Here is a 57553-nt window from a genome sequence, read left to right as displayed (position 1 = left end):
TGGGTGTGACCGGCGGCGGGACAGCGGCGGGCGGCGGGGTTTCCGGCCCGCGCATTATCGCAACGCCACCTGCCCCGAGGGCAATCAGCGCGGCTGCCGCCAACGCAACCTTGCCATAACGCGAGCCTGTTTGCGCTTCGTCACGCTTGTCCGCTGGTGAAGGGAGCGGAGGCTGGGGCTCGGTCATGGGATACTCCTGTCGGGCGCTTCGGGCAGCACCGTCTGTGTTCTTGCGCATATCTTGCCAGACGGGTGCGTTGCAAGCAGTTGAACGGCCAGCGGCATCATCTGTCAGTCTACACGCAATTTGCGACTGGCAATGCCCGGCGCTTCGGCTAATGTCAGCAACATAAGGGGTCGCTACTCAGAAATTGGATAAAGACAGGCGTGGGGACACGCGCCATCTTTTCGCGCAACGCGGGGGGCGCATGCCGGTGGGCGAAGTTTTCAAAGTTGCGATTATCGGTTCGGGGCCTGCTGGGATGAGCGCGGCTGGCCGTGCAGCACAGCTTGGTCTGGCTCATGTCCTGCTGGAAAAGACCGATCACCTTTCGGACACGATCTTCAAGTATCAAAAGGGCAAGCACGTGATGGCCACGCCATCGCAGCTGATCTTGCGCTCCGATCAGGAATTTGATGCGGGCAAAAAAGAGGACATCCTCGACAAATGGAACCGGCGCACTGCCGAACTTGGCGTGAATGTGAAATTCAATGCCGATGTGAAATCGATCAAAGGCACCGGCCCTGCGATTGAAGGGTCTGTCCAGAAGATCGTCACCCGCGCGCGCGATGGATCAACCACCACGACAGAATTGCAACGCTATGCTCCGCCTTATGCCATCCAGTTGACCAGTGGCGAAACGGTGATGGCCGAGACTGTCGTTCTGGCCATCGGCACACAGGGCAACCCTAACCTGATGCGCTGCCCCGGCGGCGATTTGCCGCACGTGACCTATCAGCTTGATGATCCTTATGCCGTGCTGGACCAGCATATCATCGTGGTAGGCACAGGCGATGCCGGGATCGAGAATGCACGCGGGCTGGTTGAGGATCCTGCGCAGGGCAACACCGTCACCGTGCTGAACCGCAGCCAGAAATCCACCAACGTGCGTGAAAGTTTCGCCACGGCTAAGGAACCCAACGCCAAGGCGCTGGTCGAAGATGACGCGGCGGGCAAGCTGATGATCCGTTACGAGACTGAGACCAAAGCGGTTGAACCTGGCTGGATCACGCTTTCCACGCGCGATGGCGAAGAGCGTATCCGTTGTGACCGGATCATCGCGCGAATCGGCTCTGCGCCGCCGCGCGCCTTTGTCGAGGGCTGCGGCATCGAATTTGCCAGCGCTGACCGCCTCGCCTTCCCGACGCTGTCACCGCAGTTTGAATCGACCGCGCCCGGCATTTTCGTGATTGGCGCGCTGGCAGGCTATCCGCTGATCAAGCACTGCATGAATCAGGGCCACGATGTGGTCGAATTCATCAACGGCAACACCAGTCTGAAACCGGCTGACGAACCCTTGCTCGAAGCCAAGTTCGCCGATCTTCCGGGTAAGCGTTCAGTCAATGAGTGGCTCGAATTTCTGCAAAAGAACGTCGGCATCCTGCAAGGCATGACGACCTTGCAGTTGCGCGAATTCATGCTCGATTCCGAAGCGCGCGGCTATGCGGCGGGCGATGTGGTGTTTGAACGCAACGATCCGGGATCATCGCTGTTCGCGATTGCTTCGGGATCGGTCCACGTCCGCATCGATCCGAATGATCCGACAAAGGTCATCCCGATCCCTTCGGGCACGATCTTTGGCGAAGTGGGCCTGATTTCCGGGCGGCGGCGCGGGGCGACGATTGTGGCCGCAGAGGACACAGTCTGCGTTGAAATCAGCCGCAATGCCGCGCTGAAACTGCAAAGCCAGGTGCCCACGGCAAAGCGCGCGATCGAACGCATCTCGACCGAGCGCCAAATCCTGCAAATGTTTGGATCGGGGCTGACCAGCGCCGATGTGGCCGAAGTGGTGGAAACCGCCAAGATCATGTCTGTCCGCGCGGGCGATGCGGTGATCAAGGAGGGCGACGAGGACAAGGATGTCTATGTGATCCGCGTCGGATCGATGATCGTCGAAAAGGAGGTCGGCGGAAAGCCGGTGTTCCTGTCCTACCTTCCCGCCGGTTCCTATGTTGGTGAAATGGCGCTGATCGATGGCGGCCGCCGCACCGCCACGGTGCGCGCCGCGATCAAAAGCGAAGTGATCAAGATCGATGGTGAGGCCTTCGGTCGGGTATTGGCGGCAAAGCCTGCGCTGCTCGAACGTGCGCGCAAGGACATGGAAGTGCGCCGCGCGACGAATGCCTTTATCGAATCGAAGAAGGACAGCTTCTCCGGCATCGTCGATCTCTATTCCGAACAGGCCAAGTTCCTTGTCAGCCAAGGACTTGGCGAGGCGACCGACGTTTTGCTGATTGATGAACGGCTCTGCGTGGGTTGCGACAATTGCGAAAAGGCCTGCGCCGATAGCCACGATGGCCTGTCGCGGCTGGACCGTGAGGCCGGCAAGAGCTTTGCGCATCTGCATGTGCCCACATCGTGCCGCCACTGCGAACATCCGCACTGCATGGCCGATTGTCCGCCCAATGCGATCAAGCGCGGGCCGGACGGCGAAGTGTTCATCAACGATACCTGCATCGGCTGCGGCAATTGCCAGCGCAATTGCCCTTACGGCGTGATCCGCATGGACAAAGTGCCGCCCAAAAAGCCGTCACTGCTGAACTGGCTGTTCTTCGGATCAGGGCCGGGACCGGGTGAGCCGCCCTACAAGTGGTCAAAAAAGAACACCAAATACACCGGCGATCCGGCGGTGGACGAGCTGCTTGACCGCAAGAAAGCGATCAAGTGCGACATGTGTGCCGGGATCGAAGGCGGCCCCAGTTGCGTGCGCGCTTGCCCGACGGGAGCTGCCATCCGCGTATCGCCGGACGAGTTCCTGACCGTTTCGCGCCTCGAAAACGAAGGGGCCTGAGGCCGTGGCCAGCATCGCACCCAAAAAGCGCACCGGGGCCAGCCGCGCGCGCACCAGCACGCACGAAGGTTTCCTGCGCCACAACAACGGGTTCTGGGGCAAACTTTCCGCCGCCATCGCGCTAGGCCTGATGGCGCTCTATATCTTCGTACCGCTCCCGGGCCAACACTTCGGATCAAGCTGGCTGGGCTATACTTTGGGTACGATCGGCGCGCTGCTGATCTTGTGGCTGACCATGCTGGGCATGCGCAAACGCGCGATCACACCCGGACGGTGGAGCCTTAAGGCGTGGACCAGCGCGCATGTTTACCTCGGCCTGTGCCTCACCGTGATCGGCACGCTGCATTCTGGCTTTCACTTTGGCTGGAACGTGCACACACTGGCATGGGCGCTGATGCTGTTGGTGATTGCCACGGGCATTTTCGGCATCTGGATCTATGCCACCGCACCGCGCGCGCTATCGGCCAACCGCTATGACGATGAAGGCGCGATTACCGAAAAGCAGATGATCGAAGCGATCCGGTCATTGGACCGGCAGATTCACGACGCCGCCCAAACGCTTGATCCGCAAAGCGCGGCTCTGGTCAATCTCAGCCTCGAAGAGGACGCGTTCACCGGCTCGTTCTGGAACCGCGTGACCGGCAATTATCCCAAATGCGCCACGCGCCATGCCGCTGCCGAATTGCGCCTCATCCGCACCTATCAGCCGCGTGTGGGCGATGATCCGGCAGACAAGGTCGATGCATTGCTCACCCGCAAAGAGGCCATGCTCGGGCGGATGCGACGACATTTGAAACTGAAATCATGGTTGCAGGCATGGCTCTATATCCACGTGCCCGTCACCTTCGCGCTGATTGCGGCGCTCTCCGCCCATATCGTCAGCGTCTTCTTCTACTGGTGAGCGATCAATGAGCTTTCTTGTCCGCCAGATCGCGCTCAAATCCAGTGGTGAGGAGATCGTGCGTCCCTCGACCATCGAGGGTGCCGAACTGATCATTGGCCGCGATGCGGCATCAGCCATTCACCTGCCCGACCTTGCGGTTGATCCGCGCCACGCCCGGGTAAAACAAGCCGCCGATGGCAGCCTGACCATCACCTCGGTTGGCGAACTGGCGTTCGACGTGAACGGCAGGTCAAACACGCAAGCTACGCTTGATCCGGTTGTCGGCGCCGAATTGGGCTTTGGCGGCCACCGCATTACCCTGTCGCGCGATAGTGAAACGGGCTTGCCCACGTTCACCGTGCGGCGGGTGGAAGCCGTTTCGGATTCCGCCGAAGACAAGGACGTCACCACTGCCTACACGCTCAAAGGCCTGCTGCCGGGCAAGCGGATATCGGCGTGGAGCTTTGCGATCCTGGTCCTGATCGCGTTTCTGGCCTTCCCGATCTACAGCTACGTCACGTATAAACCCTTGGCGATGCAAGAAAAGGCGCGCCGCCCCGATAGCTTTCATGCAGACCAGACGTGGTCCTCCGGCCCCTTGAGCGCGGCCCATAAAAACCTCGGCGGTGATTGCCAAGCGTGCCACACCGAGGCCTTCGTTGCCGTGACCGATAACGCCTGCCTGACATGCCACACCAAGGACGCGCACGATCACATCGCCGACAAATCGCGCCTGTTGAAAGCGCGCGGTGACCCCACCGGCATGGCCGCGCTGCAACGTGTTGTAGCGACAGCTTTTAACCGTCCGGCAGGCAGATGTGTCGATTGTCACACAGAACATGAGGGTGAGGGCGCTATGCCTGCCACCCAGGAGAAATTCTGCGCCGATTGCCACAACGGGATGAAAGGTCGCTTGCCCGATACGAAGATCGCCGATGCCGCCGATTTCGGGACGGCCCATCCCCAGTTCAAGCCGATGATCATCAGCGGCATGAACGGGGCCAAACCTGTGTTCACGCGCGCCGATTGGTCGCCTTCCTTGCAGGAAAACAACGGGTTGAAGTTCACCCACGGCCAGCATCTGTCAAAGACCAACGGCATTGCCCAGATGGTCCGCCGCATGCCCGGCCAATTCACGGGCAGCGAAGCGCTCGATTGCAAGGATTGCCACCAGTCCGATTCCACCGGAACGCGGTTCGAGCCTGTCGAGATGGAAGATTCTTGCCAGTCCTGCCACTCCCTCAGCTTCGACCAGATCGGCGGCACCTTCCGCACGCTGCGCCATGGGGAACCTGAGCAGGTGGTTGCAGAATTGCGCTCGTTCTATCGTGGCGGCGCGCCTGCGCGCCCGGCCACCCTGTCCGGTCTTGCCCGCCGCGTGCCCGGCGATGCTGCGGCGCGCTCAACCGCTGCCGATTATGCGCGCGCCGTGCGGTTCTATCCGACACGTGCCGAACAGGCCGTGGCGCAAGTCTTCTCAAACGGCGGGATGTGCTATGATTGCCATACGGTAACGCGTGGCGGCACTGCGGCCAGCGGCGGCTTTGCGGTGCAACAGGTGGCGCAGAACGCGCGCTATTACCAAAAGGGCTGGTTTGATCATAAGCCGCACAACAAAAGCGATTGCGCCGATTGCCACACGCAAGCGACCACATCGAACAAGGCCAGTGATCTGCTCGTGCCCGGGATTGACGGTAAAGGCGGCTGCCGCACCTGCCATGTCGGCGGAGATGGAGCGAAGCTTACGACGGCTTCAGTAAAGGACCCTGTCGATTCTTCCTGCGCGATGTGTCATTCCTATCACATGGATACAGACGCGCCGTGGGCGCCAAAGAAAGACCGGAAGAAAGATGTCGCGCAGACTGTGGCCGTGGCGGATCGCCCGCGGTTCCCGGTCAAACTGCACTAAAGCTTTGGCGGGGAACCATGCTGATTGCACAGGTTACGGATATACATCTGGGGTTCGAACCTGATTCCCCGGGTGAATTCAACCGGCAGCGGCTTGACCGCGTGCTGGACCACCTGGCGACGATGGAGCCCCGCCCTGATTTGCTGCTGGCCACAGGCGATTTGATCGACCGGGGGGACCGCCCCAGTTATGAACGCCTGCGCGAGGCGTTTTCGGTGATCCCCTTCCCCGTCTATTACGCAATGGGCAATCACGACGAACGCGGCACTTTTGCCGATGTCTTTCCCGAAGCCACGTTTGACGGCGGCTTCCTGCAATATGTCATCGAAGGTGGACCGCTACGGATCATCGTGATCGATACGCTCGAAGAAGGCCGCCATGGCGGTGCCTTTTGCGAAGCGCGCGCTAACTGGCTGAACGCGCGGCTGGATGAAGCGGTTGATGCGCCCACCCTGCTCGTGCAGCACCACCCGCCGGTCGAGGTCGGCATACCGTGGATGAACACCGACCCGGCTGAACCTTGGGTCGAACGGCTTGGCCAATGCTTGCGCAACCGCAGCAATGTGGTGGGCGTCGTCTGCGGCCACATCCACCGCGCCATTACAACGGCGTGGGAAGGCACAGTCGTCGCCACATGTCCGTCAACCGCGCCACAAGTTGCGCTCGATCTGCGCGCAATTGACCCTGATGTGCCCGATCATCGCCACCTGATCGTTGCCGATGCGCCGGGATTTGCGCTGCATTGGTTCAACGGGCGCGAACTGATCACGCATTGGGACACGGCAGAAGATCATCAGGTCCTCGCCCGCTATGACGCCAATCTGCAAGGCATGATCCAGCACATGCTGGCAGAGCGGCCCCAAACTCAAGCTTAACGCACTGATTCTCAGCGCACTCCGGCCAGCGTCTTCTGGCGGCGGCGCTGCACCGAACTGCCAAGGCCGATAGCTTCTCGATATTTGGCCACCGTGCGGCGGGCCAGATCGAATCCTTTGGCTTTCAACAGATCAACCAGCGCATCGTCCGATAGCACCGCCTTGGGATCTTCTGCATCGATCAACTGGCGGATAGAGGCCTTCACTGCCTCAGCCGAAGCGCCTTCGCCATCGGAAGAGCCCACGCCCGAGGTGAAGAAGTATTTGAGTTCAAACGTCCCGCGATCACAGTGCAGGTACTTGTTCGAGGTGACGCGGCTGACGGTGGATTCGTGCATCGCGATCTCATCGGCCACGGTTTTGAGCGTCAGCGGGCGAAGATGGGCCACGCCATGCCGGAAGAAGCCGTCCTGCTGTTTGACGATTTCAGCCGCCACTTTCAGGATGGTTTTCTGCCGCTGATCCAATGCTTTAAGCAGCCAGTTGGCATCGGCCAGCTTCTCACCCAGCCACGCCTTGGCATCCTTGGACACGCAGGCTCCGCGCATTTCAACATAATAGCTGCGGTTGACGATCAGACGCGGCAGGGTTGCCTGATTAATCGATATGTCCCAGCCGCCATCCTTACCCGCGCGTATGAGTAGATCGGGCACCACCGCCTCGCCCATGCCACCGCCAAAGCGCAGGCCGGGGCGCGGATCATAGCTGCGCAATTCGGCCAGCATATCGGCAAAGTCTTCGTCATCGACATGGCAAAGCCGCTTGAGCCGAGCGATTTCGCCGCGCGCCAACAGTTCCAGATTATCGATCAACCGCGCCATGCAGGGGTCGTAACGGTCGGCTTCTTTGGCCTGAAGTGCGATGCATTCGGCCAGATTGCGCGCGCCAACACCGGTGGGATCGAGCGACTGCACCAGCCTCAAGGCGCGTTCGACCACCGCCATGGCAAGGCCAAGCGCGGTACAGGCCTCGCTAAGCGGGATCGTCAGATAGCCTGCCTCGTCGATCTGGTCGATCAGCCAGCGTGCGATGAACAGGATCTGGGTATCGGATGTGGTTGCGCCGATTTGCGCGTGGAGATGTTCTGCGAGCGTTCGCTCAAGCCCGCCACGCTCGTCAATATCGGGGCCTTCGCCGCCGCTGCTGGTAAACTCGCGGGCCGAGGAAAGATCGCTCAACCCTCCATCGCCTGTGTCCCGGTCACGGTCGAGCGCGCTGACATCGATATCGAGCGGGCGGTCTTCTGCTACGCGCCCTTCGGCGACGAGTTGATCGACAGGCGAGGTTTCAAGGTGGGTGCGGCGCAGATCTTCGGGCATGGCCTCCACCGCTTCGGGTGGGGCAGTTTCACCGATTTCGAGCAAGGGGTTGGCGTCCATCGCTTCGCCGATGAACGTCTCGACCTCTAGGTTCGACAGCGCCAGCAGCTTGATCGCCTGCTGCAATTGCGGCGTCATCACCAGTGACTGCGATTGCCGAAGATCCAGTCTTGGGCCGAGCGCCATGATCTAAATCCCCCCCGGGCGCAGCATCAGAGCGTAAAGCCCTCGCCAAGATAGAGGCGGCGCACATTGGCATCGGCCACCAGCGCTTCGGGGCTGCCCGCAAACAGTACCTGCCCTCCATAGATGATGCAGGCGCGGTCCACGATGTCGAGCGTTTCACGCACGTTGTGATCGGTGATCAAAACGCCAATCCCGCGGCCCGACAGATCTTTCACCAAATGGCGAATGTCGCTGATGGAAAGCGGATCGATCCCGGCAAACGGTTCATCGAGCAGGATGATCGAAGGCCGCGCTGCCAGCGCGCGGGCAATTTCGCAACGGCGGCGTTCCCCGCCCGATAATGCCATCGCCGCGCTGGAACGCAGCCGCGTCAGGCCGAATTCATCGAGCAGACGCTCAAGCTCCGCCGCCCGCGTCGCCTTGTCCGGTTCAATCAGCTCGAGCACGGTGGCGATATTCTGCTCAACCGTCATACCCCGGAAAATCGAGGTTTCCTGGGGCAAATAGCCAAGGCCCAGCACCGACCGGCGGTACATCGGCAGCTTGGTGATATCGACGCCATCCAGCAGGATACGGCCCGAATCGGGGCGGACCAGCCCCATGATCGAATAGAAGCACGTGGTCTTGCCCGCGCCATTGGGGCCAAGCAGGCCCAGCACTTCACCCTTGCCGACCGACAGCGAGATATCGCTCAGGACTGCGCGTTTGTCATAGGACTTGGCGATCGAGACGACCTCAAGCCCGCCCTGCGGGATGGGCGGCGCGGCGTTTGCAGCACTTGGGACAGCAACTGGGGCGTCTTGGGTCAAGGTCATCGGTTCAGTCTTTTCGCAAGATACAGGCTATTCTACGGGCTCAGACCACACTCATTAGCGCTTCGTTTTCATGCCGCAAACCCGCCAAAAGCAAACTGGCAGGATTTATGCATGGGGCACCCTATGTCCTAAGCCGGGAAGGTTAGCGCAGAATTAACCTTGCAGTGAATTGTGACGCATGATTTACTGTTGTGGGATAAGGATCAAACACAAGGAAGCGCCATGGATAAGGCCCTCCAATCAGAACAACCAACGGCCCAGCCAACGGCCGGGGCGCACAAGCTCGATTGGCGCAAGAAGATGAGCGACAATGTCGCTTATGGTCTGCTGGTCTATACCGGCCTTCAAATCTTTGTGACGATGCACGAAATCCAGGGCACAAGCGCATCAATCTTGCCGCTTTTCGTGCTAGTCGTGCTGGTGGCTGCGATCATTCCGCTGTTCCGCAATTTTGAACGCCGCTGGGAACACCTGACTGACGAACAAGCCCATAATCCAGGGTTCAAGGCTGCTTTCCGCCGCGATCAAGTGCGCGTTTGGCTGCTCGCCGCAGTTCTTCCTTTTGTGATTACCGGTCTGTTCAGGCTGCTCAGCGTCCTGTTCTGATCCAATGATTGCCCCCGCCCCAAGCGGGCGCTAGACCGCGCAGCCTAAACGCTTGCGAAAGGTCTGTTCATGCTGTCACCCGCCGAAGCTCAGGAGCGCTGCGAAGCCCTGATCGAGCGTGCGCGCCGCGCCGGGGCCGATGCAGGCGACGCCATCTATGTCGCCAGTGCTTCCGAATCGGTACAAGTGCGCCTTGGCGCGCTGGAAGATGTCGAGCGGTCTGAATCCGAACACATTGGCCTGCGCGTCTTTGCAGGTGGTGCCTCTGCCTCTATCGGATCGACCGATCTTGGCGATGCAGCGCTGGATGAACTGGCCAGCCGCGCGGTGGCGATGGCCCGTTTGGCGCCCGCAGATAAATTTGCAGGACTTGCGCCCGAAGATATGCTGCTGCGCGATGCCGCGCCCGAACTTGATCTTGATGATCTGACCGAGCGCAGCCCGGCAGAGCTGCGCCGTCTTGCCGAAGAAGCCGAAGATGCCGCGCGCAGCATCGCGGGCGTCACCAACAGCGAGGGCGCAGGTGCAAGCGCGGGGCGCGGGTTGTTTGCGCTGGCCACCAGCCACGGCTTTTCCGGAGGCTATGCCGCATCCAGCCATAGCATCTCGGCCAGCGTGGTTGCGGGCGAAGGCAGCACGATGCAGCGCGATTATTCTTGGCGCAGCACCCGCCATGTGGCCGATCTGAAAGGCCCTGCCGACATCGGGCGCGAGGCGGGGGAGCGCGCGGTATCGCGGCTGAACCCCGGACGCGTGAAGAGCGGGCAAGTGCCGGTGGTGTTCGATCCGCGCGTGGGCAATTCGCTGATTGGCCATCTGATCGGCGCGATGTCGGGCGCATCAATCGCGCGGCGCGCCAGTTTCCTGCTAGATCGCGATGAACAGCAATTGTTCGATAGCAGCATTACCATCACAGATAATCCCCACGTGCGGCGCGGCATGCGTTCGCGCCCGTTCGATGGCGAGGGCCTGCCAACGGGCCAGCGCAATTTGGTGGAAGGCGGACGGATCACCGGCTGGCTTATGGATTCTGCCGTCGCGCGCCAGCTTGGCAACCATCCGACCGGCCACGCATCGCGCGGATCATCCGGCCCGCCCCACGTCACGGCCAGCAATGTCGTGCTTTGTGCAGGCACGCTGGCCCCGGCAGAACTGATGGCCGATATTGCCGACGGCGTTTATGTGACCGAGCTGATCGGCCACGGCGTCAATGGTGTGACCGGTGATTACAGCCGGGGTGCTTCCGGATTCCGTATCGTCAATGGCGAACTGGCCGGAGCGATTGCGGAATTCACCGTTGCGGGCAACCTGATCGATATGTTCGCCGCGCTGACCGCTGCCAACGATCTGGAAATCTTTCGCGGGATTGATGTGCCGACACTGCGCGTGGACGGCATGAGCATCGCAGGCGATTGATAGAAAAACAAAAAGGCCGCCAAGTCCTGTGAACTTGGCGGCCTTTTGTGCAAATCCGAAGCGGATCAGGCGGGCTTTTCAGCCTTGGCGCGTTCAATCGCTTCGATGGTGATGCGACGGGCGTCATCTGCGCCACCCCAAGTGCCAACGCGAACCCACTTATCCTTTTCCAGGTCCTTGTAGTGGGTGAAGAAGTGTTCGATCTGCTGCATGACGATTTCAGGCAGATCTTCACGTTCCTTCACGTCCGAATAATACGGGAAGGTTGAATCGACCGGTACGCAGACCAGCTTTTCATCGCCGCCATGTTCGTCTTCAAGGTTCAGCACGGCAATCGGACGGGCGCGGACGACCGAGCCTGCCAGAAACGGCGAGCGGGCAATCACCAGCGCATCAAGCGGATCGCCATCGGGCGAAAGCGTGTGCGGCACGAAACCGTAGTTTGCAGGATAGCGCATCGGGGTGTGCAGGATACGGTCAACGAATAGCGCGCCCGAAGCCTTGTCGAATTCATACTTCACCGGCTCACCGCCGATGGGAACTTCGATGACTACGTTGAGGCTTTCCGGCGGATTGTCACCGGTAGGGATCATGTCGATACGCATGTGTTCGGCCTGTATGATTATGGGACGGGATAACTTCGCCACTAGCGAAGGCACTGCCATACAGCAACACAACTTATGGTATGGTTAATGTTTACCAAATGCGTTGAATAACACGGCAATTGGCCCGAACGCATTACATGGTCGTAGCGTGGCGGGGCTGACTGGTCACCGCAGTCCACCCCGCCTTGATGTGTGACGTTTACTTCTTCTTCGCCGCTATTGCCGCACCGGGGCGCTTGGGTGTTAGCAGCAAGTCCAGCCCGGTTGGTGCCTTGCCGGGGGCCACGCGCTCAAGCCAAGGATAGCGCAGGCCATCCTTATAATCGATCTTCACCGTTTCAAACCGGCTACCGCGCTTGGTCAGCAGTTCGATGGGCTTGCCCGAATCGCCCTTGGCCGCCGTGACGGCTTTTTTCATGTCATCCGCGCTATAGGCCGCACCGTTCACCGCCACGATTTGTGTGCCGGTGACGATTCCAACGTTGAACGCGGGGCTATCCCAGCGGGTGCTGGTGACTTTGCCATCCTTATCAAGCGCCATGCCGACAGAGTTGGCAAGGCTGAGGCCTTTGCCAAAGTCCATCGCGGCCTTCATGTAAGGATTGGGCTCTTCCTTCCAGACCAGCTTATAGCCGCCCTTGTCGATACCGTTCAGCGGCGCGGGCTGGCCCGGCTGGTTGATGCGGGTGTCGATCAACTTGGCCCAATCATAAGGGTAAAGCGCGTTGAGCTTGGTCACAATCTCGTCCACCTCGAACGGGATCTGGCCCCAATCGCCCGGACGCATGCCAAAGAACGACTGCGCGAAATCATCGATCGATTTCTTGCCGCCGGTGCCTTCGCGCAAGATCTGGTCGATCTCCAACCACACCAGCGCGCCTTCAGTGTAATAATCTTCATTGCGGGCAAGCGACGAAAAAGGCTTGGGCTTGCGCGAGGCGAACACGGGATCGAAGCCTGTATCTTCAACCGAACGCCATTCGCGCCCTGGCTGTTGCGTAAAGCCACCAGCCCACGCCGCCAACATGCCCAGCACAATGTCTTTGCCCTGCATGCCCGAGCGCGCAGCCAGAACAGCGCCCCAGAACTGGTCCTGCCCTTCATAAGTCCACAGCAGATCGCCCTGCATCGGCTGGCGATAATCGGGTGTCCATAGCCGCGCGGGGCGGCGGAATTTACCCGACCATGAGTGCGCATATTCGTGCGGCAGCAAATTGCGATCCCATTCCTGCTTGGCCCAGTCGGTAAAAGCCTCAGGCTCAAGCTGGTTCTCGCTCGACCGGTGATGTTCAAGCCCGATGCCGCCGATCTTATCAGACAGCGCCAGCAGAAATTCATAATGATCGAAATGGTTTGCGCCGAAGGCCAGCTTGGCTTCGATCACCAGCGCTTTGTGTGCATCGATATGTTCAGGCTTGGCGTCAAGCTGCGCGGGCTTGTCGGCCACAACATTCAATGTGACGTTTTGGCCCAGATCCCACTTGCGGAAGTGCTGGCCTGCAAAGATCGGCGAATCGACCAGCGTTTCGTAATCGGTCACGCCCCATGTCACGCGGTTGCCTGCCATGCTCATGCCATCCAGCGCGGTGGCCGGGGTCCAGCCTTGCGGCAAGGTGACGGTGGGCTTCACCTTGATTTGCCGCACATAATGCCCGGCAGGATAAAGGCTCATCTTCTCCCATTGCAGGTTGAGCATCTCGGGCGTCATCGTGATGCGCCCTTCAGCCGATGTGATCGGCGAGGTGTGAATAAAGCGCGCGACAACGTCCTTGGCGCCCGCTGGAAGTTTCACGTGAAAGGCAAAGACCTCAACCCGATCACGCTTCCATTCCACCGCTTTGCCATCAACATAGAATTGCACGCCGACCAGTTCGGACAGCGTGCCGCGCGGGCCATGATTGCCCGGAAGCCATTGCGGATACAGCAAAATCAGCTCTTTTGCGCCTGCTACCACCGGGATGGTCTGCGTTACGCGGTAGGCCCCGCGCGCCACATCGGACGCATCGATATCAAGCGTCATCGTACCGGGATAGGCCACATCGCGCGCATCAGGCACGGTCTGCGTAATCGGCACGGCCATGGGCGCAGAGTTTTGGGCAAGTGCCGACGTGGACAGGAGAGCGAGGATGAGCGGGGCTACAAAGAGCGGGGTGGGCGCGAGGTGCTTTTTCATAACGCAATTCATGCCGCGAAGCAGTCGCATCCGCAACCATTCCTGCACACCTTTTTGACAGCGCTTTTCGTTTGGCACGAATGCGGCTAATCGCGCAGCCATCATGAGCCAACAAACCCCACAAGCTATCCGCGGCACACAAGACATTTTCGGTGCCGATGCCGAAGCTTTCGCCTTTGTCGTCGAAACCTTTGAACGCGTGCGCAAGCTCTATCGCTTCCGCCGCGTGGAAATGCCGGTGTTCGAAAAGACCGCGGTGTTCTCGCGTTCGCTGGGCGAGACGACCGATGTCGTTTCCAAGGAAATGTACAGCTTTGAAGATCGCGGCGGGGAATCGCTGACGCTGCGCCCCGAATTTACCGCCGGGATTGCGCGCGCTTATCTGACCGATGGCTGGCAGCAATATGCGCCGCTGAAGGTGGCCACGCACGGCCCGCTGTTCCGCTATGAACGCCCGCAAAAGGGCCGCTACCGCCAGTTCCACCAGATCGACGCCGAGATCATCGGCGCGGGCGAGCCGCAGGCCGACGTGGAACTGCTGGTGATGGCGGACCAGTTGCTGAAAGAACTGGGCATTGCAGATGGCGTGACGCTGCAACTCAACACGCTGGGCGATGGCGCCAGCCGCGATGCCTGGCGCGCCGCGCTGATCGAATACTTCCGCGCCCATGCTGCGGAATTGTCCGAAGATTCGCAGGACCGGCTGGAACGCAACCCCTTGCGCATCCTCGATAGCAAAGACCCGCGCGACAAGGCTTTCGTGGCTGATGCGCCGAAGATTGATGATTACCTTTCGGCTGAGGCGCAGGACTTCTTCGGCAAGGTGACTTCGGGTCTGGGCGCAGCGGGCGTTTCATGGACCCGCGCTGCCGCGCTGGTGCGCGGGCTGGACTACTACCGCCACACCGCGTTTGAGTTTGTCACCGACCGGCTGGGCGCGCAAGGCACCGTGCTGGGCGGCGGGCGCTATGACGGGCTGATGGAAGCGCTGGGCGGCGCGGCAACGCCTGCGGTCGGCTGGGCTGCGGGGATTGAACGGCTGGCGATGTTGGTGGGGGGCGAAACCGTTAGCTTTGACCCAACGCCCGTGTTTGCGATTGTCCCAGATTCACCTTCAATGAGGGATGAGGCCGACAGAATCGCAGCGCACCTGCGCTCAGTCAGCACTCGACCAGATCGCAATAGCGACTACTATATTTGGACCTCTTTCAAGGGCCAAGGTAAGAAGCTGGCCGAGAAAGCAAAGAAAGACAAAGTCGACGCGATCCTTTTCGTGCGTGAAGGTGACAAACCTGAAGATCGACTTCACCTGACGAACGTAAAGGGAAGTCAGGGTGACGCGATGGATGACCTGTTCAATATCCTTGCACGCCTTCCTGCGCCTTACACAAGCTTATCTGGCGAAGGCTAAATGGTGCTCTTTATCCACACCGTAACTCTAAACTTGTTTCAGGGTCCATCTCTACCCCTAAACGGACATCGCGTGTGGAGGGATGGATGCTGAAACAAGTTCAGCATGACGGATACTCCCTGAGCCACAAACACCCCGTCACCCCGGGCTTGACCCGGGGTCCCGCTGTTCTTCTCGCGGCGGGTGACAACCAAGCGGGATCCCGGGTCAAGCCCGGGATGACGAAGTGTGGGGATGTGGCATGAGCGTATCCGACACCCGCCTTGGCCACATCACGCACCGCTTTGCCGAGCTTGAAGCGCGGCTGGGATCGGGCACGCTGGAGGGCGCAGACTTTATTGCCGCCAGCCGCGATTATGCGGAGCTTGAACCGGTTGCCCGCATCGCGCAGGAAATCGCCGCGATGCGCGAGGAAATCGCCAGCCTTGCGGCGCTTGATGATCCCGACATGCGCGAGCTGGCCGAGGAAGAGCTGGCGCGGATCAACGCCGAACTGCCGCAAGCCGAACACCGCCTTGCCATTGCCATGCTGCCGCGCGACTCGGCCGACAGCCGCCCGGCCATGCTCGAAATCCGCGCGGGCACTGGCGGCGATGAGGCCGCGCTGTTCGCCGCCGATCTGTTCCGCATGTATGAAAAGTATGCCGCCGAGCAGGGTTGGCGGGTGGAAGTCGTCTCGGTCAACGCCAATGACATCGGCGGCTACAAGGAAGTGGTCGCCAATGTTGCGGGCAATGGCGTGTTCGCCAAGCTGAAGTTCGAGAGCGGGGTCCACCGCGTGCAGCGTGTGCCGGTGACCGAATCGGGCGGGCGCATTCACACTTCTGCCGCGACCGTCGCCGTACTGCCAGAGCCTGACGAGGTGGACGTGCGGATCGAGGACAAGGATCTGAAGATCGACGTCTATCGCGCCAGCGGCGCAGGCGGGCAGCACGTGAACACCACTGATTCGGCCGTGCGCATCACCCACTTGCCCACCGGCACGGTCGTCACCTGCCAGGACGGGCGCAGCCAGCACAAGAACAAGGACAAGGCGATGCAGGTGCTGCGCGCCCGCCTGTTCGAAGCCCAGCGCGATGCGGCGCAAGGCGAGGAGGCCGAAGCGCGCAAGGCGATGGTGGGATCGGGCGACCGTTCCGAACGCATCCGCACCTATAACTTCCCGCAAGGCCGCGTGACCGATCACCGCATCAACCTCACGCTGCATCGCCTGCCCGAAGTGCTGGAAGGCACAGGGCTTGGCGAACTGGTCGATGCCCTGATTGCCGAGGATCAGGCCAAGCGGCTGGCTTCGATGGATGGTTGAGGTTGGCTTGAGCGTAACCAAAGCCCCCTCCTCTGAAGAGGAGGGGGAGTGAGCGTCGCCCAAGCCATTCGCGATGCCGCTGTGACGCTGGCGCACACCAGCGATACCGCGCGGCTGGATGCCGAATTGCTGATGGCGCATGCGCTAGGCTGTGCGCGATCGGATGTGCTGCTGCGCCATATGCAAGCCGAAGCGCCGGAGGGCTTTGGCGCGCTGGTGGAGCGCAGACTGGCGCATGAGCCGGTGGCCTATATCGTGGGCCATCAGGAGTTCTATGGCCTTGATCTGGCGGTAAGCCCTGCGGTGCTGATCCCGCGCGGGGATAGCGAGACGCTGATCGAGGCCGCACAGGCCAGCCTTGCCAGCCGCCCGCCGCAGCGCATCCTCGATCTGGGCACTGGATCGGGCGCGCTTTTGCTGGCGGCGCTATCGATCTGGCCAAGTGCCGAGGGCATCGGCATTGACCGTTCGCCCGAAGCACTGTCCATTGCCGCTGCCAACGGCGCGCGCCATGCACCGCAAGCGCGGTTTATGCAGGCCGATTGGACGCAAACAGGCTGGAGCGATGGGCTTGGCCTGTTTGACCTGATCCTTGCCAATCCGCCTTATGTGGAAGATGCCGCCGATTTGGCACCATCGGTGCGGGCGCATGAACCGGCGGGCGCGCTGTTTGCGGGGCCTGACGGGCTGGATGATTATCGCCTGCTAATCCCGCAATTGCGCAGGCTACTGGCCGAAAACGGCATCGCCATGGTCGAGATCGGCTGGACGCAGGCCGTGCCAGTGACGGCGCTGGCAACGGCTGCCGAAATGACGACAGTTTTGCACCATGACCTTGCCGCACGCCCCCGCGCGATAGAAATGGCGAAAAACCGCAATATTCCTCTTGGCAAGGCTGCGACAGACGACTAACCATAGCTTCAGGTAAAGAACGGATGATGGCTTCCCGATCTTGCCTACCTCACCATTTGCAGGGATGAACGGCCAAAGGGGCCGGGACGAAAGCAGATGCTGGGAACCCCTGTTTACCCGTCCTTCGTGGTGGGAAAACCGGTGGTGGAGATTGCGCGGCTAACGGGTAGCACGGCAATACGGGTTTAACCTGCATTCCAGATGGGCCTGAATTCCACTTGGGCCGCCCCCAAACAAGGAAGTGCCTGAAGTTGAATAACAACAATCGTGGTAACAACCGCCGTCGCGGGCGCACCAATAATGGTCGCCCACAGAATGGCGGTCAGCAGCTTAACCGGATCGACAGCCGCGCACGGGGCAATGCCCCCCAGATGCTGGAGAAGTATCGCAAGCTCGCATCGGACGCTCACCTGAACGGTGATCGTGTGCAGGCCGAATACTATCTCCAGTTTGCCGATCACTACTTCCGCGTGATCGCCGATAGCCGTGTCCGCACCGAAGACCAGCGCACCCGCCCCTTGGGCCCCAACGGCGAGCGTTGGCAGGAACAGGACGGCGAGGAAGAGAACAACGAATTCAGCGCAGAAGGCGATTACGCAGCGTTTGAACGCGCACCATCGCGGCAAGAGCGTGAACAGCGTGAACAGCGTGACGAGCGGCCCCGTGATGACCGCGAGGAGCGTCCGCGTCAGGACCGCCAGCGCGATGATCGCCCCCGCTTTGACCGCGTGCGCGATGATCGGCCACGCGATGACCGCGAAGACCGTCCGCGTCAGGACCGTCAACGTGATGATCGGCCTCGTGAAGAGCGTGGGCCCCGTGAAGAACGCGGGCCGCGTGAAGAGCGGCCCCGTGAAGACAGGCCGCGTGATAACCGCCGCTTTGATCGCTCGCGTGAGCAAGATGCCGAACCGCAGATCGCAGAAGTAGCAGCCTTGCCCGGCGAGGGTGTGCCTGCCAGCGAAGGTGAACCCATCGCCGATGCAAACGACAATCCGTTTGTGCGCGATACCCGACCGGCGCGCGGCTTGCGTCCGCGCACGGAACGCCGCCCCCGTGTTGAGCGTGAGCGCGACGATGCGCCCGCAGCGCTTGATCCATCAAGCCTGCCGCCATCCATCGGCGTGCGCAGCGAACCCGAACCGGTGGCAGCCCCTGCACCCGCTGCTGCCGAACCTGCTCCGGCGGCTGCGGCTGATAATGCGGCACCGGCACCCAAAAAGCGTGGCCGCCCACGCAAGAATCCTCTGCCCGTAGAAGGCTGAGATGTGACGTGAGGGGCTGGCCGCTTGCGGCCGGCCCCCACGCACCCCATAGCGTGCAGGCATGTTGCGATTGATCACGCCCCCCCGCCCGCACCTATACACCATCGCTGCCGGTGCCTTTGCTGCAACCGGTTTCCAACCGTTGAGCCTGTGGCCGCTCACGCTGGCCGCACTCGCCTATCTGATCCACCGTTTATATGTGGTCAAAAGCTGGCAGCAGGCGCTGCTGTCGGGCTGGCTGTTTGGCCTGGGCCTGTTCACGGCGGGCAATGGCTGGATCGCCACAGCCTTTACCTATCAAGCGGAAATGCCGCAGTGGCTGGGTATGATCGCGGTCGTGCTGATTGCGCTCTATCTGGCGATTTTCCCCGCTTTTGCCACGCTTTGCGGCTGGTGGCTTAGCCGTACCCGCAGTAAGGCGTTGCTGCCTGCATTTGCCGCCTGCTGGATCATCAGCGAATGGTTGCGGGCAACGCTATTTACAGGCTTTGCGTGGAATCCTCTGAGCATGATGATGCTCGGCGGATTTGACAGGCCGGGCCTTGCCCTGCTGGCGCAGTGGACTGGCACTTATGCGCTGTCTGGCCTTGTCATCCTGCTGGGCGGATGGTGGCTGTTTGCGGTCCGATCATGGAACAAGGGCCAGAAACTGGGCGCTGTGGCCTATGCTATCGGCCCGGCTGTTCTGATGGTCTTGCCGCTGGGCAGTGCGATGATCGGGGTGGAGCGGGCCGAAGGCACTTTGCCGCTCACGCTGGTCCAGCCTGACGTGCGGCAAGACGTGCTGAATGATCCGGCCAATTACGAAAACCAGTTTCGCGTTACCGCAGCGCTCTCGCTTCCCCGCCAGCGTGGGACGCGCCGGTTGGTGCTGTGGCCTGAAAGCGGCGTGCCTGATTTCCTGCGCGAAGGCTATCGGCAGTATTGGTACGATGAGACGACATATGCCGCCAACCCCACTTTGGCGCGCGAACGAATCGGCCGGGTGATCGGCCCCGGCAGCCTGCTGCTGACCGGTACGACGGACATCGCAATGAAGGCAGGGACAGCGACGGGCGCTTATAACGTGGTGACGGCGCTTGACAGCGATGGTGTGATTCGCGGCAGCTATGCCAAGGCGCATCTCGTGCCGTTCGGGGAATATCTGCCAAAGCGCGAATGGCTTGAGCCGGTTGGCCTTGCCCGGTTTGTGGCGGGCAACCTGGATTTCTTTGCGGGACCGGGGCCGCGCACGCTTGATTTCGGGCAGCATGGCAAAGCAGGCGTGCAGATTTGCTATGAGATCATCTTTTCAGGCGAAGTGGTCGATCGTGCCAACCGCCCCGACTATCTGTTCAACCCTTCAAACGATGGGTGGTTTGGCGATTGGGGACCGCCGCAGCATCTGGCACATGCGCGGATGCGCGCGATTGAGGAGGGCTTGCCTGTCCTGCGTTCAACCACCACCGGGATCAGCGCGGTCATTGATGCCAATGGCGTGGTGCGCGCCTTCCTGCCTTTACGCAAAGCCGGACGAATTGATGTGCTGGTACCCCCACCGCACGCGCCAACTTTGTTTGCACAAATAGGTAACGCAATGGTTCTTGTGTGGTCCGTAGTGCTTCTTGTCATCGCGCTGGTTGCCAGCACCGCCCGAAAGCGCTAGAGGAAAGCCAGACATAAAGCTTTCTTTATATGAGGCTGGCAATGCGCACAGAATATCTGTTTACTTCCGAAAGCGTTTCCGAAGGTCATCCTGATAAGGTTGCCGACCAGATCAGCGATGCCATCGTTGACTTGTTCCTTTCAAAAGACCCCGAAGCCCGCATTGCTTGCGAAACCCTGACAACAACCCAGCTTGTTGTTCTGGCGGGCGAAATCCGTTGCAAGGGCGTTTACGAAAACGGCGCATGGGCACCGGGCGCGAAAGAAGAAATCGAAGCTACGGTACGCGCAACCGTCAAGCGCATCGGTTATGAGCAGGAAGGCTTTCACTGGCAGAGCTTCCGCTTTGAAAACAACCTGCACGGCCAGTCTGCCGAAATCGCGCAAGGCGTTGATGCCGGTGACAACAAGGACGAAGGCGCAGGCGATCAGGGCATCATGTTCGGTTATGCCACCGATGAGACGCCCGATCTGATGCCCGCCACGCTTTATTACAGCCACAAGATCCTTGAACGCATGGCTGCTGATCGCCATTCGGGCGCAGCACCATTTCTTGAGCCTGACGCCAAGAGCCAGGTCACGCTGCGCTATGAAGGTTCGTTGCCGGTCGCGGCCACGGCTGTCGTCGTATCAACCCAGCACGCCAAGGGCTATTGCCTGACCGGCGAAAACGCTGATCCGGCCAAGTATGCCGAACTCGAAGCTTATGTGAAGCGCGTGGTGGCAGACGTTATCCCGCCGGTACTGCTGCGCGAGACCGTGTATTACATCAACCCGACCGGCGCGTTTGAAATCGGCGGCCCCGATGGCGACGCAGGCGTGACTGGACGCAAGATCATCGTGGACACTTACGGCGGCGCAGCCCCGCACGGCGGTGGCGCGTTTTCGGGCAAAGACCCGACCAAGGTTGACCGTTCGGCCGCCTATATCACGCGTTATCTTGCCAAGAACGTGGTGGCCGCTGGCCTTGCCACGCGCTGCACGATCCAGATCGCTTATGCCATCGGCGTATCGCAGCCGCTTTCGCTCTATGTCGACACGCACGATACCGGCACGGTTGCCGACGACAAAATCGAAGAAGCGATCCGGAGCAATGGCAAGTTGGGCGGCCTGACGCCGCGCAGCATCCGTACGCATTTGGGGCTGAACAAGCCGATCTATCAGCCGTCAGCGGCGTATGGCCACTTTGGCCGCAAGGCCGATGGCGATTTCTTCCCATGGGAACGGCTTGATCTGGTGGATGATCTCAAGGCTGCATTTGCCTGATTGATCAAAGCTTTGCCTAACAAATTGGCGGCTCGCATCCTTCGGGATGCGGGCCGTTTTGCTGTGATGGGTTTCAATTGCACTTTCCTACAGGACACCCCGCGCGCCACCACACTGGCTTTTGATGGAGCCAGACTATGCGCGAGATCACCCCCCGGATTGCCCTTGAACTGATCGCCCACGAAGGGATCGTCACCGAAGCCTACAAGGACAGCGTCGGCGTCTGGACATGGAGCGTCGGCATTACCGATGCTTCGGGGCACAAAGTTTTCCCGCGTTACAAGGACAAACCACAACCGCTGGAACACTGCATTGGCGTCTATCTGTGGCTGCTGCGCGAAAAGTATCTGCCGCCGGTTCTGGCCGCGTTTGGCACGTATGATCCAAGCGAAGCGGAACTGGGCGCTGCGCTCTCGTTTCACTGGAACACCGGTGCGATTGGCCGGGCAAGCTGGATCAAGCGCTTTGTGGCAGGCGATCGCGCAGGCGCGCGCAAGGCGATGCTCGATTGGGCGCGCCCTGCCGCCTTGCTCCCGCGCCGCCGGCTTGAACAAGCCCTTTTCTTTGACGGACAATGGAGCGAGGACGGCACGGCTCTGGTCTATGGTGTGGCCAAACCATCGTATCAGCCATCGCGCGGCAAACGAATCGCAATGCGCGCGCTGGTTGAGGACATGTTCGCAGCCCAAGACCAGACTGCTCTTTCCAAAGTGATTCCCGCGCCAACGCCTGTCACTCCAGCGCCTCCCAAGCGCAGTTGGTTTGACCGGTTGTTTGACTAGAGCCCGCCCTCAGATTTGGTCCTTGTCCACCGGTCAACGGGGCGATATCCACGGCAAACTGCGCCAAAAGGCACTTTGCGCATAAATCGCAATGCGTTAGTCCTGTTAAAGCCCCTTAAACCAGGATCGGGATATACCGTTCTGATGAAGTTTAGCACCGCAAGGATCATCGCCGCACTGCTTGTAGCAGCGCCCGCGTTCGTCATCACCGTCCCTGCTGTGCAGAGCCGGACACAAGATTCCATTCTGGATCAACGCGATCAGTTCATTCAACAGCAAATTGCCGCGATTGCCGCCGAAGGGCGTGGCCGAATCGGTGTGGCCGCGATGGATCTTGATGGTGGTGGCCAGATCATGGTGAATGGCGATATGCCGTTCCCGATGGCAAGCACCGCCAAGATTGCGGTTGCCGCCACATTTCTTGAGCAAGTTGAAAAGGGCGCGCATCGCCTTGATCAGGAATTCCCGATGATGCTTCCGGTGCGCGAAACGGGCCAGATCAGTCCGGTCGCCCCTTTGCGCGCCGGCACGGTGTTGACCGCGCAAAGCCTGATGGAATTGATGATCACGCGCAGCCATAACGAGGCGACCGACGGGTTGATCAACGCCGTGGGCGGGATCGAAAACATCAACTACTGGCTGACCCGCAACGGCATTGCCGGTCAGCGACTCGATCACACAATGGCCACGCTGGTGCGCGATGACGGCAAGGTTGATCCGGCCCGTGTGATTGATACGCGCACATCCAGCACGCCGCGCGCGATGATAGCCCTTTTGGCTGCAATTGATCGCGGTGGCGTTTTAAGCCCCGAAAGCCGCGCTGTGCTGCTCGATACGATGACCCGCACCAGCACCGGCAAAACCCGCATCCGTGCAGGCCTTCCCGAAGGCACGCTGGTGGCGCACAAAACCGGCACTTTGTCGGGCGTTACCGATGATGTCGGCATTGTCCGCCTGCCCGATGGGCGTCATCTGGCAGTGGCGTTCTTCGTCACCGGGCCAGAAGGCCACGCTGTGCATGCCAAACTGATCGCGCGGATGATGCGCGTGATCTATGATGGTTACAGCGCTCCGGTCATGAACAATACGCAGGACATCGCCCGCCGTCGTTGATGTGCAAACTCTGAAACCAGTTTCGCCGCGTAAGCTTGTGCTTACGCGGCGTTTTTTGTGTGCGAATCAAACACGCAGACAGAGAAAAGGGGCGTGACCCGTGAAGGCCACACCCCTTAAACCCTTATAATCATCCCTTGCGGGAAGATTACATAGCAGCAGCTTCAGAAGCGGCTTCCGAAGGAGCAGCCGAAGCGTCAACAGCGACGTCGCTGGCAGCTTCGGTGGCTTCTACAGCAGCTTCAGTAGCTTCTTCAGCTGGCTTTTCCGAGCAGCCAGCGAGAGCAAAGGCAGTGCCGGCAACGGCGGCGAGGATGAGCTTGCGCATGTTACAATCCCTGGATTGAAGTGAACCGCGCCGGGCACGCAGCCCGCCGCAAAGCCTACTCAGCCGGTAGACTTCTAGGCCCAATTAATCGGCAATTCATCAGCTTGCAAGCATTACAAGACAATAAGATTGCCTGACCTGCCTTTTGCACCGGCCGGAATGCCTTGTTTTCGCCTAAATTCCTAGCGTTCAAGCGCCCTTAGCACGCGTTAAAATGTTGTTGGGAATGATCTGTGCAATGCCGATGACGCAGCCGCGACGCCCTGCTAACACCCCGGGATGGACGAAAAACAGCATCTTTATCTGGTCGACGGCTCGGCTTACATTTTCCGCGCCTACCATCGCCTGCCCCCCTTAACGAATCCGGCAGGCGTCCCCGTCGGGGCGGTCTATGGCTATACCACAATGCTGTGGAAACTGGCGGAAGACCTGCACAAAGAGGATGGCCCGACCCATCTTGCGGTCATTCTCGACAAGGCTGGAACATCGTTCCGCAATGATCTTTATGATCAATACAAGGCGAATCGCCCGCCCGCTCCTGAAGATCTGGTGCCGCAGTTCCCGCTGATCCGCGATGCGACGCGCGCCTTCAGCCTCGCCTGCATCGAAGAAGAAGCGCTTGAGGCGGATGATGTCATCGCCTCTTACGCACGCGCCGCCAGTTTGCGCGGCTGGGACGTGACGATTGTTTCATCCGACAAGGATCTGATGCAGCTAATCGGCACCTGTTCCGAGGGCGGCGGGCGTGTCGACATGCTTGATACGATGAAGAATCTGCGAATCGATGTGCCCGAAGTGATCGAAAAATTCGGCGTCGAACCGGAACGAGTCGGTGATGTGCTCGCGCTGATGGGTGATTCGGTGGATAATGTGCCCGGGATTCGCGGCATCGGCCCCAAAACCGCCACCAAACTGATTCAGGAACATGGCGATCTCGAATCGGCGCTTGCCGCCGCGCCTGCCATGAAGGCCAGCAAACTACGCGAGAGCTTGATCGAGCAGGCGGACATGGCCCGCCTGTCGCGCGTGCTGGTCCAGCTCAAGGAAGATTGCTCGCTTCCGGTCGCGCTGGAAGATTTCAAGCTGGGGCAGATCCCGCGTGATCCGCTGGCAGCGTTCCTGACCGAGCATGGCTTTACCAGCCTGTTGCGGCGTCTGGACGGCGGCCAGGGCAGCCCCGGCCCCAAAACGCAGTTGAACCCCGCCAAGCCTGACCCCGCCAAGCCTCACAATGCCGCCGCACCCGCCGCACCGGCCGGCACGGCGCGTCCGCTGCCCTCATGGCCGGCGGTTGATCGTGAAGGCTACGCCTGCGTCCAGACCATCGCAGAGCTTGAACAGTGGATCGCCCGCGCCTTTGCCGCGCGCGTGGTTGCGGTGGATACCGAAACCAGCGCGCTGGATGCGATGCGCGCCGATCTGGTCGGGGTCAGCCTTGCGATCGGGCCGAATCAGGCTTGCTACATCCCGCTGGGCCACGGCGGGACAGATATGTTCGCCGAAAGGCCGGTGCAGGTAGACAAAGCCGCCGCCTTGGCGCTGCTCAAGCCGCTGCTGGAAAGCGATGCGGTGCTTAAGGTCGGGCAGAATATCAAATATGATTTCAACGTGCTGGCCCGCCTTGGCATCGCGGTTTCACCAATCGACGATACCATGGTGATGAGCTTCTGCCTTGATGCCGGGCGCGGTGAAGTGGGCATGGCAGGGCACGGCATGGACGAATTGTCCGACCGCCACCTTGGCCACACCACGCTGACCTTCAAGGAGATGTGCGGCAGCGGCAAAAAGGCGATCTCGTTTGCCGAAGTTCCCCTGCCCGATGCCACCCGCTATGCCGCCGAAGATGCGGACGTGACGTGGCGGCTCCACCGTCTGTTCAGCCCCCGCTTGGCCGAAGAGGGCGGCACCCGCGTTTATTCCCGCGTAGACCGCCCGCTGGTGCCTGTTGTGGCGATGATGGAGCGCAACGGCATAAAAGTGGACCGGGAGCGTCTGGCGGGCCTCTCAGCCGAATTTGCCACGCAGATCGCGCGGCTTGAAGGTGTCATCCACAAAGCGGCAAACATAACCTTCACGATCGGCAGTCCCAAGCAACTGGGCGAAGTGCTGTTTGAAAGGCTCGGCTACAAGGGCGGCAAGAAAGGCAAGACCGGGCAGTATTCCACCGACCAGTCGGTGCTCGAAGGCCTTGCCGCGCAAGGGGCGAGCGTTGCGACGCTGGTGCTGGAATGGCGGCAATTGTCCAAGCTGAAATCAACCTATACCGATGCGCTACAAGCCGCGATCAACCCCGATACGGGCCGCGTCCACACCAGCTACAGCCTTGTCGGCGCGCAGACCGGGCGCTTGTCGTCCAACGATCCCAACTTGCAGAACATCCCGATCCGCACCGAAATCGGTCGCCAGATCCGCGATGCCTTTGTGGCCGAGCCCGGAAACGTGCTGCTGGCGGCAGATTATAGCCAGATCGAACTGCGCCTTGCCGCACATATGGCCGATGTGCCCGCGCTAAAAGAAGCGTTCGAGGCGGGAGAGGACATCCATTCGCGCACCGCAATGGAGATGTTCGGCACGGTGGACCGCGATACGCGTGGCCGCGCCAAGACGATCAACTTCGCGATCCTCTATGGCATAAGCCGCTGGGGCCTTGCCGGGCGGCTGGGCGTGAGCGCGGATGAAGCGCAAGCGATGATCGACCGCTACTTCGAGCGCTTTCCCGGCATCCAGCGCTATATCCACGAAACGCTCGAAAGCGTGCGAGAGCGGGGCTATTCCGAAACGCTGTTTAGCCGCAAGACGTGGTTCCCGCGCATCGGATCAAAGAATCAGGCCGAACGCCAGGGCAGCGAACGCGCCGCGATCAACGCCCCGATCCAGGGCACCAGCGCCGACATCATCAAGCGCGCGATGGCCCGCATGATGCCCGCATTGGAAGAGGCAGGACTTGGCCACATCAAGATGCTGCTGCAAGTGCACGACGAACTCGTGTTCGAGCTGCCTGCGGGCGATGTCGATGCGGCGCGGCCCGTGATCGAGCGCGTGATGGCCACCGCTGCCGAGCCATCGGTTAAACTGACAGTGCCTTTGGGCGTCGAGATCGGCACGGGACTTTCGTGGGGGGCCGCGCACTGATCCGCGCTTGAGAGGGGCCACCCCTGCCCCCTCTTTTCCGGAGGGAGCGGGGAAGAAATCAGGCCGCGCCTGCGTCTCCGAAGTTCCACATGCGTTCAAGGTTATAGAACGTACGCACTTCGGGCCGGAACAGGTGGATCACCACGTCACCGGCATCAACCAGCACCCAATCGGCGGCAGGCAGGCCTTCGATACGGACATGGCCATAGCCGCCGTGCTTGATCCGCTCGGACAGCTTTTGCGCCATCGAGGCGACTTGCCGAGTTGACCGGCCCGAGGCGATTACCATGTAATCGGCAATCGAGCTTTTGCCTTCGAGCGCAAGGCTGACGACTTCCATCGCCTGATCATCATCAAGCGAGGCGAGCACGAGATCGTGCAGCGTGGCAGCAGTGCGAGGAGTGGTATCGGTCATTGCGGACACTTTAGTGGCTTTTTCGGCATTGGCCGATTGAGATTGAACGCTGGTCATGATGCGCGAAATGGCCTCCGTGGCTCAAGAGTCAAGGAATAACGATTCTTTCGCGCATGCGTTTCCCCGCTGCGCCCTGCTGGCGCGGCGGGTTTCGGGGGATGCGCGATCAGGATTTACCTCTGTTTATAGCGCGGTGGGTAACGCCATCGCGCGAACTGGCGGTGCCGATCCGGGCAAACCAGTCTGGATCGGCGGCGCGAATCGCGCTGGCTGATCGGGTATCGGGATCAAAGCGGAGTATGGTCAGCGCCGGGGTGACCTGCTTTGCGCCGGAAACCATCTGGCCGGGCCGCTGGCGCCAGCGGCGCAACCACGCCATGGCAGGGCTTGCCAAAGCAGGGCCATCATATCCCGGGCGGGCAATCACCGCAATCGGCATCTCGCGCGCGATCTGCCGCCAGTCTTTCCAGCGGTGGAACTGCGCCAGATTATCGGCCCCCATCAGCCAGATGAAACGCCGCTTGGGATAGCGGCGCTTCAAAGCGCGCAATGTATCGATGGTGTAGCGCGTGCCCAGATCACGCTCGATGGCAGTGGCGCGAATCGGGGCGCGGCGGCTTTGCGCGCGGGCAGAGGCCAGCCGCGCGGGCAGCGCAGCCATGCCCTTGGCCGGTTTCAGCACGTTGCCGGGCGAGACCAGCCACCACGCGTCATCCAGCCCAAGCGCGCCAATCGCAAACAGCGTGATCCGGCGGTGGCCGCCATGCGCGGGGTTGAAACTGCCGCCCAAAAGGCCGGTAAGCTTGCTCAGGGGCGCACCTGCCCCGAACCGCGCACGAGCCATTTGTAGGTGGTGAGGCCTTCAAGCGCGACCGGACCGCGCGCATGCAAGCGCCCGGTGGCAATGCCGATTTCCGCGCCAAGGCCAAATTCGCCGCCATCGGCAAACTGGCTGGAGGCGTTGTGCATCACAATCGCGCTATCAACCTCGTCCAGGAACCGGTCCGCCACGGCCTGATCATCAGTAACAATCGCATCGGTATGGCCCGAGGCATGGGCCGCGATATGGGCGAGTGCTGCGTCAAGACCATCGACCACGGCGACCGAGAGGATCGCTTCGAGGTATTCGGTGTCCCAATCCTCATCATTGGCCGCGCCGATCCGGGGATCAATCGCGCAGGAACGCGCATCACCGCGCAGTTCGCAGCCTGCCGCCAGCAAAGGCTCAACCAACCCGTGCGGATCGGGATAGGTCGCATCGATCAGCAGCGTTTCCATCGCCCCGCAAATGCCGGTACGACGCATCTTGGCATTGAGCGCAATCGCCTTTGCCATGGCGGCATCGGCAGCAGCGTGGACGAAAGTGTGATTGATCCCGTCAAGGTGGGCGAGCACCGGCACGCGGGCATCGGCCTGAACGCGCGCAACAAGGCTTTTGCCGCCACGCGGCACGATCATATCAATCAGGCCCGCCGCTGCCAGCATGGCCCCCACCGCCGCGCGGTCTTGTGTGGACATAAGCTGCACTGCGTCAGCAGGCACGCCGCCTGCGGTCAGCCCTTTGACCAGTGCTGCGTGAATGGCACGGTTAGAATGGACCGCTTCGCTGCCGCCGCGCAAAATCGTGGCGTTGCCCGACCGCACACACAGCGCTGCGGCATCAGCCGTCACGTTGGGGCGGCTTTCATAGATGATGCCGATCACGCCAACGGGCACGCGGACGCGCTGCAATGTCATGCCATTGGGCCGCGCGGTTTCATCGATCACCTGTCCGACCGGATCGGTAAGCGAGGCGACCTGCGCCACCGCATCGGCAACACCGGCCAGACGTTCAGGCGTCAGCCTCAGGCGATCCAGCATTGCAGGCGACAGGCCGTTGGCCGCGCCATTGGCCATATCTTGCGCATTGGCGGCAAGGATTTCAGCCTCGGCGCTGCGCAGGGAATCAGCGGCCAGCTTCAAGGCATGTTCTTTTGCCGGAGCATCCATCTGCGCTAACTGGCGCTGTGCCGCGCGGGCGGCACGGGCAAGACCTTCGACAATTTCGGTCACGGATGGGGCGGAGGGGGTGAGCTGCGGTGACATGGGCCTCGCCCTATCATCGCCCGAACGCAATGTCATCCAGGAGCGCGAATCGCCAAAGACTGAATTGCAGCGCAAATGCCGTGAATCACACAGCTTCCAACAGCTCATCGGACGAGACGCACGCCTTGGCTCATGTACCTATGTTCGGATTCGCCAGAGCCGGTTCCGGGAAGTAGTCGCATATATAACGGGAACGTTAATAATAATTGCGGGCACGTTAAGAAACGCCACGACGGGGGTCGCCTAGTCTTGCCAACCATGAAGCTATCCGAGGCGCTGTCCCGGGTAAGGAGCCTGTTCCCCGAGCGTGAGTTTTTCATGCGCTCACACGGCCAGGTTCGCTTTATCCGCATCTCGCCGCGCCTGCAAATGGCCGTCGCCAGCGGCATCGCTGTGGCTGTGTTGATGTGGCTGGGCATGATGGTTGCCACGCTGATATCGCAGTATTCATCCGCGCAAGAACATGCCGCCCTGCTGGAACGCGAAGCGGCAGTCGCTTCTGCCGAAAGCCGCGTACAAAAGTATCGCGGCGGGCTTGAAGGCGTGGCCGATGATCTGGCCCGCAGGCAAGACTTCATCGAAAAGGCGATTGAAGGCACCATCGGCGAATTGCCCAAGGACCTGCCGAAGGGCAATGTATCGGACAGCAGCGCCGAGGCGGAAAAAACCGTGCGCAAGATCTCGATGGAATTGCCCGAAGCGCGCCGTCTGGCAGAGCTTGAAGCGCGGCAGCTGGTATTCATCGAACGGCTGACCCGCTTTGCCGATTCGCGCGCTGCCGCCGCCGAAACATCGATTCGCCGCGTGGGGCTGAACCCTGCGATGTTGCGTAATGGATCGGTTGCCGGTCAGGGTGGCCCGCTGATCCGGCTGTTCACCGGCCACGACGAAAGCCTTGATCCGCGCTTTGCAAGGCTGGGTGCCAGCCTTGAACGCATGGCTTCGATGCAAAAGGGCCTTGCCCGCATTCCCAACACTCTGCCCGCGCGGCTGGAATACATTTCTAGCGGCTTCGGCTATCGATCTGATCCGTTTACAGGTGGTGCAGCGTTCCATGCCGGGCTTGATTTTCGTGGGCCGATGGGCGCGCCAATCTATTCCGCCGCCGCAGGAACCATCAGTTTTGTCGGCATAAAACAAGGTTATGGCCGTTGCGTCGAAGTGTCCCACGGCAACGGGTTGATGACGCGTTATGCTCACATGTCGGGCACGAACGCGCGCCTTGGCGCAAAGATTGAAGCAGGCACGGAAATCGGCAAGATCGGCAATTCCGGGCGCTCGACCGGCCCGCACCTCCATTTCGAAGTGCGGATCAATGATCGCCCGGTCAATCCGCGCCCATTTCTTGAGGCAGCTCACTGATGTTCAACAAAAAGCCTGCGCCGGTTCAGCGCCAGCAAACCGGGAGTAGTCCGATGGCCGCCACTTTCTCGATCCTTGGCAATGACGTTTCGATCAAAGGCAATATCAGCGCCACAGCTGATCTTCACGTTGACGGAAGCGTTGAAGGCGACATCACCTGCACCGCACTGGTGCAAGGCGAACAAAGCACCGTAACAGGCGTCATTCGGGCGGAAAGCGCCCGTCTTTCGGGCACGATCCACGGCTCTATCGAGGCGGGCGCGCTGGTCATCCTGAAAACAGCGCGCATTCACGGCGATGTGACCTACGATACGCTGACGATCGAACAAGGCGCACAAGTGGACGGCAAGTTTTCGCACCGGATGCAATTGACCGAAGAAACTTCGCTATCGCTGGTGGGTTGATTGGCCACATCAAACTCAAGACTTGCTGAATCAGCCTAGCTGGCCTACATCAGCAATAAGCAAGGCCGCTCCGCAAGGGGCGGCCCTTATTGTTTCCGCCTTTTTGGCACGCCTTTTCCGGGAGACCGCCGTGAGCACCCAGCCCACATATCCGCTGATGCCACATGCCACCGCATCGTGGCTTGTCGACAATACCGCGCTGACGTTTGAGCAGATCTCGGAATTTTGCGGCCTTCACATCCTTGAAGTGCAAGCCATGGCCGATGATCTGGCCGGTCAGAAATACACCGGACGCGATCCGATGCACTCGGGCGAATTGAATCAGGCCGAAATCGACAAAGGCCAGGCCAATCCCGAATATCGCCTGAAAATGCAGCGCGCGCCGATCTCGGTCAGCCGCACCAAAGGCCCGCGTTATACGCCGGTGTCCAAGCGTCAGGACAAGCCCGATGGCATCGCGTGGATCCTGCGCAATCACCCCGAAGTTTCCGATGCACAGATCGGCAAGCTGATCGGCACCACCCGCACCACCATCGCCGCGATTCGTGATCGCAGCCACTGGAACATCAGCAACATCAACCCCAAGGACCCGGTAACGCTGGGCCTGTGTTCGCAGCGCGAACTTGATGCACTGGTGGCCAAGGCCGCGAAAAAGGCGGGTTATGAAGACAATGGCGAGGCTGCGCTGCGTCTCGGCACCGATCGTGATGCCCTGATCGAAGAGCTGCGCGCCGAACGTCTGGCCCACACCAAAGCCGCATCAGACGCTGCACAGGAAGCCGAAGCCGCGGCGTGGCTCGCCGCCCGCCGCGCAGAAGGCCTGTCAGACAGCTGATTTTTCGTTGAGCTTGGAATTGAAAAGGCCGCTCAGGGATGGGCGGCCTTTTTTCATCAAACCAGCGCCTATTCGAAAATCCCCGTCACCTCATTTTGTGGCGGCCCTGCCATCTGGCGATAGACCGCTGCCAGTATCGCGATGAAATAGACCAGCGCGGCTGATGTAATCGCGCTGGAAACAGCTGCTGTCAGCACTTGTTGCACGCCGCCGCCAGTCATGAGCACCAGCACTATGCCCACCAGCATCATCGCCAGCCCATAGACGATGGCAAAGACCACTCCGGCCAGAATGAAAAAGGCAAGCAAACGGCCCGAATTACCACGGGTCAGCGCCCAAGACCGGCGCAGGGCTTGCACCGGATTGCGTTCAGCCTCGATCGCCAGCACAGGTGCAACCAGCGCCATACGCAAGCTGCACCAGATCATCGCGACAAACGCGGCCACGATCACAAACGCGGCCAGCGCTTGCAGGCCGGTCAGCGCCGAAAGGCTGACCAGCACCAGAAACGCAAGGCCCAGCGCACCACCAACAATGATTTGTGCGATCACATAGGGCAGCAATGCCTTGAACCCGCGCTGGATTGCCTGCCCCACGGTTGGCCGCGCCGGATCGGTCATCACGATCAGCATCGTCACGGTGCCGGCCATTTGCAACAGGGTGACGATCACCAGCAGCGGCATCGACGATGTCCATGCTTCGGCTATGATTTCCATCATTTTTTCAGGCGACGTGCCGGGGGGCATCTGCGGTTCGGGCACGAACACGGAAAATGCGAGGCCGGGGAGCAGGAAAAACACGCCTGCGATGGCCAACAGCATATCGCGGTTGGTTGAAACGAGGCGCGTGGCGGTTTGCCAGGCAAGGCTGCTATCCAGACGGGGTATCATGCGCGCCTGATAGCAGCGCAATAGCGGTTCTGTCGAACCCCCGATTTGCCCCGATTCATCTGGCGTTGCCCATGCCCCTCTTGAAAGGCGCGGCAGACAGGGCCATGCCCCGATCATGGCCGCAAACGACACACCCCAAATCTGCCGGGAGCAAGCGCAAGTCCCCTACCGCGAGGCGCTGGAGACGATGACGGTGCGCAATGCCGCGATTGCCGATGGCAGCGCGCAGGAACTGATCTGGCTGCTGGAACACCCGCCGGTCTATACCGCAGGCACCAGCGCCGATCCGCAGGAACTGCTCGATCCGCGCTTTGATGTGGTCAAGGCCGGGCGTGGCGGGCGCTATACCTATCACGGCCCCGGCCAGCGCATCGGCTATGTCCTGCTCGATCTGACAAAGCGCGCGCGCGATGTGCGCGGGTTTGTCCACGCACTGGAAGGCTGGGTGATCGCAACGCTCGCCGATTTCGGCGTCGAATCATGGCGTGCGCAGGGCCGCGTCGGCATCTGGACTCATGGCCCGGATGGGCGCGAGGCCAAAATCGGCGCGATTGGCGTGCGCATCCGCCGCTGGGTGACGATGCACGGCTTTTCGGTCAACCTCTCGCCCGATCTTTCCCATTTTGGCGGGATCGTGCCATGCGGGATCGAGGAATTCGGCGTGACCAGCCTTGCCGCGCTGGGCCGCAATGTTACAGCGCAAGCATGGGATGAAGCGATGCTGGCGCACCTCGGCAGTTTCCTTGCCCATCTTGAAGAGCCTTGCCCACCGGAGTTAGCATGATGGCCCTCACCCGCATTCCAGCCCTCGCTCTTTGCCTCAGCGCAGGTTTGTTTGTTGCCGGTTGTGAAAAGCAAGCGGCGGACACTTCGGGTGAAGCGGTGACGGGCGAAGTTTTGCCGGGATCCATCAGCGATGCAATGATTGATCTGGATACGTCGACTGCCACGCCGCCGCTGGCGCCTGTCAAACCGACCGAGAAGGTGGAGGCAAAATCAACGGCAAGCGAAGCTGCACCTGATGTGGCAGAGGCCGCCGAACCTGCCGAAAAAGCGCCGGTTGCCTCAGCCGAGACCGAGTAACTGCCTCGCCATTTTCAAGTGCGGCTGATCGACCATGCGGCCGTTGTATTGCAGCGTGCCGGCATCGGGATTACTGGCAAATAGCGCAACAATCGCATGCGCCTCAGCCAATTCAGCCTCGGTCGGGGCAAAGGCTGCGTTGATGATCGGCACTTGCGCGGGGTGAATCGCCAACATGCCGCTAAAGCCATCGGCACGGGCGGATTCAGCGGCGCGGCGGGTGCCGTCCGCATCCTTGAAATCATCGTGCAGCGTATCGATTGCCCAGACGCCTTTGGCATGGGCGGCGAGCAGGCACTGCGCGCGGATAAACCGGAAAGCATCGGTCCACGCGCCGCTCGCATCGCGTTTGCGGCTGGCCCCCAGCACGGCTGACAAATCCTCTGCGCCCCATGTCAGGCCACCAAGGCGCGGCATCGATTCATCGATATAGGCCGGGATCGTCATGGCCGAACGCGCGGTTTCGCTGACCAGTGGCAGGATCCGGGTAGCGCCGACCGCAACCCCGTTGCGCTGTTCGAGCTCGTAGATTTCCGCCGAGAGCTGGCGTATCTGATCCGGCCCTTCGCACTTGGGCAGCATGACGCCATCGGGTGCGCCTGCCATCACCACTTCCAGATCATCGCGCCACATGCCGGTATCAAAGGCATTGATCCGCACCCAGCGCGCCATCGGGCGGCTTTCGAGCACATGCTGGCGGTGGATCGCCAGCCAATCGCGCGCCATGGTGCGGGCTTGCACTTTGGCCGATGGCGCCACCGCATCTTCCAGATCGACGATCACCGCATGCGCGCCCGTGGCCATGGCCTTGCCCAGCTTCTTTTCGCTGTCACCGGGAACAAACAACCATGATCTGGGCGGCATGCGGCATTACTCCTTGTGCATCAGACCGTTGCAGCTTCTTCGGCCAGTGTCGGATAATCAATATAGCCGACTTCGCCGGGGAAGTACCACGTTACGGGCACACCCTTGTTCGGATTGATGTGCGCACCTTTGGCAATGCGCTCAACCAGATCGGGGTTGGAGATGTAAGGGCGGCCAAAGCTGATCGCATCGGCCCTGCCCGAAGCGACATCATCAGCCGCTTCTTGCGCGGTATAATCGCTGTTGAGCACGACCGGCCCGGTATAGATCTTGCGGAACATGCCGTCCTGCTTGGGCACATCAGTAGCCCCGAACGTGCCATCCGGCCCCGGCTGGCGCAATTCGACAAAGCTGACGCCCAGTTCCTCGAGCACGCGCGCCGCTTCACCAAAGACCGCTGCGGGATTGCTGTCATCCACGCCCTGCGAATCGCCATTAGGCGACAAGCGCACCGAGACACGGTCTTTGCCCCAGACCGCGATCAGGCATTCGGTCACCTCGCGCAACAACCGCACCCGGTTTTGCGGGGAACCGCCGTATTCGTCCTCACGCAAGTTGGTGCCATCGCGCAGGAACTGGTCGATCAGATAGCCATTGGCAGCGTGGAGTTGCACCCCATCAAACCCGGCCTTCTTCGCGTTTTCGGCAGCGAGGGCATAGTCAGCGACAAGTCGCGGCATTTCATCCAGACGCAGGGGCCGCGCTGTGGCGAAATCCTGCTTGCCCGCAGGCGTGTGGGCTTGGCCCGGCGCGCGCGTGGCCGATGACGATACCGGCGGCTCGCCCCCCAGGAAGTAGGGATGCACGATCCGGCCCATGTGCCAGAGTTGCAGAATGATACGCCCACCGGCGGAATGAACGGCCTCAGTTACAGGCTTCCACGCTTCGGTCTGTTCATCGCTCCAGATGCCCGGTGCACAGGGCCAGCCCAAGCCTTCGCGGCTGATCCCGGTGGCTTCGGAAATGATCAGCCCCGCGCTGGCGCGTTGGCGGTAATATTCCACCATGATGTCTGTCGGCACGCTATCTGCATCGGCCCGCCCCCGTGTGAGCGGGGCCATGATAATGCGGTTGGGCAAATCGATGGCGCCCAGACGGATGGGCTGGAACAGTGGTTCATGCATGCTAGGGGTACTCCTGATAATTCCATTTTGCGACGCCACTCGGTTTCGCTTTGCAACTGGATTAAGCACGGCCGATGACGAATTCAAGTGACAGTGCCGGGCCAGCGTCACCAAAAGCCATGCATTTCCTTGCCTTGCTGACAGGAAACTTTGCTTTGGCATTGGGTCCATGGTTTGTCCGCATCGCCGATAGCGGGCCGGTTTCCGCAGGCCTGTGGCGGTTGTTTCTGGCGCTGCCGCTGCTCGCCTTGTTTGCCAGAGTGCAGCGCGAACCTTTGTGGGGTTATGCCGCGAAAGATTGGTGGATATTGGTCGGCGCGGGCGTGGTTTTCGCGCTCGATCTGGCGAGCTGGCATGTCGGCATCGAGATGACCAAGCTGGGCAATGCCACACTGTTTGGCAATTCGGGCAGCGTCATCCTGATGATCTGGGGCCTGATCGCGCTGCACCGCCGCCCCCATCTGCGCGAATATGCCGCCGTTGCGATGGCGCTGGGCGGAGCAGGGCTGCTGCTGGGCCGGTCGATGGAAATCGATGCGCGCACCCTGATCGGCGATCTGTTCTGCATCCTCGCCGGACTGTTTTACGTCGTCTATATCCTGATGGTGCAAAACGTGCGCACCCGCTTCGGATCGTGGAGCCTGCTGTTCTGGTCGAGCGTTGCGGGCGTGCCCGTGCTGTTGTTTACCGCCGTGGCGCTGGGCGAACCGGTGATGCCTGCCAACTGGTGGCCGCTGATCGGGCTGATGTTTGCCAGCCAGATTCTGGGCCAGGGCCTGCTCGTCTATTCGCTCGGCCACTTCCCCCCGCTCGTTATCGGTCTCGTACTGCTCACACAACCCGCCGTATCAGTCGTGCTCGGCTGGTTCGCGTTCGGCGAAATGCTCAATCTGCCCGACGCCATCGGCATGGCGCTGGTGGGCGCAGCGCTGGTATTGGCAAGAGTTGCCCAGCCCGAGGCTGAGGCAGGCTAACCCCTAACCCCCAAACGGCCGCGCCCCCAAATCGCCCATGCCCACGGTGCCGCTGGCCATGTCGAGCATGCGGTCGAGACTTTTCTTGGCAGCCAGACGCAGCGGTTCTTCGATGTCGATGCGGGGCTGCAAATCGCGCAGCGCGATGTAGAGCTTTTCCATCGTGTTGAGCGCCATGTAGGGGCAGATGTTGCAGTTGCAGTTGCCGTCGGCTCCCGGCGCACCGATGAAGGTCTTGTCCGGAATCGCCAGTTGCATCTGGTGGATGATGTGCGGCTCGGTAGCCACGATCAGCGTATCGCCGGTGAAGGTTTTGGCGTAATTCAGGATGCCGCTGGTCGATCCCACGTAATCGCAGTGATCGATGATGTGCGGCGGGCATTCGGGGTGGCCTGCCACCGGCGCGCCGGGATGCTGCGCCATCAGTTTCAGCAATTCGGTTTCCGAAAACGCTTCGTGCACTATGCACACGCCCGGCCAGAGCAGCATATCGCGCCCGAACTTGCGGTTCAGATAGCCGCCAAGGTGGCGGTCAGGGCCGAAGATGATCTTCTGTTCGGGCGGAATCTGCGCAAGGATCGTCTCCGCGCTCGATGACGTCACGATCACGTCCGACAGCGCCTTCACCTCGGTCGAGCAGTTGATATAGGTCAGCGCGATGTGATCGGGGTGGGCTTCGCGGAACGCCTTGAACTTGTCGGGCGGGCACGAATCTTCAAGGCTGCATCCTGCGTCCAGATCGGGCAGGACCACGATCTTCTGCGGGGAAAGGATCTTGGCGGTGTCGGCCATGAACTTCACGCCGCAAAACGCGATCACTTCGGCATCGGTGGCTGCCGCCTTGCGCGAAAGCTCCAGTGAATCGCCCACGAAATCGGCCAGATCCTGAATTTCCGGGCGCTGGTAATAGTGCGCAAGGATCACCGCCTTGCGCTCGATCCGCAAACGGTCGATCTCTGCGCGCAGGTCAAGGCCAGCAAGGTTCGTTGGTTGGGCAGTCATGACGTCACGTTCTCCCACCCGGCGGATCATGCCGGGCCGATACGCGGACTTAGGGACCGCGTGGCGCTCCCGCAATAGGAATGGTCTTGCCGGTCAGTCGAAAGTGACGTCGACTTTGGCCTTGGTATAGCCCGCCACTTGCAGCGGGATCGAAAGGTTCTGGCTTATCGCGGCTTTGGCGGCTTGCCGCGCAAGGTCCATCAAAACCGGATTTGCGGCCTGCGCCACGGCTTGCCCCTCGGCCAATTTGGTATTGTCGCGCGTCAGCTTGTCTTGCGCTTCGCGGGTGATCCATATGCCATCGCGCAGATATTGCGCGCGCGCCTCGTCCAGATTGGGGCGGCTGACGGTCAAAGGCGGCAGCTTCACGCCCAGCGTTTGCGTTTGCGCATTCCACGAAAGCCGTTCGCGCCCGATGGCGGCAAGGTTGATCGTATAATCCACCCGCGCCGGGATCACCGCCACTTGCTTGGCATTGACCAGCCCGAACAGGCGGGAGTCATCGCTGGATACCACAGGGGCCAGTTCGGCGCTGAACACGGTCAGCGTGTTTTGCCGTTCAAAGGCGACAAGGCTGGTGGCGAGAGGATCGCCGATATCTTCAGGCTGCCACAGCTTCCAGCCAAGGAACGCCGCGGCGGCCAAAGCCAGCAAAAACAGGCCCCACGGCAGCATCGATCTGCGCGCCAGACTGGCCTGATGGCGCGGTGCGGTCAGGTTTGGATCATCCATTGTTCACCCCTAACGGCCACACGGCCCTGCCGTTCCAGATCGATCAGATGCGCCAGCACCGAACGCCCGGCCGCGCCATGCAGCCGCTCATCCAAGCCTTTATACATCGCCGCGACGAAATCGGGGATATGCTGCGGCCCCGCCTCTTCCAGCAAGCGCAGGATCTGGCGTTCGCGCTGGCGACGGTGGCCCAGCATGCCGCGCACCAATTGGCGCGGATTATCGATCTGCGGCCCGTGCGCGGGGTAAAGCACGCGGTCTTCGCGATCATACAGCTTTTGCAGGCTGGCCATATAGGCCGCCATATCGCCATCGGGCGGCGAGACGACCGAGGTGGACCAGCCCATCACATGATCGCCGGTAAACAGCGCGCCGCTTTCCAGCACCGAATAGCACAAGTGATTGCTGGTGTGACCGGGTGTTGCCACCGCTTCCAGCGTCCAGCCATCGCCGGAAAGCCGCTCGCCATCGCTCAACACGCGGTCAGGCATATAATCGGCATCAAACGCGGCATCGGCGCGGGGGCCGTCATCGACCAGTGCCAGCGGGGCACAGCCGATGATCGGTGCGCCGGTTGCCGCCTGCAACGGGCGCGAGGCGGGGCTGTGATCGCGGTGGGTGTGGGTACAGACAATCGCCACGATCCGTGCATCGCCCACCGCCTTCAGGATCGCATCGACATGGCCCGCGCCGTTCGTGTCCGCATGACCGGCCACGCCGGTATCATCCGGCCCCGGATCGATCACCGCCACTTCCGCACCTGCACCCACGATATAAGTCTGCGTGCCTGTGAAGGTATAGGGCGAGGCATTCGGAGCCAGCACGCGCCGCACCAGCGGTTCAAGCTGTTCGGACAGGCCGGTGGGCCAGTCTTCGCGGTTCGGGATGGGGGGCAATTGGGCCATATCGGTTGCTATGGGGATTGCACGGCATCCATGCAACCTTGCGCATCGGCTTGCGGCGTATCACACTGCCCGCGATGCAGACCAAATACGATCTCGCCGTGATCGGTGGCGGCGTGAATGGCGCGGCGATTGCGCGCGATGCCACCGGGCGCGGGCTGTCGGTCCTGCTGCTGGAACGTGGCGATCTGGCGCAAGGCACCTCGTCTACCTCAACCAAGCTGATCCACGGCGGCTTGCGTTATCTGGAACACCACGAATTCGCGCTGGTTGCAGAAGCTTTGCATGAACGCGAGATCCTGTGGAAACAGGCCCCGCACATCGTCTGGCCGATGCGGTTCGTCCTGCCCATCGTGCCCGAAGGCCGCCCGTGGTGGATGCTGCGCACGGGCCTGTGGTTTTATGATCGGATCGGCGGGCGCAAGGCCTTGCCGCCCACCACGCGCGTCAAACTCGATGGCCGCATGGGGCTTCAGCCCGAAGTGCGGCGCGGCTATGAATATTCCGATTGCTGGGTGGATGATGCGCGGCTGGTGGTGCTGCTCGCGCGCGATGCGGCAGATCGCGGGGCCGATGTGCGCACGCGCTGCGCGGTGACCAAGATGACGCGCGAAGGCCAGTTCTGGCGGATCGAAGCAGGCGACGAAGTGTTCCATGCCGACATGACGGTCAATGCCGCCGGACCGCAAGTGGGGCAAGTGATGGACACAGCCCATGCGCCGCGTCCCGGCCTGTTGCGCCGCGTGCGCGGTTCGCACATCGTGGTGCCGCGCCTGCACGATGATCCCCGCGCCCTGTTTCTGCAATTGCAGGACGGGCGCGTGTGCTTTGCGATTCCGTGGCAATATGCCTTCACCCTGATCGGCACGACCGATAGCGAAGACGGTGCCGATGCCGATCCGCCACAGGCCAGCGAGGCCGAGATTGCCTATCTCCTCAATGCCGCCAACCAGTATTTCCGCCGCAGTTTGAAGCGCACAGATGTAGTCCACACTTTTGCGGGCGTGCGGCTTTTGGCCGATGATGGTTCGGGCCGTCCGGAAGCTGCGACGCGCGGTTACCGGTTCGATCTGGATCGCGGCACCGATCACCACTCCGCCCCGCTGCTCACCGTGCTGGGCGGCAAGATCACCACGCATCGCACGCTGGCAGAGGCCGCATTGGAACGTCTTGGCGTCATGGAAAACGCCGGATGGACCGCCACCGCGCCCTTGCCCGGCGGCGATTTCACCCCCGACGGGCTGGACGAGGCCGACAATACCGCACCGGTGGAGCAGGAAATCCTTGCCCAAGCGCAACACTTGTCCCGCCCCACCGTCCACCGCCTCGCCCGCGCTTATGGCACCGAGGCTTTGGGCTTTGTGCGCGGCGATATGGGACGGCATTTCGGCCAAGGCTTCACCGAAGCCGAACTGAACCACCTCACCACCCGCGAATGGGCACGCACCACCGACGACGTCCTGTGGCGGCGCTCCAAACTGGGGCTGTGGTTCAGCGAAGATGAGGTGGCCGCGTTGGGGGCTGCGCTGGAAGCGGGTTAGGGGGTGTGTTTAGCCAAAAGCTGCTGTGCGTGAAAGGACGCCTTAGCTGAGGTAAGGACCGAGGGTGGCGTCCGCCCGAAACGTCGCCATCTGCCAGTTATTGAGAAAACCGTAACTTGACCTGTCTATCCAAGCCTATGGCGCTTGTTGCGCCGGAGATGGCGTGATGGTTTATTCGATTGGCAAAGTGAGCGTCTATGAGACGGAGCCGGACAATACGGTTGTCGGTACTCAGGACGGCGTTTGGGACAAGGTTGAATACCTGCACCCTGATTCAGTGGACAGGCATGCCAAAGGCGAAGAGAACCATAGCAGGCGTTTAGGTTATGGCTATCCGATCGCACCAGAGACTGCGCCCAAGACCGTGCTGTGGAAAAGCAAGACCAAACTCCCGCCCGACTATGCCTTTGGCAACAACGAAATAATGCTCGTTTCGTCTCGGTTTCGAGACTTGGTGGAGCGTTTCGAACCGGGTATTCATCAGTTTTTGCCCGTTGGAATGTACTTCAGCAAGCAGGACGAGAAGCCGTTTGATACATTCTACTGGTTTGTCTGCTGTCAGTTGATCGACAGTCTGGATCCAGACCATACCACAATACCGTGGCGAGGTTTTTACGACGAGCGAATGGAAGATGGGCTGCGGCGCGGTCGATGGCACATCAATGCTGAAGCGCAGCCTCCGCAGAAAGATGTGTTCAGTTTGAAAGCGATCGGCGACCGCCATCTGTGGCGTGATCCCTATTGGTCGCGAGGTATGGTGCGCTGCTCCAACGAATTTGGCGAGGCTCTCCGCGCTACAGAGCTGACCGGCTTCGGCATTTCGCAAAGAGAACAAGTTTAAGCCTGCGCAGTTATTGAGAATTACGGGGACAGTGAGAATTACGGGGACAGTATACTTTATTGCGTGTTTGCTAAGCGACACCATAAAGAAGTTGGTTCGCGCAGAGATGTTTCGCGCAAAGACGCGATGACGCCAAGAACTTGCGCAATGTCTTCGTGCCTTTGCGCGATCAATCCTGCTCTGCGCTCTTTGCGGTCTCTGCGCGAAATAGAAAGAAAGCCTCACCCCGGATCAAGTTGTAGAGACCGGTAAGAGGGTGGAGTAAGCGTGTCCGCCCGCCTCCCGTTGCAGACCGTCCGTCAGGCCGCGTCGCCCACGGCGTGCGACAGCCGTTCGCGCAAGCGGCGTACTGCGCTGTCGCCCGAAAGGCCTGCGGTGCGCCATGATTGCTCCAGCCGCTGGATGCGTTCGTAGAGGCGTTCGCTTTCGATCACCAGTTCGCGAACGTCATCCGGCAGGGTGGCCACGATATCGGCCTCGCTGGCGGGGAAATTGGCGATCAGCCGGCCGTGACGGCGCAATTGCAGTTCGGAAAGCTCGCCCGCAAAGTGTGCGCGGTGGTTCAGCAGCCACGCAAGGCAGTGCATCACGCGGGTGGTGGTGCGCAGCGCCTCGCACGAGATTTGCACGCGGTGTAGGTCCTCGCCCTCTTCGATGCTGGTTTGCGCGCCGGTGCTTTGCCGCAGCCTTTCAAACCGCGCGCGGACATTGTCGGCGAGGCTCAAGGCTTCGGCATAGAGCGCTTCGACGATGCGCGGGTTCAGGCTGGGCATGAGGGCCATGGCTTTGCGCATAAGCTGGCAATCGCCACACCGCTAGCCAGTGATCCGCCTAGCTTGTGTGCAATCCTTGGACGTTTCTTAACGGGACATGTTGCAGTGCGGCACAACTTTGCCGGAAATCTGATTAATATATTGAAATTATGCGATAATATCTGGAATTAGGTAATCCTCGATCATCGCAATCTGGTCTCTCAGCAACAATTTGCGCTTTTTAAGGCGAGCAATCTGCAATTGATCGCGCGCGCCCGCGCCGGTCAGGGCATCGATCGCAGCGTCAAGATCGCGATGTTCAAGGCGCAAGGTGGCAAGCCGCTTGCGCATTTCCTCTTCAGTCACGTTTCGCATTACTCCAACGATCAATTAAGTGCCGCGCAGAAACCGGATGTTAACACCCGATACGGTCTAACCCGTAAAGGATGCACCCCGGCGCGGTTTGATTTGCAAGATACGGCGAATGTGGGAGCATGACAACGCGCTGTTCGGATGAGTCGGATTGATGTCACGCAATCCGCCATCCAGCAGCGCCGCCCCGCACGGGGTTGGCCTGTGCTGGGTTTCTGACGAGGGCATTCACCCTTTATGGAGGATACGCATGGAATCGACGCACATCAGCGCTCTTCAAACCAAGCATGCCGGTCTCGAACGGCAAATCCACGCAGAAATGAACCGACCCCTCCCCGATGAAACGCTGGTGGCCCAACTCAAGCGAAAAAAGCTCAAGATCAAGGAAGAGCTATCGCGATTGCATTGATGCAGCGCACCCTTTGATCAGCAGAGAGCCGCCCCGCCCGGGCGGCTCTTTCTGTTTGGGGCGTTGAACACGATAGGTGCGGACACCCTCCCCGCTGCGAGTAATTTCGCCTTTGGCTCAATAAGTCTCGCTCCCCTCCCTCAAGGGAGGGGCTGGGGGAGGGTTTACGGCGATTGCGTTCGCAAAAGGAATGAATGGCCTTCGGTTCGGGCGGCGTGTGTGTGGAGGCACCCCCCGCATACGAATGTCGCATCCACATCGGATTTCACACGACATTCCCAAATGCCGCGCGCTAATGTAATTGATGATCATGCTTAGTGCCGTCGCCGCCGCCCGCCAGATCCTCACCTCGTTGCACGAGGTCATGGCCTCGCGCGCCAATGCGCAGGCCAAGCTTAACCAGATCGTTGAAGTGATTGGCGAAAACCTCGATTCCGAGGTCTGTTCGATCTATCTCCTGCGCGAAGGCATGCTTGAATTGTTCGCCACGCGCGGGCTCAATCAGGCGGCGGTGCACGTTACGCGGCTGGCCACGGGCGAAGGTCTGGTCGGCACGATTGCCGGCAATGTTGAAACTTTGAACCTTGCCGAAGCCGCCGCGCACCCCGATTTTGCGTTCCGTCCGGAAACGGGTGAGGAAAAGTTCCACTCCTTTGCCGGCGTGCCGATTGTGCGGCGTGAACGCGCGGTGGGCGTGGTCGCGGTCCAGCATGTCGAACCGCGCCGCTACGAAGAAGTTGAGATCGAAGCCCTGCAAACCGTGGCGATGGTGCTTTCGGAACTGATCGCCAATGCCGAACTGATTGATGACGAGGAATCGCTGGGTGTGCCCGCGCACCTCACCGGACCGGACCGGATCACCGGCCTCACGCTGGTCAAGGGCCTCGCCAGTGGGGTGGCGGTGTTCCACCAGCCGCGCGTCACCATCGAACACGTCGTGGCGGAAGATACCGAGGCCGAGCGGCAGCGGGTTTACCTCGCGTTCGACAAGATGCGCGAACAAATCGATCGCATGGCCAGCCAGGCCGAATTCGGCGTGGGCGGAGAGCATGAGGAGGTTCTCGAAACCTATCGCATGTTCGCTTATGACGAAGGCTGGTCGCGCCGGATCAACGATGCGATTGATTCAGGGCTGACCGCCGAAGCCGCGATTGAACGCGTGCAGCAACGCACCCGCATGCGCATGCGCCAAATCGATGATCCGCTGCTGGCTGACCGGATGCACGATCTGGAAGACCTGTCGAACCGATTGCTGCGCACGGTATCGGGGCAAGTCGGCACGGCGGCGACGATGGGCCTTAAAGGCGATGCCATCCTGATCGCGCGCAATTTGGGGCCTGCCGAACTGCTCGAATATGATCGCCGCCGGTTGAAAGGCGTGATCCTTGAAGAAGGTTCTTTGACGGCGCACGTGGTGATCGTGGCGCGCGCGATGGGCATTCCAGTGGTCGGCCGCTTGCGCGCGCTGCGTGGCAAAGTGCGCGAAGGCGATCACCTGCTGCTTGATGGCGATCAGGGCGTGGTTGATGTGCGCGCCGCGCCAAGTTTGATCGAGGCGTTCGAGGCGCGTTTTGCCAAGAACCGTGAACGGCAGGCGCATTATGTTTCGATGCGCGATGTTGAGCCGTTCACCCGTGACGGCCAGCGCATCACCGTGCTGATGAACGCCGGGCTGCGCGATGATACGCCGATGCTTAACCTGACCGGCGCTGATGGAATCGGCCTGTTCCGCACCGAATTTCAGTTCCTGGTCTCGGCCACGCTGCCATCGCGTGAACGCCAGACGCGGCTTTACCGCGATGTGCTTGATGCGGCAGGCGATCGGCCGGTGGTGTTCCGCACGGTCGATATCGGCGGCGATAAAGTGCTGCCCTATCTGCGCCACAACGATGGCCAGAATGAAGAGAACCCCGCGATGGGCTGGCGCGCGCTGCGTGTCGCGCTGGAACGTGGCGGCTTGCTCAAAGTGCAGGCCCGCGCCTTGCTGGAGGCAGCAGGCGGGCGCACGCTCAACGTGATGTTCCCGATGGTTACCGAACCGTGGGAATTCGAGGCGGCCAAGGAAGTGTTCGAAGGCCAGCTTGCGTTCTTGCGCAAACAGAAGAAGCTGATCCCCGAAGCGATTCGCTATGGCGCGATGCTTGAAGTTCCGGCGCTGGCCGAATGCCTCGATATCCTCGCGCCCAAGCTTTCGTTCCTGTCGATCGGCACCAACGATCTCACGCAGTTCCTGTTTGCCGCAGATCGCGCCAATCCCAAGCTGGCAGAGCGCTACGATTGGCTCTCGCCCGCGATCCTGCGGTTCTTGCGGCGGGTTGTGCAGAATGTGGCACCTTATGGCACCGATGTGACGGTGTGCGGCGAAATGGGCGGGCGCAGACTGGAAGCGCTGGCTTTGCTCGGCCTTGGCATCACACGGCTATCGATCACGCCTGCTGCGGTGGGTCCGGTCAAGGAACTGGTCCGCAAAGTGGACATCGCCGAGATTCGCGCTGCGATGGACGGATGGCTGGCCAACCCGCCCAAAGATATGCGCGGAACTTTGGCGGAATGGGCCTGTGCAAAGGGGATTGAATGCGATTGATGTCCTGATCTGTGCATTTCATCGCGCAATCGGGGTATTTTCGGTTAATGCCGTTGACATTGTCAGCTTTGCCGCGATTTCTTAACACAGGGTCGCAATGCAGATATGCAATAATATGGGAGTTATCCCTTGGCGGAAGCCGATGGTCTAAACGACATCACGAATGTTGATTCCACCCCGCTGCCAGCGGGCGAACCGCGCCTGTCCGGCGTGGCCGAAACCTTGCGCGCCGCGCGTGAAGCCGCCGGGCTTGATATCAAGCAATTGGCCGCGCTCACCCGCGTCACCAGCCGTCACCTGATCGCGCTCGAAGCAGGCGATTATGCGGCCTTGCCCGGACGGCCATATGCATTGGGTTTTGCCAAGACATATGCCCGTGCAGTGGGGCTTGACGATAAGGCCATTACCGAGGCGGTGCGGGCAGAGCTGGATCAACAAGCCCCGGCACCTGCTCAGCGCTTGCTGAACCAATTTGAAGTGGGCGATCCGGCCAAAACGCCAACCCGCCTTACAGTGTGGTTGGCCGCAGGTCTGGTTGTGGCGATCGTGCTGGCGGGCTTCGTGTTCTGGCGCAGTTATTATCTGCCTTCGGTGGATTTGCCTTCGCTCATTAGTGATGAGCCAGCTGCAGCCGCGCCCAGCCAAGTTGCGGTTGTGCCGCTGCCCACGCCAGCGCCCGATGGCCCGGTCGTGTTCACCGCAATGGAAGAGCGGATCTGGGTGAAGTTCTATGATCTGCAAGGCCAGCAGATCCTGCAAAAGGAACTGGCCCTGGGCGAATCGTTCACCATCCCGTCAGGCGCGCAAGAGCCGATGCTGCGCACGGCGCGGCCTGATGCCTTGTCAATTACGGTAGGCGGCCAGCCCGTCCCGCGCATTGCCGAAACCGAAGGCCTTGTAAAAGACGTGCCGGTGAGTGCTGCGGCACTGCTGGCGCGCGGCACGGAACCTGCGCCGACAGCCAGCGCTGCTCCTGCGCCAACGCCGGTTGCGTCTGCCGCCCCCCGCAGGCGTCCATTCGCGCCGCGCCAGCAAGTTGCAGCTCCAGTTGACGTGCCGGTTGCGGATGTTGCGCCAGCACTTTTTGAAGAAACTCTGCCTGCGTCCACCGGATTGTAAACCACCCTATCTCGACTTGAGCGTGATACTACGGCATTCTCATAGTAATTGGGAGCTTGTGGCGCGCAGTGTTCGGCATGGCGCGTTGTAATTGCACGGGAATAATAATGACCATCACGTTGCGCGGATCACTTTCACTTGCCGCCATTGCGCTGGGGCTGTCTGCACCACTTGCAGTGCCGATCATGGCACAAACGGCACCCAAACCCCCGGCGGTGCAAGTCGATCCCGAAATGCGCCTGCGCCGGATCGAGGCTGAAATTCGCGCGGTCCAGCGCAAAGTCTTCCCCGAAGGCGTCGGCAAAACTTTCGTTCCCGAAATCACCGCAGGCCAATCGACCGCCGCACCTACCGGCACACCTGCCGCGCCTGCGGTATCGGATCTGCTTGCGCGGATGGACGCGGTCGAGGCGCAACTGGCACGGTTGACCGCGCAAATCGAAGAAGGCCAGAACCGCGCCGCCAAAACCGAAGAGCGGCTGGCCAAGCTCGAACTTGCCTCGGCCCCGGCTTTGGGTGAGCCTGAAGTCCAGCCTAGCGCTGCGGCAACAACACCTGCCCCGCTTGCACCTGTGACGCCTGCACCTGTGACACTTGCACCAAAGCCGGTTGCAGCCAAGCCCGCCACAATCGCACCAACATCGGCCAAGCCTGCGGCCAAACCGCTTACCCCTTCGGCCACGCGCCTTGCTGCGGTTCAGGCCATTGAAAAGCCGGCCGATGGCGATACCGGGACGAACGAATACATGTATGGTTTCCGCTTGTGGGAGGCCAAGTTCTATCCCGAAGCGCAGCAGCAGTTGCAGATTTACGTGGATCGTTACCCCAAGCACAAGATGATCAGCCAGGGCCGCAATTTGCTCGGCCGCGCGTGGCTTGATGATGGCAAGCCGGGCACGGCAGCGCAGTTCTTCCTGCAAAACTATCTTGCCGATAAGAAAGGCAATCGCGCACCCGATAGCCTGCTCTATCTCGGCGTGGCCATGGTCAAGCTGAAGGACACCGAAAAGGCGTGTGGCGCGTTTACCGAACTGGCCGCCACTTATCCCGCAGAAGTCGCCGGACGGATCAAGACGCAATATGATAACGCGCGCGCTTCGGTGAAGTGCAAATGATCGCGGGCGACATATGGGCGCCCCGATTGGCAAGGCCGCGCATCGCCTGAACCCTGCTGTCGCGGTGCGTTTTGCCGCATCGTGGAGCGCGATTGCGCCGCCGGGCAAGGTCGGCTTGGCGGTATCGGGCGGGCCGGATAGCCTCGCACTGCTCTTGCTGGCTTGTGAAGTTGCGCCGCGCAACTTTTGCGTCGTCACCGTCGATCACGGTCTGCGCCCCGAAAGTGCGGATGAAGCGACCATGGTCGCGCAGCTTTGCGCCGAACGCGGCATTGCCCACACCACGCTCACGCTTTCGCTCGCCAAAGGCAGTGCGGTGCAAGAACGCGCGCGCCATGCCCGTTATGAGGCGATGGGCAGGTGGGCGCGTGATCTTGGCCTTGCCGCTTTGGTCACCGCGCATCACGCCGATGATCAGGCCGAAACCATGGTCATGCGCCTCAATCGGGGGGCCGGATTGCGCGGTCTTGCCGCGATGCGTCCGCATACCATCCTCGAATACCCACAAAACGCCACCACAATCCTGCTGCGACCCCTGCTGCAATGGAGCCGCGCCGAACTGGTGGAACTGGTTGATAACGCCGGGTTAATCGCCGCAAGCGATCCATCAAACCACGATCAACATTACGAACGCGTGCGCATTCGTGCCGCCATGACGTCAGTCCAAGCCTTTGAATCCAAGGGCTTTGCCGCAGCCGCGAATCACCTTGCCGAGGCCGATCTGGCGCTCGACTGGTCTGCCGCACAATTGTGGTCCCAAGTGATTGAACACGCCGAAGGTTTCACGTGGAACGCCCCTGCCGATCTGCCCAAAACCCTGTCCTTGCGCGTTCTCGAACGTGTCCTGACGGCGTTTGAAGCGCCGCCCCCGCGCGGGCAAGAGCTTGTCCGCTGGCTGGAAACCTTGCGTTCCGGCGGGGTTTCCACGCTGGGCGGGGTCAAGGGCGATGCCAGAGGCATAGGGGCGGGCGGGCCATGGCGTTTCACCCGTGCGCCATCCCCCCGGACCCGACCGCAATAACTGACCTCAGGACAGGTCGCTCAAAAACGGATGCTGCGTTATATTGTCTTTCACCAGCATAGACCTACATTGGTTGCAGCAGCGCCCCCCGGGCGCGAATCCGGAAAGACTTTCGATGAACGACGATCAACCCCAGGGTAACCCGTGGATCAAAAGCCTCCTCGTATGGGGCGGCGTTTTCCTTGCGCTGCTGCTGGTGGTTTCGATGTTTGGCCCACGCACCGATGAAACGGCGACGACCATCCCCTATTCGGCGTTCCGCAGCCAGGTGGGCGAAGGGCTTGTCCGCTCGGTTGAAATCGCGCCAGACCGTATCAACGGCACGCTAAAGAATGGCGGCCAGTTCGCCACCGTTCCGGTTCCGGGTGATTCAGACCTTCCGCGCCTGTTGCAAGACAATGGCGTGCAATATGCGGGCAAGGCGGCTGAACAGCCCAACATGCTGATGTATATCCTCGTCAATTCGCTACCGTTCCTGCTGATTCTCGGCGTTGCGTTCTTTGCGCTGCGTCAGGTGCAAAAGGGCGGCGGATCGGGGGCGATGGGCTTTGGCAAATCCAAGGCCAAGCTGCTCACCGAACGGTCGGGCAAAGTCACCTTCAATGACGTTGCCGGTATTGACGAAGCGCGCGAAGAGCTCGAAGAAATCGTCGAGTTCCTGCGCGATCCCACGCGCTTTTCCAAGCTGGGTGGCCAGATCCCCAAGGGCGCGCTGCTCGTCGGCAGCCCCGGCACCGGCAAGACCTTGCTCGCCCGCGCGATCGCCGGTGAAGCAGGCGTGCCGTTCTTCACCATCTCGGGCTCTGATTTTGTCGAAATGTTCGTCGGCGTTGGCGCAAGCCGCGTGCGCGACATGTTCGAACAGGCCAAGAAAAACGCGCCATGCATCGTGTTCATCGATGAAATCGACGCGGTCGGTCGCCATCGCGGCCACGGCCTTGGCAACTCGAACGATGAACGCGAACAGACGCTGAACCAGCTTCTGGTTGAAATGGACGGCTTTGAGGCCAACGAAGGCATCATCATCATTGCGGCAACCAACCGTCCCGATGTGCTCGATCCTGCGCTGCTGCGTCCGGGCCGGTTTGACCGTCAGGTGGTCGTGCCGATCCCCGATATCGAGGGCCGCGAAAAGATCCTTTCGGTCCACATGAAGAAAGTGCCGCTGGCGCCAGACGTCAACCCGCGCACCATCGCGCGCGGCACGCCGGGCTTCTCGGGTGCCGATCTTGCCAACCTCGTCAACGAAGCCGCCCTGCTCGCCGCGCGCCGCAACAAGCGCCTTGTCGCGATGCAGGAATTCGAAGATGCGAAGGACAAGGTCATGATGGGCGCAGAACGCCGCTCGATGGTGATGACCGACGACGAAAAGAAGATGACCGCCTATCACGAGGCAGGTCACGCTATCGTCTCGGTCAACGAAGCAGCGTCAGACCCGATCCACAAGGCCACGATCATCCCGCGCGGCCGCGCGCTGGGCATGGTTATGCGCTTGCCCGAACGGGACAGCTATTCCTACCACCGCGACAAGATGCACGCGAACCTCTCGGTTTCGATGGGCGGGCGCGTGGCCGAAGAGCTGATCTTCGGACATGACAAGGTATCGTCGGGCGCATCGTCAGACATCCAGTATGCCACCTCGCTGGCGCGCAACATGGTCACCAAGTGGGGCATGTCGGAAAAGCTGGGTCCGTTGCAGTACGAAGAATCGCAAGAGGGCTATCTCGGCTATGGCGGTTCGCAGCGCACGATGAACTCGGCAGAAACGAACAAGCTGATCGACAGCGAAATCCGCGAACTGGTCGAAGGCGCACACACCCGCGCGACGCAGATTCTCAAGGATGCCGAAGACAAGCTGCACCTCTTGGCGCAGGCCCTGCTCGAATACGAAACGCTGACCGGCGACGAGATCAAGGCGTTGATCGAAAACGGCAAGATCGATCGTCCGCAAAACCCCAGTGGCCCATCACGCCCGATTGCGGCGCAAGGCTCTGCGGTGCCGCGCACCGGCAAGAAGTTCGGCGGATCAGGCAGCCCGCAACCGGCGTGACCCGGCCTCTATTGGTGTTATGACGGGGCGGGGGGAAACTCCCGCCCTTTCCTTTGCAACGGCTCTACGCCCTTCAAAGCCTGCGATTTCACCAAGAATTAACCTTGAACGTGCAGTCGGGATCAGGACAGGGTACAGGACGCAACGTGTTCACACCGAGAGAGCAGATGATGGCATTTGCCGGGACCGGCGCGGCGCAGGGCTTCGGCCTGCGCAACGCGCCCCCGCGCGTGCCCGAATCGCCTCGCCTGCCGGAACCTGAACCTGAGTTGGTCCAGACTTTCCGCCTGTCCCGCAGCAATGGCCTCCACGCGCGGGTTGAGCGCTGGTTTGCCCGGAACGATCTGGTGGCTGATCTGGCCGAGGATATTGGCAGCGCGCGCTGGTTTCGCGGGTTTGGCACAATGCTGGGGCTGGGTGCGGCTGCGGTCATGTTCTGGCCCACCTTTGCGCCACTGCAAGCCGCGCCGATCACCGTGCTGGACGATCAGGCGCGCGACGAATTCCGCGTTCAGGGCCTGCGCCCGCTCGCGTTTGGCGCAGGCAATGGCCGCCACATGATCGCCAGCACCGCCGCCGTGATCCCGCTAGCCGCCGCGCCAGAACGGCCCAGCGTCGAACTTACCGCCACGCTGGGCGCAGGGGATAGCTTCCCGCGCATGTTGCAACGCGCAGGCCTCGCCAATGCCGACATCACCAGCGTGCTCGGTTTGATTTCCGCACAAGTGAAGCCCGATGCAATTGCAGCAGGCACGCGCTTTGCCATCCGGCTGGGCGCACGGTCCTCACCGGCAGAAGCGCGCCCGCTGGAACAGCTTTCTTTCCGCCCGCGCTTCGATCTGGCGCTGGATGTAAAGCGCACAGGCGGAGCGTTAGTGTTAGCGAGCAATGCGATCGCAGTCGACAGCGCGCCGATGCGTATTCGCGGCATCGTTGGCGGCAGCCTATACCGTTCGGCACGCGCAGCAGGCGCACCCGCCAGCGCGGTTCAGGCCTATTTGCGCGCGGTTGATCAACATATGGCGTTCGAAGAAATCGCACCGGGCGATGAATTCGACCTCGTCTTCGCCAACCGCCGCGCCATCAGTGGTGAGTCAGAAGCAGGCGATCTGGTTTATGCCAGTGTCATGCGTTCGGGCAAACCCGTGCTGCAATTGCTGCGCTGGGGCAATGATGGCGAATTCTATTCTCCGCAAGGCATGGCGCAAGGATCGCAGGAAACCAGCGGCGCGTTCGGCGCGCCGGTCAATGGCGCAATCACCTCGGGCTATGGCGCGCGCCGCCATCCCATTCTGGGCTATATGCGCATGCATGCCGGTGTTGATTTCGGCGCAAGTTGGGGTGCACCGATCTATGCCACCACCGATGGCCGCGTAAACTATGCCGGATGGCACGGTGGCCACGGCAATTATGTGCGGATCGATCACGGCGGCGGCATTGGCACCGGCTATGCGCATATGAGCCGGATCGCGGTTACGCCGGGAACATCGGTGCGGCGCGGGCAGGTCATCGGTTATGTCGGCTCCACCGGCCTCTCCACCGGCCCGCACTTGCATTATGAAATGTATCGTAATGGCCAGACGGTGAACCCGCTGTCGATTGGCGCGGTTACCCGCAGTGCCGTCATTGATCCGGCGCAGTTGGCAGCGTTCAAATCCAAACTATCGCAAATCACCGCACTCAAGGCCAATAGCGCGATCCGGTGATTGCCCGAAGCCGGTGCAGTCGCTAGGCTCGGTTTCATGTCCAGCTTTCCCCAAACCCGCCTGCGCCGCACCCGCTCCACCGGATGGAGCCGCGCGATGCACCGTGAAGTGCTTGTCACGCCCGCCGATCTGATCTGGCCGCTGTTCGTCACCGAAGGGCAAAGCGTCGAAGATCCCATCGGCTCGCTGCCCGGCGTGTCGCGCTGGTCGGTGGATGGCATCGTAGCACGCGCAAAAGAGGCGGTGTCGCTGGGCATTCCGTGTCTTGCGCTGTTTCCCAATACGCAGGCAGACCGCCGCAGCGAGAATGGCGCCGAAGCGCTCAACCCCGATAACCTGATGTGCCGCGCCATTCGCGCCATCAAGGACGCCTGCGGCGATGATATCGGCGTCCTCACCGACGTCGCGCTCGATCCTTATACCAGCCACGGGCAGGATGGGCTGATCGACGATGCGGGCTATGTGCTGAATGATGCCACGGTTGAGGCGCTGGTCGGGCAAAGCCTCAATCAGGCTGCCGCCGGCGCCGATATCATCGCGCCGTCAGACATGATGGATGGCCGCATCGGCGCGATCCGCGATGCCTTGGAAGGCGCGGGCCACGTCAACGTCCAGATCATGTCCTATGCCGCCAAATATGCTTCGGCATTCTATGGCCCGTTCCGCGATGCGGTCGGCTCCAGCGGGCTGCTGAAGGGCGACAAGAAGACCTACCAGATGGACCCGGCCAACGCCGAAGAGGCGCTGCGCGAGGTTGAAATGGATCTGGCCGAGGGCGCGGACAGCGTGATGGTCAAGCCTGGCCTGCCCTACCTTGATATCGCGGTGCGCGTGAAGCAGGCGTTCGGTGTTCCCGTGTTCGCTTATCAGGTGAGCGGCGAATACGCGATGATCGAAGCGGCGGTTGCGGCGGGCGCGGCAAACCGCGATGCCATGGTGCTCGAAACGCTGCTGGCGTTCAAACGCGCTGGCTGTTCCGGCGTGCTGACCTATCACGCGGCCCATGCTGCGCGCTTGATGGGGGCATAAACGCGTGTACCCAGACGTCTCGATCATTCCGTTTAACGGCAAGACGCCGCGCATTCACGAATCAGCATTTATCGCGCCGGGGTGCCGGATCATCGGCGATGTCGATATCGGGCCGGACGTTTCGATCTGGTATAATTGCGTGATCCGTGGCGACGTGAACTTCATCCGCATCGGCGCGCGCAGCAATATTCAGGATGGCAGCGTCATTCACGTCGATAGTCCTGCGCCGGGAAAGCCGGATGGATTCCCGACGATCCTTGGCGAAGATGTGCTGGTCGGCCATCTGGCGATGGTGCACGGCTGCATCGTCGAAGATCGCGGCTTTGTCGGGTTGGGCGCAATTGTGATGAGCGGCGCGGTGATCGAAAGCGATGGCATGCTGGCCGCAGGCGCGATGTTGACGGGCGGCAAGCGCATCGGTTCGCGGCAATTGTGGGGCGGGCGCCCTGCCACTTACATGCGCGATCTGACCGATGCGGCGCTGGCCGATATGCAGCGCGGCGTGCAGCACTATGTCCACAACGGCCATGCGCACAAGGCGGCGGTGCTTGGCCAGACCGAAGGCTGATCTTCCGTCAGCATCGGCTTTGCATGCCCTGGCCGATGGCGAAGGGCGATTGGCCGTGCGGGTCACGCCGGGCGCACGCAGCGAAGGCGTGGAAATCACCGATGGGCGCGTACTGGTGAAAGTGCGGACGAAGCCGGAGGATGGCAAGGCCAGCGCCGCCGTGCTGGCGTTGCTGGCGCAAGCCTTGGGTGTAGCACCATCAAAGGTTGAAATGTTGCGCGGCGCGACTTCGCGCGAAAAGTTGTTCAGGATTCCGCCGGAAATTTGAACGCAATCGCTGTCATGACGGCACAATAGGCCGCCGCCAACCACAAACAGCCCATCGGCAAGCGGTCTTGCGCAAATGCTCCCATCACCGCGCCTGCCAGCAATCCGCCCCATAGGCTCGCCCATGATGACCAGCCCGTGTTTGGCCGTCTGCCCAGCGCATTGGCAAGACCTTGGCCAAGCTTCACGAGTGCGCCCGTCATATATGTCAGGCCGACGGTCACCTCGCCGCCGCGCTGGAAGGTGTTGTTCAGCGCGCCCATCGCGATGACCAATCCGCCGAGCATCATGGCAGGCAAGCCGAGCCAGCGTCCGGTCGATGCTACGAGCAACATCGCCGTAACCAGCGCCAGCACGGCGGGTTTGTGCAATGTGCCCGCCCAGTGTGCCAGCAGCGCGCCGCCAGTCACCCCGCCAATGAATCCTGCGATCAAGACCGCTGGCATCACCGCATGCGCGGGATGTGTCCCCAATGACACGCCCAACCGCGTCGAGTTGCCAGACATGAACGAAACGAAATAGCCGTCTGCCGAGAGGAACCCGACCGCATCGATGAACCCCGCCATAGCAGCAAGTGCAATGGCAAAAGTGCGGCGCGGGCGGTCGTACTCGATCATCGGGCCGGCTTAGGGTGCAAATCCTTCTTGCGCCATGCACTTTGCCATACGCTCCAGCACTTCAGACAGGGCTCGGGCGATATCCGCATCAGCAGGAGCGACATCAGCGAAGGCATTGATACGCTTGTGAGGGCTAGTGCCGGGTGCTTCAGCAGCTTGTTTGGCCAGGGGTGGTACTCCATCCAGATAGCAGTCGCGCAAGCTGTTCCTCTGGGCGGCCCTGCGCCGGGCGTCATTGATCCGCGTCAATCCGCGATCAGCGCTTTCAGCGTGGCGAGGCGGTCTGCTTCATGCGCGGGCTTATCGCTGCGGATGCGGCTGATCCGGGGAAAGCGCATAGCGACGCCCGATTTGTGACGCTTGCTGATGTGGACCGAATCGAAAGCCACTTCGAACACCAAAGACTTGTCGGTTTCACGCACCGGCCCGAATTTGGCGACGGTGTGCTGCCGCACATGGCGATCAAGCTCCTTCAACTCGGCATCGGTGAACCCGAAATAGGCCTTGCCCACTGGCAAGAGTTCCGCACCCTGATCGGGATCGCCATTCCAGCAGCCAAAAGTGAAATCGGAATAAAACGACGAGCGTTTGCCTGACCCACGCTGCGCATACATCAGCACGCAATCGATCAGCAACGGATCGCGCTTCCATTTGTACCACAACCCCGTGCGCCGCCCCGCCACATAAGGGCTGTCACGGCGCTTGAGCATTACGCCCTCGATGGCCTCATCACGCGCACGGGCACGGATTTCGGCAAGCTCGTCAAAGTTCTTGGCCGCAATCACCTGGGATATGTCGAAACGCGCCGGATAAAGCGCTGGCATCAGCGCTTCCAGCCGCGAGCGGCGCTGCTCCCACGCTTGTTCGCGCAAGTCCTCCTTGCCCTCAATCAGCAGATCATAGAGCCGCACGAATGCCGGCGAATCACGCAGCATCGCTTTGGACACGGTCTTGCGGCCCAAGCGTTGCTGCAAGGCGTTGAAGCTGGCCGCACCGCCCGCCTCACCGCCCTGATGCGCGCCGCGTACCAGCAATTCGCCATCGAGCACGCATGGCATGGTCAATGCGGCGGTCACTTCGGGAAATGTCGCCGAGATATCATCGCCGCTGCGCGAATAGACGCGCGTCTCACCTGCTACGTGGACAATCTGCACCCGGATGCCGTCCCATTTCCATTCCGCCGCATAGTCGGCCAGATCAAGGCTATCGGCCTCAAGCGGATGGGCGAGCATGAACGGGCGGAACAGCGGCAGAAGATCGGTACGCGGCGGTGCTGCGCCATTCGCGGCCCATTCGAACAGCGGCAAATAGGGCGCTGTCTGCCCGTGCCAGAACTCCTCGACTTCCTCCACCCGCACAGCGAAGGCCTGTGCAAACGCCACTTTCGCCAGCCTTGCTGAAATGCCGATACGCATTGCGCCGGTTGCAAGCTTGAGAAAGGCATAGCGTCCGTTGACGTCAAGACGGTCCATCAGTCCGGCCACGGTGGCGGGCGCAGTCGCGCGGTTGGTGGCGGTCAGCGTTCCGACCACTTCGGCCACGGTCGGCGCAGGCCCCTGTTCGCCCACGGGTTCGGGCCACAGCAGGCTCGCGGTTTCGGCGGTATCGCCCACGTATTCGCGGCTGAGCGCCCACAGCACCGGATCGACCCGCTCTGCCATCAGCGCGCGGATCAGGCTGGCCTTTACCGCCGGAAAATCAAGCCCGTCGGTCAGCGCGGCCAGCGCCCATCCGCGATCCGGATCGGGCACCTCACGCAAATAGGTCGCCAGCAGCGCCAGCTTGGCATTGCGCGAAGGCGTGAGCACGAGGGCATCGAGCAATGCGGCGAAGCGTTTCAAGCCGTTCCTCCCCCACAGGGGGAGGGGGACCATCCGCAAGATGGTGGAGGGGCACAGGCGGATATGCCGTGCCTTGCCGAGGGTGGCCCCCC

At 61.1% G+C, this 57553-nt stretch carries 52 protein-coding genes (1 of these 52 cut by a window edge); 33 read left to right on the top strand and 19 right to left on the bottom strand.

The window, feature by feature from the left end; all coding sequences use genetic code 11:
• Positions 1 to 187, bottom strand: the 5' portion of a protein-coding gene (locus IP81_RS06315) for a tetratricopeptide repeat protein (RefSeq protein WP_054107182.1). It extends 821 nt beyond the left edge of the window; only the first 187 of its 1008 coding nucleotides appear in the window; the start codon lies at positions 185 to 187; its stop codon lies beyond the left edge, outside the window.
• 241 nt (positions 188 to 428) lie between these two features.
• Here IP81_RS06315 and IP81_RS06310 point away from each other — a divergent pair, with 241 nt between their 5' ends.
• From IP81_RS06310 to IP81_RS06295, 4 genes are read left to right on the top strand one after another with little or no spacing between them, the layout of a single operon-like run.
• Positions 429 to 3011 carry a cyclic nucleotide-binding domain-containing protein gene (locus IP81_RS06310; RefSeq protein WP_054107141.1) on the top strand — a complete coding sequence of 861 codons (2583 nt, stop codon included), beginning with the start codon at positions 429 to 431 and terminating at the stop codon, positions 3009 to 3011.
• A gap of 4 nt (positions 3012 to 3015) precedes the next feature.
• Positions 3016 to 3912, top strand: a complete 897-nt coding sequence (locus IP81_RS06305) for a hypothetical protein (RefSeq protein WP_054107140.1) — start codon at positions 3016 to 3018, stop codon at positions 3910 to 3912.
• 7 nt (positions 3913 to 3919) lie between these two features.
• Positions 3920 to 5803, top strand: coding sequence for a cytochrome c3 family protein (locus IP81_RS06300; RefSeq protein ID WP_054107139.1), 1884 nt, complete (start codon positions 3920 to 3922; stop codon positions 5801 to 5803).
• Between the two features lie 17 nt (positions 5804 to 5820).
• Complete coding sequence (locus IP81_RS06295; RefSeq protein ID WP_054107138.1) at positions 5821 to 6678, top strand: phosphodiesterase; 858 nt, start codon at positions 5821 to 5823, stop codon at positions 6676 to 6678.
• Positions 6679 to 6689: 11 nt separating this feature from the next.
• On the opposite strand, the gene rpoN is transcribed toward IP81_RS06295, so the two are convergent.
• Positions 6690 to 8183, bottom strand: coding sequence for an RNA polymerase factor sigma-54 (rpoN, locus tag IP81_RS06290; protein ID WP_054107137.1), 1494 nt, complete (start codon positions 8181 to 8183; stop codon positions 6690 to 6692).
• A gap of 26 nt (positions 8184 to 8209) precedes the next feature.
• Complete coding sequence (gene lptB, locus IP81_RS06285) at positions 8210 to 8998, bottom strand: LPS export ABC transporter ATP-binding protein (RefSeq protein WP_054107136.1); 789 nt, start codon at positions 8996 to 8998, stop codon at positions 8210 to 8212.
• Between the two features lie 222 nt (positions 8999 to 9220).
• Between lptB and IP81_RS06280 the strand changes: the two genes are divergently transcribed.
• Complete coding sequence (locus tag IP81_RS06280) at positions 9221 to 9604, top strand: hypothetical protein (RefSeq protein ID WP_054107181.1); 384 nt, start codon at positions 9221 to 9223, stop codon at positions 9602 to 9604.
• 69 nt (positions 9605 to 9673) lie between these two features.
• Positions 9674 to 11020 carry a TldD/PmbA family protein gene (locus IP81_RS06275; protein WP_054107135.1) on the top strand — a complete coding sequence of 449 codons (1347 nt, stop codon included), beginning with the start codon at positions 9674 to 9676 and terminating at the stop codon, positions 11018 to 11020.
• A 65-nt stretch (positions 11021 to 11085) separates the two neighbouring features.
• Here the strand turns inward: IP81_RS06275 and ppa are convergent, their stop codons facing one another.
• The gene (gene ppa / locus IP81_RS06270) at positions 11086 to 11625 is read right to left on the bottom strand and encodes an inorganic diphosphatase (RefSeq protein WP_054107180.1); all 540 of its coding nucleotides are present in this window, start codon (positions 11623 to 11625) and stop codon (positions 11086 to 11088) included.
• Between the two features lie 199 nt (positions 11626 to 11824).
• Entirely contained in the window at positions 11825 to 13798 is a 1974-nt protein-coding gene (locus IP81_RS06265; RefSeq protein WP_054107179.1) for a M61 family metallopeptidase, read from the bottom strand.
• Positions 13799 to 13901: 103 nt separating this feature from the next.
• Here IP81_RS06265 and hisS point away from each other — a divergent pair, with 103 nt between their 5' ends.
• From hisS to IP81_RS06225, 8 genes are all read left to right on the top strand, one after another.
• On the top strand, positions 13902 to 15209 hold the full coding sequence (gene hisS, locus IP81_RS06260) for a histidine--tRNA ligase (protein ID WP_054107134.1): 1308 nt from the start codon (positions 13902 to 13904) through the stop codon (positions 15207 to 15209).
• Positions 15210 to 15450: 241 nt separating this feature from the next.
• Positions 15451 to 16515 carry a peptide chain release factor 1 gene (gene prfA, locus IP81_RS06255; protein ID WP_054107133.1) on the top strand — a complete coding sequence of 355 codons (1065 nt, stop codon included), beginning with the start codon at positions 15451 to 15453 and terminating at the stop codon, positions 16513 to 16515.
• 48 nt (positions 16516 to 16563) lie between these two features.
• Entirely contained in the window at positions 16564 to 17427 is an 864-nt protein-coding gene (gene prmC / locus IP81_RS06250; protein ID WP_054107132.1) for a peptide chain release factor N(5)-glutamine methyltransferase, read from the top strand.
• Between the two features lie 251 nt (positions 17428 to 17678).
• Positions 17679 to 18692: a DUF4167 domain-containing protein gene (locus IP81_RS06245; RefSeq protein ID WP_054107131.1), complete on the top strand. Its 1014-nt coding sequence runs from the start codon at positions 17679 to 17681 to the stop codon at positions 18690 to 18692.
• Positions 18693 to 18753: 61 nt separating this feature from the next.
• A complete protein-coding gene (gene lnt / locus IP81_RS06240; protein WP_054107130.1) occupies positions 18754 to 20337 on the top strand; it encodes an apolipoprotein N-acyltransferase in 1584 nt (527 codons plus the stop codon).
• A 41-nt stretch (positions 20338 to 20378) separates the two neighbouring features.
• The gene (metK, locus tag IP81_RS06235) at positions 20379 to 21602 is read left to right on the top strand and encodes a methionine adenosyltransferase (protein WP_054107129.1); all 1224 of its coding nucleotides are present in this window, start codon (positions 20379 to 20381) and stop codon (positions 21600 to 21602) included.
• A 137-nt stretch (positions 21603 to 21739) separates the two neighbouring features.
• Positions 21740 to 22384, top strand: coding sequence for a lysozyme (locus IP81_RS06230; protein ID WP_054107128.1), 645 nt, complete (start codon positions 21740 to 21742; stop codon positions 22382 to 22384).
• A 144-nt stretch (positions 22385 to 22528) separates the two neighbouring features.
• A complete protein-coding gene (locus IP81_RS06225; protein ID WP_054107127.1) occupies positions 22529 to 23497 on the top strand; it encodes a serine hydrolase in 969 nt (322 codons plus the stop codon).
• Between the two features lie 148 nt (positions 23498 to 23645).
• Here the strand turns inward: IP81_RS06225 and IP81_RS06220 are convergent, their stop codons facing one another.
• On the bottom strand, positions 23646 to 23825 hold the full coding sequence (locus tag IP81_RS06220; protein WP_054107126.1) for a hypothetical protein: 180 nt from the start codon (positions 23823 to 23825) through the stop codon (positions 23646 to 23648).
• Between the two features lie 279 nt (positions 23826 to 24104).
• On the opposite strand from IP81_RS06220, the gene polA reads away from it, so the two are divergent.
• Complete coding sequence (gene polA, locus IP81_RS06215; protein WP_054107125.1) at positions 24105 to 26957, top strand: DNA polymerase I; 2853 nt, start codon at positions 24105 to 24107, stop codon at positions 26955 to 26957.
• Positions 26958 to 27015: 58 nt separating this feature from the next.
• On the opposite strand, the gene rsfS is transcribed toward polA, so the two are convergent.
• From rsfS to IP81_RS06200, 3 genes are all read right to left on the bottom strand, one after another.
• Positions 27016 to 27372, bottom strand: a complete 357-nt coding sequence (rsfS, locus tag IP81_RS06210) for a ribosome silencing factor (RefSeq protein WP_157573109.1) — start codon at positions 27370 to 27372, stop codon at positions 27016 to 27018.
• Between the two features lie 166 nt (positions 27373 to 27538).
• Complete coding sequence (locus tag IP81_RS06205) at positions 27539 to 28216, bottom strand: nicotinate-nucleotide adenylyltransferase (protein WP_054107123.1); 678 nt, start codon at positions 28214 to 28216, stop codon at positions 27539 to 27541.
• Positions 28180 to 29457 (bottom strand): glutamate-5-semialdehyde dehydrogenase, encoded by a 1278-nt coding sequence (locus IP81_RS06200; RefSeq protein ID WP_054107122.1) that lies wholly within the window; start codon positions 29455 to 29457, stop codon positions 28180 to 28182. The genes IP81_RS06205 and IP81_RS06200 overlap by 37 nt, the downstream gene beginning before the upstream one ends.
• Before the next feature lie 318 nt (positions 29458 to 29775).
• On the opposite strand from IP81_RS06200, the gene IP81_RS06195 reads away from it, so the two are divergent.
• The 3 genes from IP81_RS06195 (at position 29776) to IP81_RS06185 (ending at position 32058) form a co-directional block, all read left to right on the top strand.
• Positions 29776 to 30819, top strand: coding sequence for a M23 family metallopeptidase (locus IP81_RS06195; protein WP_157573108.1), 1044 nt, complete (start codon positions 29776 to 29778; stop codon positions 30817 to 30819).
• Between the two features lie 53 nt (positions 30820 to 30872).
• Complete coding sequence (locus IP81_RS06190) at positions 30873 to 31223, top strand: polymer-forming cytoskeletal protein (protein WP_082356021.1); 351 nt, start codon at positions 30873 to 30875, stop codon at positions 31221 to 31223.
• Between the two features lie 130 nt (positions 31224 to 31353).
• Positions 31354 to 32058: a DUF1013 domain-containing protein gene (locus tag IP81_RS06185; RefSeq protein ID WP_054107120.1), complete on the top strand. Its 705-nt coding sequence runs from the start codon at positions 31354 to 31356 to the stop codon at positions 32056 to 32058.
• A gap of 68 nt (positions 32059 to 32126) precedes the next feature.
• On the opposite strand, the gene IP81_RS06180 is transcribed toward IP81_RS06185, so the two are convergent.
• A complete protein-coding gene (locus IP81_RS06180; RefSeq protein ID WP_157573104.1) occupies positions 32127 to 32948 on the bottom strand; it encodes a glycerophosphoryl diester phosphodiesterase membrane domain-containing protein in 822 nt (273 codons plus the stop codon).
• A gap of 115 nt (positions 32949 to 33063) precedes the next feature.
• Between IP81_RS06180 and lipB the strand changes: the two genes are divergently transcribed.
• A complete protein-coding gene (gene lipB, locus IP81_RS06175; RefSeq protein ID WP_054107118.1) occupies positions 33064 to 33732 on the top strand; it encodes a lipoyl(octanoyl) transferase LipB in 669 nt (222 codons plus the stop codon).
• On the top strand, positions 33729 to 34031 hold the full coding sequence (locus tag IP81_RS06170) for a hypothetical protein (protein WP_054107117.1): 303 nt from the start codon (positions 33729 to 33731) through the stop codon (positions 34029 to 34031). The genes lipB and IP81_RS06170 overlap by 4 nt, the downstream gene beginning before the upstream one ends.
• On the opposite strand, the gene IP81_RS06165 is transcribed toward IP81_RS06170, so the two are convergent.
• Positions 34014 to 34895, bottom strand: a complete 882-nt coding sequence (locus IP81_RS06165; RefSeq protein ID WP_054107116.1) for a CoA ester lyase — start codon at positions 34893 to 34895, stop codon at positions 34014 to 34016. The two genes, IP81_RS06170 and IP81_RS06165, sit on opposite strands and share 18 nt — an antisense overlap.
• Positions 34896 to 34915: 20 nt before the next feature.
• On the bottom strand, positions 34916 to 36019 hold the full coding sequence (locus tag IP81_RS06160; protein WP_054107115.1) for an alkene reductase: 1104 nt from the start codon (positions 36017 to 36019) through the stop codon (positions 34916 to 34918).
• Positions 36020 to 36093: 74 nt separating this feature from the next.
• Between IP81_RS06160 and IP81_RS06155 the strand changes: the two genes are divergently transcribed.
• Positions 36094 to 36993 carry a DMT family transporter gene (locus IP81_RS06155; RefSeq protein ID WP_054107114.1) on the top strand — a complete coding sequence of 300 codons (900 nt, stop codon included), beginning with the start codon at positions 36094 to 36096 and terminating at the stop codon, positions 36991 to 36993.
• 3 nt (positions 36994 to 36996) lie between these two features.
• Here IP81_RS06155 and nadA read toward each other — a convergent pair whose 3' ends face one another.
• The 3 genes from nadA to IP81_RS06140 form a co-directional block, all read right to left on the bottom strand.
• Positions 36997 to 37995 (bottom strand): quinolinate synthase NadA, encoded by a 999-nt coding sequence (gene nadA / locus IP81_RS06150; RefSeq protein ID WP_054107113.1) that lies wholly within the window; start codon positions 37993 to 37995, stop codon positions 36997 to 36999.
• 93 nt (positions 37996 to 38088) lie between these two features.
• Positions 38089 to 38727, bottom strand: coding sequence for a DUF4230 domain-containing protein (locus tag IP81_RS06145; RefSeq protein ID WP_054107112.1), 639 nt, complete (start codon positions 38725 to 38727; stop codon positions 38089 to 38091).
• On the bottom strand, positions 38709 to 39632 hold the full coding sequence (locus IP81_RS06140; protein WP_054107111.1) for an MBL fold metallo-hydrolase: 924 nt from the start codon (positions 39630 to 39632) through the stop codon (positions 38709 to 38711). The genes IP81_RS06145 and IP81_RS06140 overlap by 19 nt, the downstream gene beginning before the upstream one ends.
• 74 nt (positions 39633 to 39706) lie before the next feature.
• On the opposite strand from IP81_RS06140, the gene IP81_RS06135 reads away from it, so the two are divergent.
• Positions 39707 to 41170, top strand: a complete 1464-nt coding sequence (locus tag IP81_RS06135) for a glycerol-3-phosphate dehydrogenase (protein WP_054107178.1) — start codon at positions 39707 to 39709, stop codon at positions 41168 to 41170.
• A gap of 166 nt (positions 41171 to 41336) precedes the next feature.
• Positions 41337 to 42011, top strand: coding sequence for an imm11 family protein (locus IP81_RS06130; RefSeq protein WP_054107110.1), 675 nt, complete (start codon positions 41337 to 41339; stop codon positions 42009 to 42011).
• Between the two features lie 299 nt (positions 42012 to 42310).
• On the opposite strand, the gene IP81_RS06125 is transcribed toward IP81_RS06130, so the two are convergent.
• Both IP81_RS06125 and IP81_RS06120 read right to left on the bottom strand, forming a co-directional pair.
• Positions 42311 to 42793, bottom strand: a complete 483-nt coding sequence (locus IP81_RS06125) for a DUF1465 family protein (protein ID WP_231626249.1) — start codon at positions 42791 to 42793, stop codon at positions 42311 to 42313.
• Between the two features lie 138 nt (positions 42794 to 42931).
• Positions 42932 to 43129 (bottom strand): YdcH family protein, encoded by a 198-nt coding sequence (locus IP81_RS06120; protein ID WP_054107176.1) that lies wholly within the window; start codon positions 43127 to 43129, stop codon positions 42932 to 42934.
• Between the two features lie 256 nt (positions 43130 to 43385).
• Here IP81_RS06120 and IP81_RS19580 point away from each other — a divergent pair, with 256 nt between their 5' ends.
• The 10 genes from IP81_RS19580 (at position 43386) to IP81_RS06075 (ending at position 55004) form a co-directional block, all read left to right on the top strand.
• Positions 43386 to 43544, top strand: a complete 159-nt coding sequence (locus IP81_RS19580; RefSeq protein WP_082356020.1) for a YdcH family protein — start codon at positions 43386 to 43388, stop codon at positions 43542 to 43544.
• A 304-nt stretch (positions 43545 to 43848) separates the two neighbouring features.
• A complete protein-coding gene (gene ptsP / locus IP81_RS06115) occupies positions 43849 to 46128 on the top strand; it encodes a phosphoenolpyruvate--protein phosphotransferase (protein ID WP_054107109.1) in 2280 nt (759 codons plus the stop codon).
• 129 nt (positions 46129 to 46257) lie between these two features.
• Positions 46258 to 47247, top strand: a complete 990-nt coding sequence (locus tag IP81_RS06110; RefSeq protein WP_054107108.1) for a helix-turn-helix domain-containing protein — start codon at positions 46258 to 46260, stop codon at positions 47245 to 47247.
• Positions 47248 to 47354: 107 nt separating this feature from the next.
• A complete protein-coding gene (locus IP81_RS06105; protein WP_054107107.1) occupies positions 47355 to 48362 on the top strand; it encodes a tol-pal system YbgF family protein in 1008 nt (335 codons plus the stop codon).
• Between the two features lie 13 nt (positions 48363 to 48375).
• Positions 48376 to 49383, top strand: a complete 1008-nt coding sequence (tilS, locus tag IP81_RS06100) for a tRNA lysidine(34) synthetase TilS (RefSeq protein ID WP_054107106.1) — start codon at positions 48376 to 48378, stop codon at positions 49381 to 49383.
• Positions 49384 to 49498: 115 nt separating this feature from the next.
• Positions 49499 to 51433, top strand: a complete 1935-nt coding sequence (gene ftsH, locus IP81_RS06095) for an ATP-dependent zinc metalloprotease FtsH (RefSeq protein WP_054107105.1) — start codon at positions 49499 to 49501, stop codon at positions 51431 to 51433.
• A gap of 146 nt (positions 51434 to 51579) precedes the next feature.
• Positions 51580 to 53139 (top strand): M23 family metallopeptidase, encoded by a 1560-nt coding sequence (locus IP81_RS06090; protein WP_231626248.1) that lies wholly within the window; start codon positions 51580 to 51582, stop codon positions 53137 to 53139.
• A 36-nt stretch (positions 53140 to 53175) separates the two neighbouring features.
• Positions 53176 to 54168 (top strand): porphobilinogen synthase, encoded by a 993-nt coding sequence (gene hemB, locus IP81_RS06085; RefSeq protein ID WP_054107103.1) that lies wholly within the window; start codon positions 53176 to 53178, stop codon positions 54166 to 54168.
• A gap of 4 nt (positions 54169 to 54172) precedes the next feature.
• Complete coding sequence (locus IP81_RS06080) at positions 54173 to 54736, top strand: gamma carbonic anhydrase family protein (RefSeq protein ID WP_054107102.1); 564 nt, start codon at positions 54173 to 54175, stop codon at positions 54734 to 54736.
• Entirely contained in the window at positions 54717 to 55004 is a 288-nt protein-coding gene (locus IP81_RS06075; RefSeq protein ID WP_054107101.1) for a DUF167 domain-containing protein, read from the top strand. Before IP81_RS06080 ends, IP81_RS06075 begins: the two co-directional genes overlap by 20 nt.
• Here IP81_RS06075 and IP81_RS06070 read toward each other — a convergent pair.
• Both IP81_RS06070 and IP81_RS06065 read right to left on the bottom strand, forming a co-directional pair.
• A complete protein-coding gene (locus IP81_RS06070; protein ID WP_054107100.1) occupies positions 54982 to 55620 on the bottom strand; it encodes a YoaK family protein in 639 nt (212 codons plus the stop codon). The two genes, IP81_RS06075 and IP81_RS06070, sit on opposite strands and share 23 nt — an antisense overlap.
• A 245-nt stretch (positions 55621 to 55865) precedes the next feature.
• The gene (locus IP81_RS06065) at positions 55866 to 57461 is read right to left on the bottom strand and encodes a cisplatin damage response ATP-dependent DNA ligase (protein ID WP_054107099.1); all 1596 of its coding nucleotides are present in this window, start codon (positions 57459 to 57461) and stop codon (positions 55866 to 55868) included.
• Positions 57462 to 57553 lie beyond the last annotated feature (92 nt).

Source organism: Novosphingobium sp. AAP83 (assembly GCF_001295795.1).
Taxonomy (GTDB): Bacteria; Pseudomonadota; Alphaproteobacteria; order Sphingomonadales; family Sphingomonadaceae; genus Novosphingobium.
Note: the sequence above shows the minus strand (reverse complement) of the source record. Positions and strands in the feature narration are given on the sequence as shown.

Bases quoted from the DNA above. Each gene is read 5' to 3' on its own strand.
- IP81_RS06310 (WP_054107141.1), top strand. From the start codon at position 429: ATGCCGGTGGGCGAAGTTTTCAAAGTTGCGATTATCGGTTCGGGGCCT.
- IP81_RS06300 (WP_054107139.1), top strand. From the start codon at position 3,920: ATGAGCTTTCTTGTCCGCCAGATCGCGCTCAAATCCAGTGGTGAGGAG.
- IP81_RS06295 (WP_054107138.1), top strand. From the start codon at position 5,821: ATGCTGATTGCACAGGTTACGGATATACATCTGGGGTTCGAACCTGAT.
- rpoN (WP_054107137.1), bottom strand. From the start codon at position 8,183: ATGGCGCTCGGCCCAAGACTGGATCTTCGGCAATCGCAGTCACTGGTG.
- lptB (WP_054107136.1), bottom strand. From the start codon at position 8,998: ATGACCTTGACCCAAGACGCCCCAGTTGCTGTCCCAAGTGCTGCAAAC.
- IP81_RS06280 (WP_054107181.1), top strand. From the start codon at position 9,221: ATGGATAAGGCCCTCCAATCAGAACAACCAACGGCCCAGCCAACGGCC.
- IP81_RS06275 (WP_054107135.1), top strand. From the start codon at position 9,674: ATGCTGTCACCCGCCGAAGCTCAGGAGCGCTGCGAAGCCCTGATCGAG.
- ppa (WP_054107180.1), bottom strand. From the start codon at position 11,625: ATGCGTATCGACATGATCCCTACCGGTGACAATCCGCCGGAAAGCCTC.
- IP81_RS06265 (WP_054107179.1), bottom strand. From the start codon at position 13,798: ATGAAAAAGCACCTCGCGCCCACCCCGCTCTTTGTAGCCCCGCTCATC.
- hisS (WP_054107134.1), top strand. From the start codon at position 13,902: ATGAGCCAACAAACCCCACAAGCTATCCGCGGCACACAAGACATTTTC.
- prfA (WP_054107133.1), top strand. From the start codon at position 15,451: ATGAGCGTATCCGACACCCGCCTTGGCCACATCACGCACCGCTTTGCC.
- lnt (WP_054107130.1), top strand. From the start codon at position 18,754: ATGTTGCGATTGATCACGCCCCCCCGCCCGCACCTATACACCATCGCT.
- metK (WP_054107129.1), top strand. From the start codon at position 20,379: ATGCGCACAGAATATCTGTTTACTTCCGAAAGCGTTTCCGAAGGTCAT.
- IP81_RS06230 (WP_054107128.1), top strand. From the start codon at position 21,740: ATGCGCGAGATCACCCCCCGGATTGCCCTTGAACTGATCGCCCACGAA.
- IP81_RS06225 (WP_054107127.1), top strand. From the start codon at position 22,529: ATGAAGTTTAGCACCGCAAGGATCATCGCCGCACTGCTTGTAGCAGCG.
- IP81_RS06220 (WP_054107126.1), bottom strand. From the start codon at position 23,825: ATGCGCAAGCTCATCCTCGCCGCCGTTGCCGGCACTGCCTTTGCTCTC.
- polA (WP_054107125.1), top strand. From the start codon at position 24,105: ATGGACGAAAAACAGCATCTTTATCTGGTCGACGGCTCGGCTTACATT.
- rsfS (WP_157573109.1), bottom strand. From the start codon at position 27,372: ATGACCGATACCACTCCTCGCACTGCTGCCACGCTGCACGATCTCGTG.
- IP81_RS06205 (WP_054107123.1), bottom strand. From the start codon at position 28,216: ATGGCTCGTGCGCGGTTCGGGGCAGGTGCGCCCCTGAGCAAGCTTACC.
- IP81_RS06200 (WP_054107122.1), bottom strand. From the start codon at position 29,457: ATGTCACCGCAGCTCACCCCCTCCGCCCCATCCGTGACCGAAATTGTC.
- IP81_RS06195 (WP_157573108.1), top strand. From the start codon at position 29,776: ATGCGCTCACACGGCCAGGTTCGCTTTATCCGCATCTCGCCGCGCCTG.
- IP81_RS06190 (WP_082356021.1), top strand. From the start codon at position 30,873: ATGGCCGCCACTTTCTCGATCCTTGGCAATGACGTTTCGATCAAAGGC.
- IP81_RS06180 (WP_157573104.1), bottom strand. From the start codon at position 32,948: ATGATACCCCGTCTGGATAGCAGCCTTGCCTGGCAAACCGCCACGCGC.
- lipB (WP_054107118.1), top strand. From the start codon at position 33,064: ATGGCCGCAAACGACACACCCCAAATCTGCCGGGAGCAAGCGCAAGTC.
- IP81_RS06170 (WP_054107117.1), top strand. From the start codon at position 33,729: ATGATGGCCCTCACCCGCATTCCAGCCCTCGCTCTTTGCCTCAGCGCA.
- IP81_RS06165 (WP_054107116.1), bottom strand. From the start codon at position 34,895: ATGCCGCCCAGATCATGGTTGTTTGTTCCCGGTGACAGCGAAAAGAAG.
- IP81_RS06160 (WP_054107115.1), bottom strand. From the start codon at position 36,019: ATGCATGAACCACTGTTCCAGCCCATCCGTCTGGGCGCCATCGATTTG.
- IP81_RS06155 (WP_054107114.1), top strand. From the start codon at position 36,094: ATGACGAATTCAAGTGACAGTGCCGGGCCAGCGTCACCAAAAGCCATG.
- nadA (WP_054107113.1), bottom strand. From the start codon at position 37,995: ATGACTGCCCAACCAACGAACCTTGCTGGCCTTGACCTGCGCGCAGAG.
- IP81_RS06145 (WP_054107112.1), bottom strand. From the start codon at position 38,727: ATGGATGATCCAAACCTGACCGCACCGCGCCATCAGGCCAGTCTGGCG.
- IP81_RS06140 (WP_054107111.1), bottom strand. From the start codon at position 39,632: ATGGCCCAATTGCCCCCCATCCCGAACCGCGAAGACTGGCCCACCGGC.
- IP81_RS06135 (WP_054107178.1), top strand. From the start codon at position 39,707: ATGCAGACCAAATACGATCTCGCCGTGATCGGTGGCGGCGTGAATGGC.
- IP81_RS06130 (WP_054107110.1), top strand. From the start codon at position 41,337: ATGGTTTATTCGATTGGCAAAGTGAGCGTCTATGAGACGGAGCCGGAC.
- IP81_RS06125 (WP_231626249.1), bottom strand. From the start codon at position 42,793: ATGGCCCTCATGCCCAGCCTGAACCCGCGCATCGTCGAAGCGCTCTAT.
- IP81_RS19580 (WP_082356020.1), top strand. From the start codon at position 43,386: ATGGAATCGACGCACATCAGCGCTCTTCAAACCAAGCATGCCGGTCTC.
- ptsP (WP_054107109.1), top strand. From the start codon at position 43,849: ATGATCATGCTTAGTGCCGTCGCCGCCGCCCGCCAGATCCTCACCTCG.
- IP81_RS06105 (WP_054107107.1), top strand. From the start codon at position 47,355: ATGACCATCACGTTGCGCGGATCACTTTCACTTGCCGCCATTGCGCTG.
- tilS (WP_054107106.1), top strand. From the start codon at position 48,376: ATGGGCGCCCCGATTGGCAAGGCCGCGCATCGCCTGAACCCTGCTGTC.
- ftsH (WP_054107105.1), top strand. From the start codon at position 49,499: ATGAACGACGATCAACCCCAGGGTAACCCGTGGATCAAAAGCCTCCTC.
- hemB (WP_054107103.1), top strand. From the start codon at position 53,176: ATGTCCAGCTTTCCCCAAACCCGCCTGCGCCGCACCCGCTCCACCGGA.
- IP81_RS06070 (WP_054107100.1), bottom strand. From the start codon at position 55,620: ATGATCGAGTACGACCGCCCGCGCCGCACTTTTGCCATTGCACTTGCT.